This window comes from Streptomyces sp. NPDC046870 (genome assembly GCF_040704595.1).
GTDB lineage: Bacteria > Actinomycetota > Actinomycetes > Streptomycetales > Streptomycetaceae > Streptomyces > Streptomyces argyrophylli.
Genome location: NZ_JBEYXM010000001.1, coordinates 820239 through 875569 on the forward strand (window position 1 = coordinate 820239; position 55331 = coordinate 875569).

Annotated in this window: 54 protein-coding genes, 1 tRNA gene, 1 pseudogene and 1 riboswitch (1 of these 57 only partly in view); of the genes and pseudogenes, 23 read left to right on the plus strand and 33 right to left on the minus strand. The window is 71.6% G+C overall.

The genetic code is table 11. From position 1 onward, the window contains the following. Positions 1-84 precede the first annotated feature (84 nt). Both AB0946_RS03680 and AB0946_RS03685 read right to left on the minus strand, forming a co-directional pair. Positions 85-1074 (minus strand): hypothetical protein, encoded by a 990-nt coding sequence (locus AB0946_RS03680; protein ID WP_366758980.1) that lies wholly within the window; start codon positions 1072-1074, stop codon positions 85-87. 187 nt (positions 1075-1261) lie between these two features. Then, a complete protein-coding gene (locus tag AB0946_RS03685) occupies positions 1262-2482 on the minus strand; it encodes an ROK family transcriptional regulator (RefSeq protein WP_366758981.1) in 1221 nt (406 codons plus the stop codon). Positions 2483-2537: 55 nt separating this feature from the next. On the opposite strand from AB0946_RS03685, the gene AB0946_RS03690 reads away from it, so the two are divergent. The 3 genes from AB0946_RS03690 to AB0946_RS03700 all read left to right on the plus strand — a co-directional run bounded on the left by AB0946_RS03690 (position 2538) and on the right by AB0946_RS03700 (position 5082). Beyond that, the gene (locus AB0946_RS03690) at positions 2538-3611 is read left to right on the plus strand and encodes a Gfo/Idh/MocA family oxidoreductase (RefSeq protein WP_366758982.1); all 1074 of its coding nucleotides are present in this window, start codon (positions 2538-2540) and stop codon (positions 3609-3611) included. Beyond that, positions 3611-4120: a heme-degrading domain-containing protein gene (locus AB0946_RS03695; RefSeq protein WP_366758983.1), complete on the plus strand. Its 510-nt coding sequence runs from the start codon at positions 3611-3613 to the stop codon at positions 4118-4120. Before AB0946_RS03690 ends, AB0946_RS03695 begins: the two co-directional genes overlap by 1 nt. 95 nt (positions 4121-4215) lie before the next feature. Beyond that, positions 4216-5082 (plus strand): LLM class F420-dependent oxidoreductase, encoded by an 867-nt coding sequence (locus AB0946_RS03700; RefSeq protein ID WP_366758984.1) that lies wholly within the window; start codon positions 4216-4218, stop codon positions 5080-5082. 594 nt (positions 5083-5676) lie between these two features. Here the strand turns inward: AB0946_RS03700 and AB0946_RS03705 are convergent. The 4 genes from AB0946_RS03705 to AB0946_RS03720 form a co-directional block, all read right to left on the minus strand. Further along, complete coding sequence (locus tag AB0946_RS03705) at positions 5677-6534, minus strand: fumarylacetoacetate hydrolase family protein (protein ID WP_366758985.1); 858 nt, start codon at positions 6532-6534, stop codon at positions 5677-5679. Positions 6535-6677: 143 nt separating this feature from the next. Further along, entirely contained in the window at positions 6678-7388 is a 711-nt protein-coding gene (gene yidC / locus AB0946_RS03710; protein WP_366758986.1) for a membrane protein insertase YidC, read from the minus strand. Between the two features lie 117 nt (positions 7389-7505). Next, on the minus strand, positions 7506-7829 hold the full coding sequence (locus tag AB0946_RS03715; protein WP_366758987.1) for a DUF6412 domain-containing protein: 324 nt from the start codon (positions 7827-7829) through the stop codon (positions 7506-7508). A 44-nt stretch (positions 7830-7873) separates the two neighbouring features. After that, a complete protein-coding gene (locus tag AB0946_RS03720) occupies positions 7874-8422 on the minus strand; it encodes a helix-turn-helix domain-containing protein (RefSeq protein ID WP_366759138.1) in 549 nt (182 codons plus the stop codon). 184 nt (positions 8423-8606) lie between these two features. Here AB0946_RS03720 and AB0946_RS03725 point away from each other — a divergent pair, with 184 nt between their 5' ends. After that, entirely contained in the window at positions 8607-9998 is a 1392-nt protein-coding gene (locus tag AB0946_RS03725) for an MFS transporter (protein WP_366758988.1), read from the plus strand. Between the two features lie 389 nt (positions 9999-10387). On the opposite strand, the gene AB0946_RS03730 is transcribed toward AB0946_RS03725, so the two are convergent. After that, the gene (locus tag AB0946_RS03730) at positions 10388-11116 is read right to left on the minus strand and encodes a TIGR03943 family protein (RefSeq protein WP_366758989.1); all 729 of its coding nucleotides are present in this window, start codon (positions 11114-11116) and stop codon (positions 10388-10390) included. After that, positions 11113-12138 (minus strand): permease, encoded by a 1026-nt coding sequence (locus tag AB0946_RS03735; RefSeq protein ID WP_366758990.1) that lies wholly within the window; start codon positions 12136-12138, stop codon positions 11113-11115. Before AB0946_RS03735 ends, AB0946_RS03730 begins: the two co-directional genes overlap by 4 nt. A gap of 143 nt (positions 12139-12281) precedes the next feature. Between AB0946_RS03735 and AB0946_RS03740 the strand changes: the two genes are divergently transcribed. The 5 genes from AB0946_RS03740 to AB0946_RS03760 all read left to right on the plus strand — a co-directional run bounded on the left by AB0946_RS03740 (position 12282) and on the right by AB0946_RS03760 (position 17986). After that, positions 12282-13295 carry a hypothetical protein gene (locus AB0946_RS03740; protein WP_366758991.1) on the plus strand — a complete coding sequence of 338 codons (1014 nt, stop codon included), beginning with the start codon at positions 12282-12284 and terminating at the stop codon, positions 13293-13295. A 66-nt stretch (positions 13296-13361) separates the two neighbouring features. Beyond that, positions 13362-13784, plus strand: a complete 423-nt coding sequence (locus AB0946_RS03745; protein ID WP_366758992.1) for a very short patch repair endonuclease — start codon at positions 13362-13364, stop codon at positions 13782-13784. 181 nt (positions 13785-13965) lie between these two features. Then, on the plus strand, positions 13966-16056 hold the full coding sequence (locus AB0946_RS03750; RefSeq protein WP_366758993.1) for a helix-turn-helix transcriptional regulator: 2091 nt from the start codon (positions 13966-13968) through the stop codon (positions 16054-16056). Continuing rightward, a complete protein-coding gene (locus AB0946_RS03755; RefSeq protein ID WP_366758994.1) occupies positions 16053-17030 on the plus strand; it encodes a hypothetical protein in 978 nt (325 codons plus the stop codon). The genes AB0946_RS03750 and AB0946_RS03755 overlap by 4 nt, the downstream gene beginning before the upstream one ends. Beyond that, the gene (locus tag AB0946_RS03760; protein WP_366758995.1) at positions 17030-17986 is read left to right on the plus strand and encodes a DUF6339 family protein; all 957 of its coding nucleotides are present in this window, start codon (positions 17030-17032) and stop codon (positions 17984-17986) included. The genes AB0946_RS03755 and AB0946_RS03760 overlap by 1 nt, the downstream gene beginning before the upstream one ends. 34 nt (positions 17987-18020) lie before the next feature. On the opposite strand, the gene AB0946_RS03765 is transcribed toward AB0946_RS03760, so the two are convergent. The 7 genes from AB0946_RS03765 to AB0946_RS03795 all read right to left on the minus strand — a co-directional run bounded on the left by AB0946_RS03765 (position 18021) and on the right by AB0946_RS03795 (position 27485). Further along, positions 18021-19229: a DNA cytosine methyltransferase gene (locus AB0946_RS03765; protein ID WP_366758996.1), complete on the minus strand. Its 1209-nt coding sequence runs from the start codon at positions 19227-19229 to the stop codon at positions 18021-18023. A gap of 62 nt (positions 19230-19291) precedes the next feature. Next, the gene (locus AB0946_RS03770; protein WP_366758997.1) at positions 19292-20329 is read right to left on the minus strand and encodes a DNA cytosine methyltransferase; all 1038 of its coding nucleotides are present in this window, start codon (positions 20327-20329) and stop codon (positions 19292-19294) included. 119 nt (positions 20330-20448) lie between these two features. Beyond that, positions 20449-23427, minus strand: a complete 2979-nt coding sequence (locus tag AB0946_RS03775) for a Z1 domain-containing protein (protein WP_366758998.1) — start codon at positions 23425-23427, stop codon at positions 20449-20451. A gap of 40 nt (positions 23428-23467) precedes the next feature. Continuing rightward, a complete protein-coding gene (locus AB0946_RS03780) occupies positions 23468-24442 on the minus strand; it encodes a PD-(D/E)XK motif protein (protein ID WP_366758999.1) in 975 nt (324 codons plus the stop codon). A gap of 53 nt (positions 24443-24495) precedes the next feature. Further along, positions 24496-26022, minus strand: coding sequence for an ATP-binding protein (locus AB0946_RS03785; RefSeq protein WP_366759000.1), 1527 nt, complete (start codon positions 26020-26022; stop codon positions 24496-24498). Between the two features lie 208 nt (positions 26023-26230). After that, on the minus strand, positions 26231-26710 hold the full coding sequence (locus tag AB0946_RS03790; protein WP_366759001.1) for a DUF2267 domain-containing protein: 480 nt from the start codon (positions 26708-26710) through the stop codon (positions 26231-26233). A gap of 349 nt (positions 26711-27059) precedes the next feature. Then, a complete protein-coding gene (locus AB0946_RS03795; protein ID WP_366759002.1) occupies positions 27060-27485 on the minus strand; it encodes an Hsp20/alpha crystallin family protein in 426 nt (141 codons plus the stop codon). 227 nt (positions 27486-27712) lie between these two features. Between AB0946_RS03795 and AB0946_RS03800 the strand changes: the two genes are divergently transcribed. After that, positions 27713-28015, plus strand: coding sequence for a hypothetical protein (locus AB0946_RS03800; protein WP_366759003.1), 303 nt, complete (start codon positions 27713-27715; stop codon positions 28013-28015). A gap of 16 nt (positions 28016-28031) precedes the next feature. On the opposite strand, the gene AB0946_RS03805 is transcribed toward AB0946_RS03800, so the two are convergent. Further along, the gene (locus AB0946_RS03805; RefSeq protein WP_366759004.1) at positions 28032-28985 is read right to left on the minus strand and encodes a helix-turn-helix domain-containing protein; all 954 of its coding nucleotides are present in this window, start codon (positions 28983-28985) and stop codon (positions 28032-28034) included. A 186-nt stretch (positions 28986-29171) separates the two neighbouring features. Here AB0946_RS03805 and AB0946_RS03810 point away from each other — a divergent pair, with 186 nt between their 5' ends. Next, on the plus strand, positions 29172-29651 hold the full coding sequence (locus AB0946_RS03810; RefSeq protein ID WP_366759005.1) for a hypothetical protein: 480 nt from the start codon (positions 29172-29174) through the stop codon (positions 29649-29651). Between the two features lie 78 nt (positions 29652-29729). Here the strand turns inward: AB0946_RS03810 and AB0946_RS03815 are convergent, their stop codons facing one another. After that, positions 29730-31283, minus strand: a complete 1554-nt coding sequence (locus AB0946_RS03815) for an MFS transporter (RefSeq protein ID WP_366759006.1) — start codon at positions 31281-31283, stop codon at positions 29730-29732. 62 nt (positions 31284-31345) lie between these two features. Beyond that, entirely contained in the window at positions 31346-32659 is a 1314-nt protein-coding gene (locus AB0946_RS03820; protein WP_366759139.1) for a DUF445 domain-containing protein, read from the minus strand. 196 nt (positions 32660-32855) lie between these two features. Between AB0946_RS03820 and AB0946_RS03825 the strand changes: the two genes are divergently transcribed. Together AB0946_RS03825 and rdgB are read left to right on the plus strand one after the other, a co-directional pair. Then, positions 32856-34190 carry an SGNH/GDSL hydrolase family protein gene (locus AB0946_RS03825; RefSeq protein ID WP_366759007.1) on the plus strand — a complete coding sequence of 445 codons (1335 nt, stop codon included), beginning with the start codon at positions 32856-32858 and terminating at the stop codon, positions 34188-34190. 26 nt (positions 34191-34216) lie between these two features. Next, a complete protein-coding gene (gene rdgB / locus AB0946_RS03830) occupies positions 34217-34819 on the plus strand; it encodes an RdgB/HAM1 family non-canonical purine NTP pyrophosphatase (RefSeq protein ID WP_366759008.1) in 603 nt (200 codons plus the stop codon). 41 nt (positions 34820-34860) lie between these two features. Here the strand turns inward: rdgB and AB0946_RS03835 are convergent. The 4 genes and pseudogenes from AB0946_RS03835 to bcp all read right to left on the minus strand — a co-directional run bounded on the left by AB0946_RS03835 (position 34861) and on the right by bcp (position 36507). Then, positions 34861-34945, minus strand: a tRNA-Leu gene (locus AB0946_RS03835). Between the two features lie 11 nt (positions 34946-34956). Then, on the minus strand, positions 34957-35565 hold the full coding sequence (locus AB0946_RS03840) for an HNH endonuclease signature motif containing protein (protein ID WP_366759009.1): 609 nt from the start codon (positions 35563-35565) through the stop codon (positions 34957-34959). After that, a pseudogene (locus AB0946_RS03845) lies at positions 35562-35888 on the minus strand (HNH endonuclease signature motif containing protein); the annotation flags it as partial. The pseudogene AB0946_RS03845 and the gene AB0946_RS03840, both read right to left, overlap by 4 nt. 151 nt (positions 35889-36039) lie before the next feature. Then, positions 36040-36507, minus strand: coding sequence for a thioredoxin-dependent thiol peroxidase (gene bcp / locus AB0946_RS03850; RefSeq protein ID WP_366759010.1), 468 nt, complete (start codon positions 36505-36507; stop codon positions 36040-36042). A gap of 93 nt (positions 36508-36600) precedes the next feature. Here bcp and AB0946_RS03855 point away from each other — a divergent pair, with 93 nt between their 5' ends. The 3 genes from AB0946_RS03855 (at position 36601) to AB0946_RS03865 (ending at position 37814) form a co-directional block, all read left to right on the plus strand. After that, positions 36601-36930, plus strand: coding sequence for a DUF3618 domain-containing protein (locus AB0946_RS03855; protein ID WP_366759011.1), 330 nt, complete (start codon positions 36601-36603; stop codon positions 36928-36930). A gap of 22 nt (positions 36931-36952) precedes the next feature. Then, on the plus strand, positions 36953-37312 hold the full coding sequence (locus AB0946_RS03860; protein WP_014672972.1) for a co-chaperone GroES: 360 nt from the start codon (positions 36953-36955) through the stop codon (positions 37310-37312). A 63-nt stretch (positions 37313-37375) separates the two neighbouring features. Further along, positions 37376-37449, plus strand: a riboswitch (guanidine-III (ykkC-III) riboswitch). A gap of 44 nt (positions 37450-37493) precedes the next feature. Further along, positions 37494-37814, plus strand: a complete 321-nt coding sequence (locus AB0946_RS03865; RefSeq protein ID WP_225810301.1) for a multidrug efflux SMR transporter — start codon at positions 37494-37496, stop codon at positions 37812-37814. A 26-nt stretch (positions 37815-37840) separates the two neighbouring features. Here the strand turns inward: AB0946_RS03865 and AB0946_RS03870 are convergent, their stop codons facing one another. After that, positions 37841-40654, minus strand: a complete 2814-nt coding sequence (locus AB0946_RS03870; RefSeq protein WP_366759140.1) for a transglycosylase domain-containing protein — start codon at positions 40652-40654, stop codon at positions 37841-37843. Positions 40655-42076: 1422 nt separating this feature from the next. Here AB0946_RS03870 and AB0946_RS03875 point away from each other — a divergent pair. From AB0946_RS03875 to AB0946_RS03890, 4 genes are read left to right on the plus strand one after another with little or no spacing between them, the layout of a single operon-like run. Beyond that, positions 42077-42877 (plus strand): ABC-2 family transporter protein, encoded by an 801-nt coding sequence (locus AB0946_RS03875; RefSeq protein ID WP_366759012.1) that lies wholly within the window; start codon positions 42077-42079, stop codon positions 42875-42877. Next, positions 42870-43721 carry an ABC transporter permease gene (locus AB0946_RS03880; RefSeq protein WP_366759013.1) on the plus strand — a complete coding sequence of 284 codons (852 nt, stop codon included), beginning with the start codon at positions 42870-42872 and terminating at the stop codon, positions 43719-43721. Before AB0946_RS03875 ends, AB0946_RS03880 begins: the two co-directional genes overlap by 8 nt. Before the next feature lies 1 nt (position 43722). Beyond that, entirely contained in the window at positions 43723-44736 is a 1014-nt protein-coding gene (locus AB0946_RS03885; RefSeq protein ID WP_366759014.1) for an ABC transporter ATP-binding protein, read from the plus strand. A 9-nt stretch (positions 44737-44745) separates the two neighbouring features. Next, positions 44746-45402: a DUF1707 domain-containing protein gene (locus tag AB0946_RS03890; protein WP_366759015.1), complete on the plus strand. Its 657-nt coding sequence runs from the start codon at positions 44746-44748 to the stop codon at positions 45400-45402. A 21-nt stretch (positions 45403-45423) separates the two neighbouring features. Here the strand turns inward: AB0946_RS03890 and AB0946_RS03895 are convergent, their stop codons facing one another. From AB0946_RS03895 to AB0946_RS03905, 3 genes are all read right to left on the minus strand, one after another. Beyond that, entirely contained in the window at positions 45424-45816 is a 393-nt protein-coding gene (locus AB0946_RS03895) for a hypothetical protein (protein ID WP_366759016.1), read from the minus strand. A gap of 115 nt (positions 45817-45931) precedes the next feature. Then, positions 45932-46666, minus strand: a complete 735-nt coding sequence (gene rph / locus AB0946_RS03900) for a ribonuclease PH (protein ID WP_366759017.1) — start codon at positions 46664-46666, stop codon at positions 45932-45934. A 78-nt stretch (positions 46667-46744) separates the two neighbouring features. Next, positions 46745-46978 carry a glucose PTS transporter subunit EIIB gene (locus AB0946_RS03905; protein ID WP_189813583.1) on the minus strand — a complete coding sequence of 78 codons (234 nt, stop codon included), beginning with the start codon at positions 46976-46978 and terminating at the stop codon, positions 46745-46747. A gap of 155 nt (positions 46979-47133) precedes the next feature. Here AB0946_RS03905 and AB0946_RS03910 point away from each other — a divergent pair, with 155 nt between their 5' ends. Continuing rightward, positions 47134-48435 carry a PTS transporter subunit EIIC gene (locus AB0946_RS03910; RefSeq protein WP_366759018.1) on the plus strand — a complete coding sequence of 434 codons (1302 nt, stop codon included), beginning with the start codon at positions 47134-47136 and terminating at the stop codon, positions 48433-48435. Between the two features lie 154 nt (positions 48436-48589). Continuing rightward, entirely contained in the window at positions 48590-49852 is a 1263-nt protein-coding gene (locus tag AB0946_RS03915) for a PTS transporter subunit EIIC (protein WP_366759019.1), read from the plus strand. A 74-nt stretch (positions 49853-49926) separates the two neighbouring features. Here AB0946_RS03915 and AB0946_RS03920 read toward each other — a convergent pair whose 3' ends face one another. Then, complete coding sequence (locus tag AB0946_RS03920; RefSeq protein ID WP_366759020.1) at positions 49927-50679, minus strand: MBL fold metallo-hydrolase; 753 nt, start codon at positions 50677-50679, stop codon at positions 49927-49929. Positions 50680-50917: 238 nt separating this feature from the next. On the opposite strand from AB0946_RS03920, the gene AB0946_RS03925 reads away from it, so the two are divergent. After that, entirely contained in the window at positions 50918-51376 is a 459-nt protein-coding gene (locus AB0946_RS03925; protein ID WP_366759021.1) for a type II toxin-antitoxin system PemK/MazF family toxin, read from the plus strand. 47 nt (positions 51377-51423) lie between these two features. Here AB0946_RS03925 and AB0946_RS03930 read toward each other — a convergent pair whose 3' ends face one another. The 6 genes from AB0946_RS03930 to AB0946_RS03955 form a co-directional block, all read right to left on the minus strand. Continuing rightward, a complete protein-coding gene (locus AB0946_RS03930; RefSeq protein ID WP_366759022.1) occupies positions 51424-51885 on the minus strand; it encodes a hypothetical protein in 462 nt (153 codons plus the stop codon). 147 nt (positions 51886-52032) lie between these two features. Then, positions 52033-52983, minus strand: a complete 951-nt coding sequence (locus AB0946_RS03935; protein WP_366759023.1) for a cysteine synthase — start codon at positions 52981-52983, stop codon at positions 52033-52035. Positions 52984-53000: 17 nt separating this feature from the next. Continuing rightward, positions 53001-53279 carry a MoaD/ThiS family protein gene (locus AB0946_RS03940; protein ID WP_366759024.1) on the minus strand — a complete coding sequence of 93 codons (279 nt, stop codon included), beginning with the start codon at positions 53277-53279 and terminating at the stop codon, positions 53001-53003. Positions 53280-53367: 88 nt separating this feature from the next. Further along, complete coding sequence (locus tag AB0946_RS03945; RefSeq protein ID WP_023550193.1) at positions 53368-53463, minus strand: putative leader peptide; 96 nt, start codon at positions 53461-53463, stop codon at positions 53368-53370. A gap of 79 nt (positions 53464-53542) precedes the next feature. After that, positions 53543-53965 (minus strand): M67 family metallopeptidase, encoded by a 423-nt coding sequence (locus AB0946_RS03950; protein WP_366759025.1) that lies wholly within the window; start codon positions 53963-53965, stop codon positions 53543-53545. 187 nt (positions 53966-54152) lie between these two features. Beyond that, positions 54153-55331, minus strand: partial view of an amino acid permease gene (locus tag AB0946_RS03955; RefSeq protein WP_366759026.1) — the 3' portion only. The gene runs 240 nt beyond the window's last position; only the last 1179 of its 1419 coding nucleotides appear in the window; its start codon lies beyond the right edge, outside the window — the gene reads right to left on this strand; its stop codon occupies positions 54153-54155.

Consider the following 55331-nt stretch of genomic DNA (forward strand, 5'->3'; position numbering starts at 1 on the left):
GTACGGGCCAGTGTGCCTCCCTGTCCGGGGTGGGCCAGGCAGGCACCGGTGCCGCAGGCGCTCGACCCGGCGGGGCGGGACTCGTCAGCGGCGGCCCCGGGCCACGAGATGCGCAGCCACGCCCACGGCCACCAGCGCGGCGACAGCCGCGAGCAGACCGCGGGCAAGCCCCGGACCGGTACGGGCCAGCTCGCGCGCCCGTTCCCCGGCCGCCTCGTCCTGGGCGAGGGGCAGGGAGGCATCGGGGGCGTCGGTGCGGGAGGCGCTGGACGCGGCGGGGACGGCGGACGCGGCGGACGCGGACGGTGATGTGCCGCCGCCGGACGGCGCGCTCGGCTGGGCCCCGGCGTCCCGGCTCGCGCCGCCGGACGGCGCGGTCGGCGGGGCCTCGCCCGTCCGCGTGCCGGCGGTCGACCGCACCCCGTCCGACTCCGGGGAGTCCATCTGCGCGGCCTCCTGGGCATCCTCCAGGGAGCCCTCCGGGACGTCCTCCGCCTCCTCGCCGACCCCGAAGCGGTAGGCGTTGGACTGCCCGACCCAGTCGCCGTCCTGGCCCCGCCGCTGGACGACGGCCGCGTTGGCGGTGACCTGGTCGCGTTCGGTGTCGGAGGTGAGCGAGAGCCGGACCCGGACGCTGACGGTCCGGCCGGGCGGCACGGTGAACCCGCCGAACCCGGCGCCGTCCAGCACCCCGACCAGCTCCTGCTCGTCGGTGCTCTCGAAGGTCACCGGCCGGGCCCGGGGGCCGTCGTAGAAGTCCAGCTGGGGCTGCCCCGGCCGCAGGGCGCGCTTGTCGTCGACGAGGACCACGACCGGGTGGATGCCGGCGCAGGTCCGGCGGGTGGTGTTGGTGAGGTCGATGTACCAGGTGCCGTAGCCGCCGCCGGCCTCGTAGGACGTGGGCCCGCCCCGGATCCGGGTGGCCAGCGGGAAGGCCCGCGCGTCGGCGGCGACGCACGAGGGGGTCGTACCGGCGGACGCGGCGTGCGCCGACGCGGGGACGGCGGCGGGCACGACGACGGCGGCGGCTGCGGCGAGGCAGAGGGACAGGGACGTGCACAGTCGCATGAACACATGACCATGCCGGGTGGGGCCGGGCTCCCGACCGAGCCACTCCGTCCCCGGGGACGAAGTCCGCCCGGCCGGCGCAGCGGCACGGCCCCGGACGACACCGGCCGAGGCCCGCGCCCCGCACCCCGACGGCAGCGGCACGCGCCCCCGCACCCCGTGAGCGGAGCCTCCCGCCGGTGGACACGCCCCGTCAGTCCTCCCCCCGCCCGAACAGCGGGGCCAGCAGCAGTTGGGCGGCGCCCTCGGCCACGATCCGCTCCCCGCGCGGAGCGACCCGTACCGGCACCGCGTCCCCGCCCGTGCCCTCCCGTCGGGCCCGGGCCCCGAGCACCTCTCCGACCCCGCTGACGTAGGTCTCCGGAGCCCCGGCGACCGTCCGGCCCCCCAGCAGCACCACGTCGATGTCCAGCAGCCCGGCCAGGTTCCCGGCCGCCACCCCCAGCACCCGCGCGGCCTCGGCCACCTCGCCCCGCGCCACGGCCGCGAGGCACAGCACCTCCACGCAGCCCCGGTTCCCGCACTCGCACACCGGCCCGTCCAGCTGGATCACCTGGTGCCCGAACTCACCGGCCCCGGTCCGTGCCCCCCGGTGCACGCTGCCGTCGATCACCAGCCCGGCCCCCAGTCCGGTGCCGAGGTGCAGATAGGCGAAGGACCGGCCCGCCGCGCCCTCCTCGCCCCCGACCGCCAGCCCGAGCGCCGCCGCGTTGGTGTCCTTGTCCACCACCACCGGCACCCCGAGCCGCTCCGCGAGCGCGTCCCGCAGCGGGAACCCGTCCCACTCGGGGAACCCGGTGACCCGGTGCAGCACCCCCCGCACATGGTCCAGGGGGCCCGGCAGCGCGACTCCCACCCCCAGCAAGGAGCCCACCGCGGCGAGCCCGCCACCGGCACTCGTCTCCCCGCCCCCGGCACCAGTACCGGCACCCGCACCCGCACCCGCACCCGCACCCAACTCCCCGACGACCCCCCGGACCGCCCCGCACACCGCCCCCAGCACGGCCTCGGCCCCCGCGCCCAGGTCGAGTGCGCCGCGCCGTTCCCCCACCACGGCGCCGTCCAGGTCCACCAGCACCACCCGGAGCTCGTCGCGGTCCAGGTGGACCCCGACCGCGTGGCCCGCCTCCGGCACCAGCCGCAGTACGGTCCTCGGCTTGCCCCCGGTCGAAGCCCGGCGCCCGGCCTCCGCCGCGAGCCCCTGCGCCCGCAGCCGCGCGGTGATCTTGCTGACGGCCTGCGGGGTCAGCCCGGTGCGCTCGGCCAGCTCCAGCCGGCTGATGCCCTCGGCCCCGGCGTCCCGCAGCAGCCCCAGCACCAGCGCGGTGTTGTGACTGCGCAGGGCCCCCAGATTCGCGCCCGCCACCCCGCCGTTCACCGGCCCCGCCGTCGTCGCCGTCCTCACCCTCTTCACACCCCCATTGTCCCCGCCGCTTGCACTTCCGCAACACTGTTGCCAAAGTGGAGGCATGACTGCTACCCCCCTCCGCGTCGGTCTGATCGGCTACGGCCTCGCCGGCTCGGTCTTCCACGCCCCGCTGATCGCCGCCACCGAGGGCCTCGCCCTGGACACCGTGGTCACCTCCCAGCCGGAGCGGCAGCAGCAGGCCCGCGCCGAGTTCCCGGACGTACGGATCGCCGCCACCCCCGAGGAGCTGTTCGGGCGCGCCGGCGAACTGGACCTGATCGTCGTCGCCTCCCCGAACAAGACCCATGTCCCGCTGGCCACCACCGCCCTCGAGGCGGGCCTGCCGGTGGTCGTGGACAAGCCGGTCGCCGGCACCGCGGCCGAGGCCCGCGAGCTGGCCGCCCTCGCCGAGGAGCGCGGCCTGCTGCTCTCCGTCTTCCAGAACCGCCGCTGGGACAACGACTTCCTGACCCTCCGGCGGCTCCTCGCCGACGGCGAACTCGGCGACGCCTGGCGCTTCGAGTCCCGCTTCGAACGCTGGCGCCCCCAGCTGAAGGGCGGCTGGCGCGAGTCCGGCGACCCGGCAGAGATCGGAGGTCTGCTCTACGACCTCGGCAGCCACGTGGTCGACCAGGCCCTGGTCCTGTTCGGCCCGGTCACCGAGGTCTACGCCGAGTCGGACGTCCGCCGCCCCGGCGCCGAGGCCGACGACGACACCTTCATCGCCCTCACCCACGCGAGCGGCGTCCGCTCCCACCTCTACGTCTCGGCGACGACCGCCCAGCTCGGCCCCCGCTTCCGGGTGCTGGGCTCCCGCGCGGGCTACGTCAAGTACGGCCTGGACCCCCAGGAAGCGGCCCTGCGCGAGGGCAGCCGCCCCGGCAGCACCCCCGACTGGGGCGCCGAGGACCAGTCCCTGTGGGGCCGGGTCGGTGCCGGCGAGTCCCCGCTGAGCGGTGGCGGCACCCCCGTACCGACCCTGCCCGGCGACTACCCCGCGTACTACGCCGCCGTCGCCGCCGCCGTGCGCGGCACCGGCCCCAACCCGGTGACCGCCCTGGAGGCGGCCGCCGCGCTCGACGTACTGGAAGCGGCCCGCAGGTCCGCCCGCGAGAAGGTGACGGTGACCCTCTGATGCAGCACCCGCAGATCACCCCGAGGACGACGCCCGAACTCACGCCGAGTCTGGAGGAGCTGGAGGCCCAGGAACGCCGGCTGGTCTTCCGGCAGTTCACCCACGAGGACGCCTGGGCGCTCGGCTCCCTGCTGGTGGAGCTGGCCCGGGAGCGCCAGGCGCCGGTCGCCATCGACATCCACCGCGCCGGCCAGCAGCTCTTCCACGCCGCGCTGCCGGGCTCCGCCCCCGACAACGACGCCTGGATCGCCCGCAAGCGGCGGGTGGTGGAGCGCTACGGCGCCGCCTCCTACCTGGTCGGCGCCCGCTTCCGCGCCAAGGGGACGACGTTCGAGGAGTCCTCCCGTCTCGACCCGGACGTGTACGCGGCCCACGGCGGCTCCTTCCCGATCCGGGTCGAGGGCGTGGGCGTGATCGGCGCGGTGACCGTCTCCGGGCTGCCCCAGCTCCAGGACCACCGGTTCGTGGTGGAGGCGCTGGAGCAGTTCCTGGGCCGTTCGGGCGACTGAGCGAACGGCGGGAATCCGGCGGGGACGCCCTCCGGTTGGCAGGGAGTGAGGCCGTGGGATCACGGCGCGGACCACCACCGGAGGGCTCACACCCGATGACCGCTTCACTGAAGGAGACCGTCGGCCGCCACGGCGTCTGGAGCGTCGAGCTGCGCTCGGAGGACGCGTCCCGGCGCGGGGAACTGGACGAGGCCGCGGCCGAGCTGGAGGACCTCGGGTACGGCGCGATCTGGCTGGGCGGCAGCAGCACCGTCGACCACGCGGCCCCGCTCATCGGCGCCACGCGGCGAATCGTCGTCGGCACCAGCATCCAGAGCGTGTGGCAGCAGGACGCCGCGACGACGGCGGCCGGCTTCGCCGAGGTGGAGGCGGCGCATCCGGGCCGCTTCGCGCTCGGCCTCGGCGTGAGCCACAGCGCGCTGGCGAAGGACTACCGCCGCCCGTACGCGGCCATGGTCGGCTACCTCGACGAGCTGGACGCGGCGGGCGTACCCGCCGACCGCCGTGTGCTCGCCGCGCTGGGCCCGAAGATGCTGGGGCTGTCCGCGGACCGCGCGGCCGGCGCGATCCCCTACCTGGTCACGCCCGAGCACACCGCGCGGGCGCGGGAGATCCTGGGCGACGGGCCGCTGCTGGCCCCCGAGTTGAAGGTCGTCCTGGAGACCGACCCGGCCCGTGCCCGGGAGACGGCCCGCGCCTACCTGGCCCGCTACCTGGAGTTCCCCAACTACACCGGCAACTTCCTCCGCCTGGGCTTCACCGAGGACGACATCGCCGACGGCGGCAGCGACCGTCTCGTCGACGCGGTCTTCGCCTGGGGCGACGAGGCCCGCGTCCGCGAGCGCGTCACCGCCTTCCACGAGGCGGGCGCGGACCACGTGGCCCTCCAGGTGGTGCGGGCGGACGCGGGCGACTCCCTCCCGAGGGAGGAATGGCGCACCCTCGCCACACTGCTGGCGTGAGCGCCCGGCACCAGGAGCACGGGGCCTGGGGCCGTGCCCGAGGCACGGCACCAGGCCCCACGGCGCGCCCCTGACCGGCGTCCGGCCCCGCAGCCCCGCCGCGATCGGTTCGAAGTACCCGCGCGTCGGGCACGGCGAAGCCGCCGAGCACGGGCCACCCGACCCGGCGTGACAGAAGCCACCGCTGCCCCCGCCGTGGGATCGCCGCCCGGCACCAGAAGCACGGGACCCAGCCGGCGCACGGCCCGAGGTTCCCGCGCGAGGCGAGGGAACCATGGCCCCCGCCGCCGCCGGACCACCTGAACCCCGGCGAAGCCGCCGGGCACGGGCCACCCCACGCGCCGTGGCCGAAGCCACCGCTGCCCCGCCCGTGGGATCGCCGCCCGGCACGCCGGCATGACCGCTGCTCACGTTGTCGTTCCGCCCCGCCCCGGTCACCGCTGTCCGGCACGATCTGCGGCAGCCGGGCATCCCGGACTCCCCGGCTTCCGGGCTCCTCGACCTCCCGGTTGCCCTGCCCCCCGGCTGCCCAGTCAGCGGCTCCCCGGCTCGCCTGCTCCCGGCACCCCCGGCTTACCGGCCCCAGCGGAGCGTCTACGCGTTTTTCAGTTCCTGCCGCTGCCGGCCCAGTCCCGCGATCTCCAGCTCCACCACGTCCCCGCCGCGGAGGTACGGCTTGGGCTCGGGGTGGCCCATGGCCACGCCCGCCGGCGTCCCCGTGTTGATGACGTCGCCGGGGTACAGCGTCATGAAGTGGCTGAGGTACCGCACGACCTCCCCCACCGGGAAGATCTGCTCGGCCGTCGTGCCGTCCTGCTTCAACTCGCCGTTCACCCACAGCTTCAGCGACAGCCGCTGCGGGTCCGGGACCTCGTCGGCCGTCACCAGCCACGGCCCGAGCGGGTTGAACGTCTCGCAGTTCTTGCCCTTGTCCCAGGTCCCGCCCCGCTCGATCTGGAACTCCCGCTCGGAGACGTCGTGCGCGACCGCGTACCCGGCGACGTGCGCGAGCGCCTCCTCGGCCGAGTCCAGGTAGCGGGCCGTACGGCCGATGACGACCGCGAGTTCGACCTCCCAGTCGGTCTTCTCCGACCCCCGCGGCACCAGCACCGTGTCGTTCGGCCCGACGACCGTGTCCGGCGCCTTCATGAAGACCACCGGCTCGGCGGGCGGCTCGGCGCCCGTCTCGCGGGCGTGGTCGTGGTAGTTGAGCCCGATGCACACGATCTTGCCGATACGGCCGAGCGGGGGCCCGATCCGCAGACCGCCGGCGTCCAGCGCGGGCAGCTCACCGGCGCCGGCCGCGGCCCGGATGCGGCCGAGCGCGGCGTCGTCGGCGAGGAGCGCGCCGTCGATGTCGTCCACGAGGCCCGACAGGTCCCGCAGGGTCCCCCCGGCGTCGAGCAGTGCGGGTCGCTCCGCCCCTGCCGTACCGACTCGCAGCAGCTTCATGGTCACCATCTCCCTCGATCGGCGGCGCCCGGCCGATGGGTGCAGCCATCGGAGGACTGGCTGATCCTCCAATCACGCCGTCCAGTCCACAAGACCCTGTTCACGTACTGGACCGTAACCCTGGACACAGGGGGCTCGGCCGGTCACCGGGACAACAGGGACTGTTCCGCCGCGCTCCAGGCCGTGCTGGTGACGACGTACAGCGCGGCGGCGAGCGGGACGACCGCCACGGTGACCAGCGTGAAGAAGGACAGGAACGGTACGGCCCGGTTGACCGCGCCGAGCCCGGGCATCTCGCCCCCGGCGCCGGCCGGTGCCGGCTGTTCGGCCGACGTGCGCCTGGCGCGCCGGAAGTTGACGGTGGCGACGGCCGCGGCGACGGCGAAGAGGCCGAGGTAGACCAGTCCGGCCGGACCGAACACCCCGCCGTCCGCCAGCGCGTCGGTCCAGTGCCCGCCGAGCGGGGCCGCGAACAGCCGGTGGCCGAGCAGGCCGTTGGTCCCGCCGCCGATCGTGGTGCTGGAGAAGAGGTGGTAGAGCAGGAAGAACGCGGGCACCTGGAGCAGACTGGGCAGGCAGCCGGAGAGCGGCGAGACCTTCTCCGCGGCGTGCAGGTCCAGGATCGCCCGCTGGAGCCGCTGCGGGTCCCTGGCGTGCTTCTCGCGCAGTGCGGCGATTCTCGGCTGGAGCGCGGCGCGGGCGCGCCGGCCGCGGGCGGCGGCCCGGGACAGCGGGTGGACGAGGAGCCGTACGAGCGCGGTGAACAGGACGATCGCGGCGGCTGCCGCGGAGGCGTGGAAGAGCGGGGCCAGCAGGTCGGCCAGGTACTCGACCAGACGCGCGAAAACGGACATGGGTGAGCCCTCCGGGGGTCTCGTCGTGCCGGAAGGGACCGGAAAGAGCCGGTCCGGTGGGGAGATCGGCAGGACGACCCGCGCGGGGTCACGTGCTGACGTGTGTGAGGACGTGCCCTACGCGGCGGTCGCCGGACGGGCGTGTCCGGGGGCTCTGGGCCGCCGGCGGCCGGGCGCGTCGGGATCGCGCTGGGACAGGAAGGTCGTACGGCGGGCCCGGTCGCGTATCGCCGTGCGGACGCGCGTGGGCGCTGCGGCGGGCACGCCCCGCGCGGCCGGCAGGGCGCAGACGGCGAGCGTGGCTGCCGCGGTGGCGGTCGCGGCGAGGGCGACGGCGGTGCCGAGGCCGCCGGTGCCGAGCGGCGCGGCCTGGAGCAGCAGCAGGTGCGCGAGGAACAGCAGGAGGGCGAGGGGACGCGCGGCGGCGACACGGCCGGACATCAGCACTCCCCCCTCCGCGGCACTCGTCTTCCGCACACCAGTCGTCAGTGTGCCGGTTGCGGCGGCTCGGTCTCCAGGGGCTCCAGCAGCCGCTTGGGCCGCAGCAGCGCCCTGCTGACCGGGTCCGCCGGCGCGGAGTCGAGTTCCGGCCCCGGCACCATGACAACGTCCGTAACCGGCACGAGAGTTCCGCACGCCGCGCACTTTCCGTAGGGCTCGACCTCCCCGCCGCAGTCCGCGTGCTGGAAGAGCCGCAGCCGGTGGGCGTCGACGTGCTCGCGCCCCCAGTGGCCCAGCGCGCGCAGCACGGGCCACAGGGCGGCGCCGCGCTCGGTGACGACGTACTCGTCCCGGGGCGGGCTCTCCTGGTACCGGCGCTTCACGAGGATCCCCTCCTCGGTGAGCGTGCGGAGCCGGGCCGAGAGGACGGCGCGCGGGATGCCGAGGTGGGCCAGGAAGTCGTTGTAGCGCCGGACGCCGTAGATCGCGTCGCGGACGACGAGCAGCGTCCACCGCTCGCCGACGACCTCGAGCGCGCGGGCGATCGAGCACTCCTGCGTCACGTAGTCCTTGCCCAGTGCCATGCCCTCCACTGTAACCACCGGCCGGAGACGGGTTCAGTCAACGAACCCAGGATGCTACGGTGGCGGACACGGGGTCGGTTCAACGACCGAACCTAACGACTGGAGACCGGACCCGACGGACCGGGACCCGATGACCGGACCCGACGGACCCAGCCCGACGACCGGACCCGATGACCTCAGGACAGGACAGGCCATGCCCCGGCTCGACTCCGCCACCTCGCCCGCCGCCCGGCGCCGGACCAGTCCCCGGGACGCGCCGGCACGCCCCCGCGCCACCCTCGCCCTGACCAGCGCGGCCACCGCCGTGGCCCTCATGACGTACACGGCCCCGATGGTCACCCTCCCGGACACCGCCGCCGCCCTGCACACCCCGCTGTCCGCGCAGGCCTGGCTGCTCAACGGCGCCCCCCTCGGTCTCGCCGCCCTGCTCCTGGTCGCCGGCAGCCTCGCCGACGACTACGGCCGCCGCCGTATCTTCCTCACCGGCACCCTGGCCCTCGGCCTCACCACCGCACTGGGCGCCTTCACCACGTCGACCTGGCAGTTCACCCTGGCCCGCGTGGCCCAGGGCGCGGCCAGCGCCGCCCTGCTGGCCAGCTCCCTCGGCCTGATCGTGCACGCCTTCCCCAGCCCGCGCGGCCGGCTGCACGCCACCGGGGTGTGGGGCGCCTTCGTCAGCGGCGGCATCGCCGCGGGTCCGCTGCTCGCGGGCGCGCTGCCGAGCTGGCGGACGGCCTACGGCGTCCTGGGCGCCGTCGCCCTCGTCGTGGCCGCGCTCGGCACCCGGGCGCTGGCCGAGTCACGCGCCCCGCGCGGCGGCCGGCCGGACGCCCTGGGCGCGCTCACCTTCGGGCTGGCACTGGTGGCCCTGGTCGCGGCCCTGACGCTGGGCCGGGACGGCTGGCTGCGCGCGCCGGTCGGGCTGCTGTTCGCCGCGGCCGTCGCCCTGGTCGCCGTGTTCGTCGCGGTGGAGCGCCGGACCGCCACCCCGATGATCGACCTGGGACTGCTGCGCCACGCCCGCTTCCTGGCCTCCTCGGCGGGCGGCCTGTTCACCGGGCTGGCCGTGATCGGCCTGTTCAGCTTCCTGCCGGCGCTGCTCCAGCAGTCGCTCGGGCTCTCCCCCCTGGCCACGGCCGGACTGTTCCTGCTCTGGTCCGGGCTGAGCTTCGTCGTCGCCCTCCAGGTCAAGCACCTGGCCGGCCGCGTCGCCGCCCGCACCCAGCTCGCCCTGGGCTTCGCCCTGCACACGATCGCCATGGTCACGCTGCTCGGCGCTCTCGGCTCCGGTTCCTGGACCCGGCTGCTGCCCGGCCTGATCGTCGGCGGCCTCGGCAGCGGCCTGCTCAACGGCGCGCTGCCGCTGCTCGCCGTCGATTCGGTGCCGCCGCAGCGGGCCGCCATGGGCTCCGGCGCCCAGCAGACCTTCCGTTACGTCGGCTCCTGCGCCGGCGTGGCCCTGACCATCGCCATCGCCACGTCGGGCGGCAGCCTGGCCCGGGGCACGAACGTCGCCCTGCTGGTGTCGGCGGGACTGGCGGTGGCGGGCGCGGTGAGCGTGCTGGCGCTGCGGGAACGGGCGTAAGCCGGGCGCGAGGGGCGTGTGCAGGCGTGGGCCGGGGTGAACAGGCGTCGGCCGCCGTCGACGGGTGCGCTCCGGCGGGCCCGGCTCACCCGGGCCGCATCGACACCAGCCTGCCGCCGGACAACCGGAGTCGGACGTTCGGGGTGCATGGGCGACGGGGACGCGCGGGCCGAGCCGGGGGATGGTGAGCACGGCGTACGCCGGGAGCGCCGGGGCGTGTTCGCCGGGGTGTACGGGCGCCGGGGCGCGGCGCAGGTGCCGGGCTCCCCGGACCGCCCGGCGGAGGGCACACCGGAACCGCCGGGACAAGCGCCGCCGGCCGTCGTAGCGCCGTCCGCACTCGCCGTACCGCCGCGCCACCCCCGTTCCGGTGCCGCCACCGGTGACGGTCATCGCAGGGGAAGGGCGTCCTGGTAGCCGTTCGACGGCCGGGGGACCTCGGTGACCGTGCGGGCGTCCAGCGCGACCGGCGCGGACCGGGTGCCGAGCCGCCCGCCGGGGTGCCAGGTCCCGGTGACCGTCACCCAGGTGTCGGCGGGCAGCCTGGGGCCGCCGTGGACGCGCACCTTGACCGACTGGGCGTCCGCGGCGCAGCAGTTGAGGATGATCCGGGTCAGGTCCCACTCGCCGTCCCGCGTCCCTGACAGGGGCGTGACGAACCCGGTCATCCGGATCGTGCGCCCCCTGATGGCCTGCCCGCGGTCCTCCTGGACCCGGCTGGTGAAGTCGGAGAGGGTCATGGGCAGGGGCGAGGTGGCGGGCAGCGGATCGAAGTCGCTGTCGTGGACGACGGTCTTCGCCGGCTGCCGGGCAGCGGTGTAGGCGCCGAGGGCGGGCGGGGCGTAGAAGAGCAGGCTGAGGGCGGGCAGGAGCAGCAGCCAGGAGACGCGCGGCAGGCCGGAGTGGTCGTGGGGTTCTTCGGTCCGCTCCGTCCTGTCGAGGGCGGCGCTCGCGATGCCCAGCAGGAGCAGGACGGCCCCGGAGGCGACGAGCGGGAGCCGCATGCCCTCCTTGACGTAGCGCAGACAGAGGTCGGTGAAGAGGGAGACGTGCAGCAGCCCGAGCCCGCAGAGGGCGAGCAACCCCGCCCGAAGCGACCGCTTCCCAGGTCCTTTCACAGCAGCACCCCTCCGATCAGTGCGCTGCACGTGACGGCGACGACGACGGTCGCGGCGGAGAACCGTACCGCGAAGGCCCGCCCGAAGGTCCCCGCCTGGAGGGCGATGAGCTTCAGGTCGACCATAGGCCCCACCACCATGAACGCCAGCCGCGCGACCGGCGGGAACCCGGTCAGCGAGGCGGCCAGGAAGGCGTCGGCCTCGGAGCACACCGCGAGCAGCACGGCGAGCCCGGCCAGGAAGAGCACCGACAGCCAGGGCGCGGTGGCGAAGGTGTCGAGCACGGAACGCGGGACGGCCACGTTGAAGGTGGCCGCGGCCATGGCGCCGAGCACCAGGAACCCGCCGGCGTGCAGGAAGTCGTGCTGGAACCCGCGCCGGAACTCGTCCCACCGGCTGTGCCCGTGCCGGTGCCCGGTGTGCCGTACGACGGGCCGCAGCCACTCGGCCCGCCCGAACCGGAGCCACAGCCAGCCCATGACGACGGCGGTGGCGAGGGAGGCGAGCAGCCGGGCGAGCACCATGGCGGGGTTCCCGGGGAACGCGATGGCGGTGGCGGTGAGCACGACGGGGTTGACGGCGGGCGCGGAGAGCAGGAACGCGAAGGCGGCGGCCGGGGTGACCCCGCGGCCGATGAGACTGTTGGCGACCGGAACGGAGGCGCACTCGCACCCCGGCAGGACGACGCCCGCGACCCCGGCCACGGGTACGGCGAGCGCGGGCCGCCGGGGCAGGATCCTGTTGAACACCCCCTCCGGCACGAAGGCGTTGATCGCGCCGGACAGGGCCGTGCCGAGGAGCAGGAACGGCAGGGCCTGCACGGTGACGGCCAAGCACACGGTCCGCCATGCCTGCACGGCCGGGGCGTCGCCCCAGCGCCCGAGGAGGAAGAGCGCGCTGCCGGGGACGACGGCGGCGCCGAGGAGCAGGACCGGCCAGTACCGGGGCGGTGCGGGGATGCCCGCCTCCTGCCCGGCGCCGGCCGGACGGCCGTCCTCGACCAGCACACCCGTGTTCCGCATGCCGACTCCGCGTGTAGATGTCGGGACAGAAGATATCCAGATCCGCGTACCGGCGGGACGGCCCCCTGCCCGGCACCCCTCGGGGCTCCCGGGGACTCCTCGGCGGCTCACTTTTGTCACGTCCCGGCAGTACGGTGTCCCCCATGCGCCCCGACACGCCTGCCGAGAACGTCGACCACACCGCCGAAGCGGCACGCCTGGAGCGGACCGCCGGCCTGTACCCCGAGGACGCCGAGACCCTTCTCCTGCGGGCGGCGGCCCACCTGGAGCTGTCCGGCGACCGCCCCGCGGCGACCGCTCTCTACGACCGCCTGCTGACGTCCGCCGACGGGCTGGACAACCCCGCCCTGGTCCGCGCCCTGAAGGCGTCGAACCTGTGGGAGTACGGCCACGAGGCCGAGGCGAGGGCGATCATCGAGGGCATCCGCACGACGGCGCCCCGGGACCCGGCCCCGTGGGTGATCGTGGCGGAGGCCCTGGAGTCGCACGACGAACTGGAGGCGGCGGCGGAGACGTTCGGCGAGGCCGCGGACCTCCTGCTGCCGGACTCCTCGGAGGAACCCCCTCCCGCCACCCACCCCCTCCTCTACGGCCGCCACCGCGTCCGCCGCATGCTGGGGCTGCCGCACGACGACCGGGACACCCTCGCGGACACCCTGCACACGTCCCCGGTCTCCCTGGACGAACTCCACGACCCCAAACGCGTGTGGTCCCTGGGCTCCGACAACCCGGCGGAACTGGCGGCGGAGATCTCCCGCCTCCGCGCCGAACTGGGCGCCTACCGCGAGGCCCTCTCCCGCCCGTTCCCGGTGGCGGTCCTGCACTGGCCGGCCCCGGAACTCTCCGAACTCCTCACGGCGTACCCGACGCTGAGCACGGAGTACCCGTCCCACACCGAGCACCTGGCGACCATAGAGTCCTCCCTGCGCGAACTGTCCGCCTCGGGCACGGCCAACCTCGGCATCGTCACGGGCACGGTCCCGTCGTACGAGGCGTTCGCCGCCTCGGAGGGCTCGTCCCCGTCCGACCCGACCTTGCTGCCCCAGTACGCGACGACGCTGGCCGCTCGGGGGCGGGCGGTGGCTTGGCCGCCGGGGAGGGGGGCGGGGTGTTGGTGCGGGTCGGGTGGGACGTACCAGGGGTGTCACGGAGCTTAGCCCGCCAGGGGCGTGGCGGCCGGTTCGGCAGCGTCATCCCCCTCAGCAACGAGAGAACGACCAACCGTGGACACCACCCCCGAAACCCGCGCTCGGATGAGCCGGCAGAAGAGCCGGAACACGGAAGTCGAAATGGCCCTGCGGCGTGCTCTGCATGCGGCGGGGCTGAGATATCGAGTCCATCGCAAGCCGCTGAAGGGCGTGCGCCGCGAAGCCGATGTCATCTTCGGCCCGGCGAAGGTCGCCGTGTTCGTCGACGGCTGCTTCTGGCACGGCTGTCCGCAGCACGCGACCTGGCCCAAGACCAACGCCGACTTCTGGCGCACCAAGATCGAGGGCAATCGCCGGCGTGACCTGGACACCGACGAGCGGTTGGCATCGGCCGGTTGGCTGGCCGTTCGGGTCTGGGAGCACGAAGACCCGATCGAGGCAGCAGCACGCGTGGTCGCTTTCGTCAGGGCTCGTCGAGCGAGGCCGGACCACGACTGACGGGCTGACCCGCGGTCGCGAGCCATCGAAACCGCGCAACGGAGGCGACACCGTCAGATTTTTTTTGACATGCTCACTGTCGTCAAAAAGCTGCTACTGTGTGCGGTCCGAGCTGACAGACCGTCGGGCCGGCCCGCGACAGGAGGCATGACGCACGATGCCGCATTCGGCACCATCCGCCGTGGAGGGCGAGGCCTTCGGTTCCTGGCTCCGGCGCCAGTTGCTTCGGGCCGGCATGTCACAGGCGGACCTCGCCGCCCAGCTCGGCAAGACGCGCGCGGCCGTCTCGGCGTGGATCACCGGCCGCGCCGAACCCCGCGACGAGACCAAGGCGCGCATCGCCGAGATCCTGGGCACCGACCTGGCCTCTCTGGTGACGCGAACGACGGACGTACCGATGGACAGACCGATCCGCTGGCATCATCGCCTCGCACACACCGACGGCGGCCGAGAGTACGGAAACGCGGCCGCGTTCGCCTTCGACGCGGACCTGTCCGTGCTCGCGCGCGAGGCGACGCAGAACTCGCTCGACGAGCGCTGTGATCCCCGCTCACCGGTTCGCGTCCACTACACGCTCCACGAGTTGGACGGGGCGCACCTCGACGCTTTCCTCGCCGCAATGGGCTGGAAGGATCTGCTGCCGCACTACGAGGAAGCCGCGCGAGGCAGCCAGAAGGTCTCGCGCAGCCTGCGTTCCGCCCTGACCGATCTCTCCCAGGAGCGTCGACTGCGGCTTCTGCGCATCGACGACTACAACGCCTCCGGGCTGACCGGACCCGAGTACAGCGACGGCCGCTTCGCCGCCGTCGTGCGTCGCCAACTCGACAGCCACAAGATCACGGCCGGTCGGGCCGGCGGCTCCTACGGCCTGGGCAAGGCGACTCTCTGGGCGACCAGCCGCTTGGGCCTCGTATTGATCAACTCGACATTGTCGGAGCCGCATGAGGGGCGTACCGAGGGCCGGGTGATCGGGCGCCTGGATCTGCCCTGGCACGAGGTGGACGGCGAGGCCTTCGCCGGTCCCGCCTGGTTCGGCGAGCCGGACACCGAACCCGAGCATCGCGGAGTATCGCGCTCGTGGTGGGCCGACGACGAAACCCTGCGCCGCCTGCATCTGCAGCGATCCGGTACCGAGCCCGGCACGTCCTTCCTCATCGTGGGCGCCTACGACGCATCGGGGGCCGCCGAAACACTCCAGGAGATGCACGACAAGCTCGTCCGGTCGCTCGCCGACGACTTCTGGGCCGCGATGATAGGCGGCCGGTCCGCCAAGCCGCTTCTCGACGCCCGGGTCACCACCCTGCGCAACGGCGAGGTCTACCTGCCCGAACAGCAGGTGGATCCCCACGAATACCATCCGGCGTTGAGCCGTGCCCTGCGGGCGTACCTCGACGGGAACACCGTCGACAAGTTGACGGCCGCCGACCAGGTGGTCCGCGCCGACGTTCCGTTGGTGGTGTCTCCTCTGAAGGACCACGGTCGACCGCGTGACAAGGGCTGCGAACATCTCGCCGTGCTGCTCCTCACGCCGGCCGACGAGCACGACACGCGCATCAACCAGGTGATCTGCATGCGCGGAAATCGGATGACCATCACGGAGCAGCGTCCTCGGGATCTCCCCTTGGGGTCGCCCCCGTTCCAGGCCGTGCTGCTCGCCGGTTACGCGACCGGGCGGGACGGTGAGGACGTGGCCCTGGCCGAAGCCTTCCTGAGGGCCTCCGAACCACCCGAACACGACCGGTGGGACAGGACCGAGGAGCTGACGACCTCCTACCAAAGGGGCGCCCTCGCCAGGCTCAAGGAGTTCCGCTCGGCGATCGACCACACAGTCCGTTCGCTCCTGGGCAAGCGCGAGATAACGCGCAGCACTGGTCCCGCGGTACTGCGTGAGCTGTTGAAGCTGGACACCGGGGCGGGCATCGGCGGTCGGCGGGCCCAGTCGTTTCCGACGGTGCGCAACATCGAGGCAAGGCTCGACGACCGGGGCGCCTGGCACGTCACGGTCCATCTGAGGCTGCCCGACGCGGACGACCCGTGGGTCCTCGCTCCTGTGGCCAAGTTCGACGTGCGCTCGGGCGGCCGGCCCTCCGTGGAGTGGGAACTGCTGGTCGGCTCCGAAACCTGCCGCGCGGAGAACGGGACGATCGTCGTCGAGCCCGGTGTCCGCACGGCGGTGTTCAGTGGCGTCACCGATCCGGCCAGTCACCCGGTCAAGGGTGGCTACGCCCGTCTGGTGGTCGACGTGCCCAAGGCCCGCGGAGGTGAGGCATGAAGCCGGTCTTTCCCTACCCGACGCTCCTCGGCGACGTCACCTGTCAGATCGTGTCGGTCTCGGTGGACGGCAAGCCGCTGCCCTACACCAACGTCTCGACCACTGAGCGAGTGGTCGCCTTGCACCAATCCGGACGCGCACGGTGGGAGGAGGCACGACTGGACCTCCGCGTGGCTCTTCCGGACGCCGAGTTGCGGGGAGGCCCTTGGCAGGACGTGACCTGCCTGGCGGTGCTGACCGAGAAGGCCACCAACGCACGTACCACGGCCCGCCTTCGTCCTGAGTCGAACGGCGCCATGGCCGGCTCGATCACCCTTTCACGCACCGATCATCTGCGGCGTGCGACGCTGTCCTTGCTGGTCGTCGCCACCGTCGAAGGGGTTCCCGGCCGCCTCGTAGGGGCCGCGGAGGAGGACTGGTACGTCGATCTCCAGGAGACCACACCGGTCCGCCAGCGAGAGATCGAGATCGTGCAGGTGGACTTTCGCGACGGTCCTCACCCGTGGTTGCGCCCCTTCAAGGAAGCGCCGTGGATCGTGGAGACGTCCGGCGACATGCCCACGGTCTACCTCAACACCGGTGCGGTCGAAGGCCTTGTCGAGGTGCTCGACGGCCGCGGTGGCAGCGCGACGGAGCGTGTCGTACGGGAGATGGCGGCTTCCCAGATCGCACAGGACGCCTGGACGGCGATGTTCCACACGGCCGCCGGTGACCTGGACCAGGACGAGGACGGAACCCCCGTGATGCCCACCGGGTGGCGTGAGGCCGTACTGCGCGCGATGCTTCCGGACGTACTGCCCGGCCGGCAACTCACCGACGCCCTGTACGAGATCAACGAACGTCGTACGAAGGGGTTCGGGTGGTCCGAGTTGCAGACGGGTGTCCAGTACGCGGCCGGACGTCGCGCACAGATCGCGAAGAAACTGACACACGCGGTGCGCACCGTCGACCGCGCCGAGAGGAGCGCCGACTGATGCCGCGCCGCGGGCCGTCCGACATTCCGCAGGTACTCGGCTTGTTGCCCGACGCGGCCGTGGCCAAGTATCTGAGCCGAGGCATACAGTCGGGCCAGGAGAACCCGCCTCAGGTGGCCTTGCGCAAGGCGAGCACGTCTCTTTCGGACACCGAGGCCCGATGGCGCACCGCGCCGATCCGGGAACTCGTCGAGCAGGCGATGACACACTTCGCGGACGACCGCCACGCGTCCGACGGTTGGCTGGCGCCCCGTCTTCACGCCACCCTTCGCATGACGCGGGCGGAGGCAGGCGATCGGAGGCTGTGGAATCACCTCGCCCTGCTCGTGGCGCCCGACTACGTGGTGTGGCGCTGGCGTGGCAACGCCGAGATCGCCCAGAGTTCACGCTTCTGCGGACCTCACTACACCCAGTGCTTCTCTCGCCTGTGGTGGGCTGCCGAGTTGTTCCGGAACGGCCCCGACTACCGCCCCGTGGAAACAGCCTTCACTCTTCAGGACATCCTCAACACGACGCTCCGTTTGGACGTCATCGACCATCGCCCGACCGCGCACGCTCTGCTGCGCGTCTTCGAGAGGCTGCTCTCCAGCGGTGTACCACGCCCCGCCGACCATGTGAACGCGCTCTCCTCCGCGGTGAACGCCGCGGGCAGCACGCTCGTCTACGACGTCATCGCGCCGGACGACCCACAGTTGGTTGACGAACTCCAGGACTGGATCGCCGGGTCCGAGGAAGCGCCTCCCGTGCGGTGGGACCGGTTGCCGGAAGGCCCGCATGACGGTCGCGTTCCCCCGGACTCCGTCGATGCGCTCGTCCCGCTGTTCGACAAGCTCTTGTCCGAGGCACCCCTGCGCCGTCGCGGCCGCGCCCAAGGCGAGGCAGCCGAGGACGCCGCCGTGCCGGCGCAGCGTCCGGGTGTCAGCCTTGAGAAGGACCTGCCGTCGTGGATGACCTGAGGCGGATGGCGGGCTAGGGCCTTTCGATCAGGCCCTAGACCTGGCCTTCGGCAGGCGTGGTCTGTTCCTGCGGTTCCGACGGCCATTGCAGCAGCTTTTCCCATACGGCATCCCCGGGAACACCGAGATCGAGTGCCGCGCTCAAGACGTGCACCCCGAATCGCGGCGGCACCGCGTTGCCGATCTGCTGGGCCTGGTCGTTACCGCGCCACGGATATCGATAGGGGAAGCTCTGGAAGACGCCGGCTTCCTCGTTGCTCAGGCGGTCCAGCTCCCTCTCGGGCCTGCCGCGGCTCACGATCCGGTTCCGCTTCCACTTGCCGGTGATCGTCGCGGATGGTTCGTCGGATTCGCGTCGACCGCGCGCCTTGGGATCGCCACCACTGCCGTAGTTGGAGACGACACAGAACGGCTCGATGCGCTGCGCCGCCTCGTCCACAATGCCGCGCGCGTAAACGTCCTTGAGGGCCTTCTCCATCGAAATCCAGGACTCACGGGGCCCGAAGAGCGTGTCGGTGGGCACGACACCCTTGCGGTACTGCTGGTGCGTCGGCGGCACGAAGTGCTTGGGGAACTCGGTACGCCGAGCGACGAGCACGGCACGACGACGCGTCTGCGGCACCCCGTACTGCTCCGTGTGGAAGACCCTTGCCGTGGTCCGGTAACCCACGGCCTGCAGCACCTTTTCGTACTCGTGCCACACAGCGATGACCGCGGGGACCTGCTCCAGCACGATCACGTCGAAGGGCCGGGGCTCCGTCCCACCGTGGCGCGGGCGAAGCATCGCCTCGAAGACCCAGCGAAGCGGCTGGAGGACCAACCCGGTGCGTTCGTCGTCGAGCTTCTCCAGCTCTCGCTGGATGTCCTCCCAGGTCTCCCCCTTGCGGCCCGCCTTCTCACGCTCGTACCAGTCGTGCATGCGGTGGATGAACTTCGTGACGTCTTCGAGCGCCTTGCGTCCCGAGCCGCTTCCGGCGATGGAGAACGTCTGACACGGAGGCCCGCCCGCCAGCACGTTGCATTCCTTGAAGTCACGGTGATCGGGGCCGAAGAGTCGGACGTCGCCGTGGACCGTCGGCAGCCCGGCAGCGAGTCGAGTGGCCACGGCGTCGTCGTCCCATTCGATCCCGATCGACGGAATACCCAGAACTTCGGCCGCCAGATCCAGTCCACCGGGCCCCGCGAAGAGGTCGACGATCTGGAACTGCCCTCGTCGGGCCTCTTCGGGCGGTGCGCTGGTCATGGTCGCAAAGTCTATCGGCCAGGCGACCCGACCGACTCCTCCTTCACCAACCGCCCGAAGCATCAGGACCCCGCTTCGGACCGCAGGACGGAGGCGACGGCCTCGCCCACCGCTCGCGCGAGCGGAGGGGGTGTGGCGTTGCCCACTTGCCGGTAGCGCGCGGTCTTCCGGCCGGCGATGCGCCACTCCTGCGGAAATCCCTGCAAGAGAGCCGCTTGCTCGACGGTGAGCGGGACGAGGCCGCTGCGGCCGGCTGCCGGATTCCAGGCGAAATCCGCGCCCGGCACCTCGTCGGCGACGGTGGCTCCATCAACCCCCATCTGAGCCCACTTGCGCTTGGCGCCGGTCGGCCCGAGATCCGCTCCGCCGCGATCCCAGGAGCCCCCGACGATGGTGGGCGCGGGCGCGCCGGCTTGGTCGGCCCACTTGTCGGCGTCGGTCCATCCTCGGGCTCCCATGGAGTCTCGCAGTGTCTCTCCCACTGTCGGAGCCGGTCCCGGATGCGGCATTGGCCACTTGAATCGGTCGATCAGGGCGCCCTTGAAGGCTATGAGGAAGCCGACCTCTCTGTGCTGCGGTACTCCGTAATCCTTGGCGTTGAGCACATGCCACAGGAAGCGGTAACCGAGGTGACCGAGTTCTTCACCGACGAAGTCACGGATCGGTTGATACTCGGGCTTTCGCGCCAGATCTGGCACATTTTCCAGCAGAATCGCCTTGGGCTGCACGCCGTAGATCAGGTCGACCGCAGCCGTGAGTACAGCGAGTTCCGCGTCGTTTCCTCTCGTGCGATTCGCCGCCGCGGGCGACTTCATCCGGGGCAGTCCCCCGGAGAGGAGTTCAACGTCGTAGACCTGCTGCTCGTCCACGGGATCGAAGTCGGCCAGATCGATCTGTCGGACGTCCCAGTGGGGCCGGTTGATACGCAGCGTCTCGCAGGCGACCGGCCGGTTGTCGAGAAGCAGCACCGGGTCGAACCCCGCGTCTTCCAGGCCTCGTGCGAGCCCTCCGGCCCCGGCGCAGATCTCCAGCGAGCTGAGACGGGTCGACGAGATCCCGTCACCGTGCACCGCCGCGGACGGCGCCTTCCCCCCGATCACGCTGCCCTCGTCCTCCCGTCGCCCTCGAACGGAGGCCGTGCGAGCCCATACCTACCCGGCCGGCAAGAACCCCCTGATCAAGGGTACTGGCCGACCGGGTACGCCGGAGATGCTTTCGATCACGGGGTGTCGATGATCGCCTGCCCTTCCTTGCCCGAGTCGATCGTGGTGAAGCGCAGTACGCGGCCGTCGGTGCGTCGAGCCGACGCGGGCGCCACGAAGGAGAAGGCCATGGTGATCTTCTCGGGCGCGAGCCGACCGTCCTCTCCGATGTCGACCCGGTGCTTCGGCTCCACCACCGGATACACCACGACGACGCCCCTCCGAGGAGCGACCAGTGCCTCGGTGCTCCGGTCCCCCGAGTCGGCGAGGCCGCCCGCGACGCGCAGGGGCACCGCGCGATGCTTGGGCTCGCTCAAGGCGCCGAAGAGTGGACCCCGCCGCCGCTCGCGTCCGAACCAGGCGTACGAGCGGTTACCCGCGCCGATGAGCAGACGTTGTCCGCGCTTCGCGTGCTGCGGCGCGAACACGAGCCAGTCGTCGACGTCCGACGAAGCAGCGTCGTTGATCTCGGACAAATACGCCAGATGGGGAGCGAACTGCGACGGAGCCCCCCAGCGCACCTGTCGAATCAGGTCGAGCAACGCTGCGGGCGTAAGCGTTCCGACGAACGCCTCGAACCGATGGGTGACGGCGTCGCGGTCGGCCTCGGCTGGGAAGTGATAGGCAAACGACTCGGCCGTCGGGGACAACGACTCCAGAACCGTTGTCCACAGGAGGGTGTTGTGTCGCAGGTCGGCCGCCCGGGTCGGGTAGGCCGTGGGTTCCTGCCACTGCCCGGGGGACCGCAACTCGACCAGGCGTGCGTTGTACATCTTGTTCGGACTGGTCGGCTTGAGCCAGGGCAAGTGCTGCGAGACGAGCGGAGGCACCTGATCAGGGGTGACCTGGGGCCTGCCGTCGATGATCTTCGCGTACTGCTTCAGCTCCTTGCGGAAGTTCTCCTCGTCCAGGCAGATCGCCTCGAACCCGGCATACAGGTCGATCTCCTTGGTCCCCACGGTCTCCGCGCGGCCGAGGAAGAGCCGCACCAGGTCCCGGTAACCCTCGCGGAAACCGAACCAACGCCCCATCTGCATGAGGGTGGACGCATTGCCCGCACGGCGACGGAAATAGGAGACCGTGAGTCCTTCGACGGTGAATCCACGGGCGAGCTTCTGGCCGCCGATGAGAATCTTCCAGATGGAGCGCTTGTCGAAGTCCGCCTCTCCGGTCTCGATGTCCTTGTCACCGTTGACGACGATGATCGGGCGGTCGTCGCCGCCGATACGGGCGACGGCCGGTCCGACGTACGGGGCCAGCGCTTCGTAGGAGGGCGGGACGGCATGACCGTCCGCACGCACGGCCGACACCGGAGCGACGTCCTTCTCGAAAAGCTCCTTCAGGCGCCGGCGACCGGCCTCTCCCATGTATCCCGCGTTCCACCACATCTCGGTCACCTTGCCCAGGAGTTCGCGGTGCACGTCGGTGCGCACGGACTCGTGGATCAGCATGGTGTGGTGCTGGAAGTAGCGGTCTCCCAGTCCTCCCCTGTCCTCTCGGTACAGCTTCATGGCCGCCGTGAGGACGAACATGTCCATGGCCTGTTGCAGGCAGAAGTCGTCGTCGCCGCTCTCGTCGTGCACGGTGATGTTGCGCACGTGGGCCAATTCGTTGGAGTTGGCGAAGTCGCGCTCGCCCTCCGGGATCGCGGAGTCGAGGTCGTGGAAGTCACGGGCGCCCATGTATCCCTCCGGGCGCGGCAGGGAGACGATGAAGTCCTTCGGGAAGATGTCCTCGGCGTCGCTGGGATCGACGAACACGTTCGCGTACGGGGTGGCCGTGTACCCGACGTATTGGGCACGCGGCAGCAGTTGCAGCAATTCCGAGATCTTCAGGTTGATGGCGCTGCGTTCCGCGTCGGGCTTCGCGAGGTTGGAGGTGTTGACCGATGCCTCGTCGGACTCGTCGTCGATGATCAGAACGGGAATCTCGGACAGTGGCGTCTTGATCTTCTTCAGATCCTTGACGAGCTTGCCCAGGACCGTCTTGTGCTTCTTGACGACCATGAGGCGCGCAGACGACCGGTGCAGATTGCGTGGATCGTACAGCGGTAGCGCCGGCTCCTGCTTCTCGAATTCGAGCGCCGTGATGCCCTGCAGCAGGCTCTTGTAGTCGTCGTCCCGCGTGGTGAGCCGCACGATGTCGAACCCGCCTCGGGTCGACGGCAGATCACCGAAGCTGGTGAACCTGCCCTGGATCCAGGCAGGATCGTTGGCGTAGTCGGACTCGTACTCGCTCGCTCCACGCAGGATGTTCTCGCGCCCGACCAGTTCCATGTCGAGGCGACGCTGGGTCTGCGCCCGGAGCATGTTGAGGGTTCCGCCGAGGACGATGACGAGACGATAACCGGCGTCGACCGCTTTGGCGATCACCCCGGCGAAGTTGGCGGTTTTACCGGACTGCACATAGCCGACGACCAGTCCCTTCGCCTGGTAGGCGGCGGACTGTGTCGGATCGGCCAGCCGCTCGACCACCGCATCGGTGGCGACGTCGAGCCCTGCCACGGCCTCGGGCCCCCATCTCTTCTTCTCCAGGTAGGAGCGATAGGCCGGCCAATACCAGGACCGTCCTTGCATCGACTGCGGCGTGTACCACGGGACGAACTCCTCGCTGATGACCACGGGAGCGTCGACTCGGGACACGGGAACGAGGCTGTCCAGCAGCTTGCGTGTCTGCTCGGACAGGGCGAGCAGACCGTAGACGTCGTCCCGGCGCTGTTGGGTTCGCTCCAGGCTCTTGGACCACGGGGCGTCCGGCAGGAAGTCCCAGTCGGTCAGTCTCCTGCGCCATGCCTCGACCAGCGGGTCCGTCGGGTGGGATCGTTCGAGCGCCGCGCGCACGACGTCCTCGCGTGCCAGATCCTCGGCCTCCGGAGAGATGCTCTCCGCCTGGTAGCCGAGTGCGCGCTCGAGATTCTTGGGACGGCTGGTGCGCATGTCCGCGAGAGCGGCATCGAGCACCTGCAGGAGAAGGGCGTCGGTGGAACTGCTGGTCATGTGTTTCCTCGGGGTGCCGGCGAACGCCGAGCGTCGTGGGTCAGGGGAGCGGAAGGTCGGAGAGGTCGAGAGGCGGAACGTGCCTGAGGGACGACAACCCCGTGACGTCCACGGCGTAGTTCACCGCGTCGATGCGTCCGACCGTGCCTTCGGGCAGGTCGTCCACCGTGAGGCGAGGCATGTCCGCCGCCCTGATCACCAGGGGACTGTCGCGTGGCGTCCAACGCTCGTCGTCCGGCTGTTCGGCGTCCCAGCCCACGGCATCCAGCAGTGCGTCCAGTCGTCGTCCCAGGGCGATGCGCTCGGCGGCGGCCGCGTCCCGCGCGGCTTTCACCGAGTCCGCGAGGGTGCGCCCGCCGACACCGCCTCGGGTCAGGCGCAGCGAGGCGAACCAGAGCGGCCGTCCGGCCGTCTCCGTAAGCTGTCCGAGACCGTGGATGGCGTGTCTCCGGCGTTCCGTGGCCGTTGTCTTGACCTCCAGATCCGCCGAACCGAGGGCGAAGTCGTGCTCCTCACCGGTCGGCCCCACCCAGGTGTCGAGTGCTGCCTGCCATCCCATGGTTGCGGCCGCTCTCGTCAGGACGGCGAGTTCTCCGTGGAGTCCGAGGCGCCGCTCCCGTGAGAGACCACTCGGCCTCCCCAGCAGAGCGCTCCAACCACGCACCGTCTCGTCGAAGGCCCGCGCCAGGTCCTGACCGTCTACGACGATGCGATCCGCCACGGCCAGCAGGAGGTCATGGAAGTCCCGGAGCAGTTCGGGCTCCGAAGTCGTGACGCGCGCCAGACGCCGTCCGCCGTGGAGAACACGGTCTATGCGAACCGCCGCCAATGGTGACCGTGGGGCATGGTGGTGTCCCGAGAGTTCGACGTGCAAGGCGATACCACGGCCTGCGTCCGCGATCTCGTAGGAGACCAGCGGATCGTCGACGGCCGAGAGTCGATAGCTGGCCCCCAGCCCGCGCCCAAGGTAGTGCTCCACCGTCGTCCAGGGCAGTTCGATCGTGGTTGCCTCCACGGCAGAGTCGCCCTCGCCGGGGGAATCCTCGACCCCTGCTCTTCGGCTGTCCATCAGTCGGCCACCCGATCGAGTTCCGTGCGTGCGGCGGCGACGAGAACGGACTGCCAGAGTTCGATGTTGTCCTTGAGCCGACTGCCCAGCCGCTCACGCTGAAAGGCGTCCTGCATCAGCAGGTACATCAGGGACTTGACCATCGGCGCATCGTTGAGCGTACCGCTGCGGCCACCCAGTAGTGCGGCGCGGTAATGCTGATTCAGCAGGAGGACCTGGGCCTCCTGATCGATCTCGAAGAACCTGTCGTTGGGCAGCTTTTGCCAACGGAACTGCAATGGTTCCTCGTGGAGCAAAGGCAGCTCCTCTTCGATCACCTGGCGCACCTGCGGGTCCATGCCACGGCCGGGCGGAACAGCGGCCTTGCGCGTGACACCGGCCCGCTTCCTCGCCTCGCGATAGACTCGCTCGGCATCCGCGAGGTATCCGCCGAATGTACGCCCCTGACCGTCCTTGGCGTAGTCGAGAGCGGCCGTGAACTCGGGAGATGCCTGCACTCCCTCCTTCTTCACGGTCAGCCGGAAGACTTCTCCTTCAGGATCGTCGGGGAGGTCCACCGCCACCCGGGCGAGAGCCAGGTGCTGCTCCGGCTGACGGTAGTTGTTCCAGCCACCGGCTTGGACGAGGCGGTCGTTCCGGTAGAAGTAGAACCCTTCCCGCTCGACGACCGCACCGAAAGCCTTGTATTCGTCGAGCGAGGACCGCGGCGGCCAGATGTGGGCGTGCAGCTCGATGGGCCCCAGGGACGGCGTCTCGGCGACGAACGTGCTCGGATAGCCTCCGTCACCCGAGACCGGATAGCCGAAGGGGTCGAGCGATTCGACACCGTAGTTGGCGTATTCGATGCCGGTCCGGACATCTTGGACGGAGATGGTGATGTGGAAGTCGTGCCGGGCCAGGAATCGGTGCAAATAGAGCCCCAGGTGCAGGCCCAGTTTGTTGACCGTGCGATGCAGATAGCGGTCGGTCTGACCTCCGCCGCCATGCTTGGGGAAGTCCTTGACACCGTCCCATCGGACGATCGTGCCCTGGAACCCGATCGGTCGTCCCTGGTAGAAGTCGACGAAGTCCTGAGCGAAGTCGGGATCGATGATGTCGCACTCGAAACTCTTCTTCGCGTGCTCCATCAGCCAGCGCCGACCAGCGGGGCGAGTGCGCTTGGTGCGACTCACCACCGTCACCGAGTCGGCATGGCTGAGCGACGCGGACTTCAAGCCGGTGCCGAACATACCGAGCGACCCTTTGGCATAGCCTCGACGACCACCCACCGTCATGGCCACGTCCAGCTCGTCTTCGTTCATCCCCTTGCCGTCGTCGACGATCACCAGGCTGACCAACTGGTCACCGTCGCGCAGGAAGTGGATGACTACGTTCGCTGCTCCGGCATCGATGGAGTTGTCGACCAGGTCGGCGATGGCCGCTTCGAAGCCGTAACCCTGGCTGCTGAGCGCTTCCATGTAGCGCCCGTCGGGTGGCAGGCGCTTGCTGCCGGCCGTGGGGACTTCGAACTGCCACTCGCTGACCATGACCTGCCTTTTCGCCTGAGTGCCCGCTTACCCGGAAATCGGACATCGGACATCATGCGACGAAGAGGCGGCCGTAGTCGACCGTGGACGGGGAAGCTCCACGTCCGGAACCATGCCATGGCACGTCAGGCCCGCCGGTGCTCTCCGGCGTCCATCGATCGGCGAGGCCGGACGCCGCGTCCTGCGGCGCCCGTGACCTTCGTGAGGTCTACGCCGTCGCCGCCAGATCCGCCCGTCCGAACAGCAACGCATACCCCGGGGGGAGTTGGGCCAGGACGCGGGTGGTCAGCGACTCGCCGACGTGGGTCGACAGGACGCTCAGGACCGAGCTGACGTCCCAGCGGGCCGTCGCGGGGGTCGAGCCCTCTATGCGGGTGGCCACCGACTCCACGAACTCGCGGGCCGTCAACGGGCGGGTGGCGGGGATCTGGGCAGCGATGATGCGGCCCGCCTCCCGGGGGAGGGCCTGGGCCAGGGCCACGCGTTCGTCGCCGGTGACGTGGCCGCCGAGGGCCGACAGGACGATGCGGGTGACGCTTTCCGCCTCCGCCCTCGTCGGGTACTGGCCCGCGTCACGCACCGCCTCGGTCAGCTCCAGCCAGTCGGCGGCCTCCGGCTCCTCCTTGACGCGCGGGCGCAGGGACGGGGCGGAGATGGTGGTTCTGGGCTGCGGGGTCGTCACGGTCATCGTGCTGGCTCCTCTTCCGGGACGCTTCGGGGCACCGGAAGCCCGGTACCCCGTAATACAGCGGGCATGGGCGGGAGTTCGGCCAATGTGCGGCATGGGTCGCTCGGGCCACATGGGTTGTTCGGGCTGCATGGGCCGCTTGGGGGAGCATGAGCCGCTCGGGCTGCATCGGCCGCCTGGACCGCGCCGGGCTCCTGGGCCGCATGCGCCGCATGGCCTGCCGCGCGCTTTGGTGCCCCGCCTGCCGGCCTGGCATGCGGGGCACGTGGTGGTCACGCGTCGCGAGCGGCCGCGCACCCGGTCCGGCACACGGCCTGGGCGGCGATTTTCAGCCGCTGATCCGGCGGTCTCAGCCGCCGATCTCCTTGCGGTCGCCGCCTCCGCCGGTGATCTGGATGCGGCGCGGCTTGGCCTGTTCGGCCACCGGGATGCGCAGGGTCAGGACGCCGGCCTCGTACGAGGCGTCGATGCGCTCCGTGTCGAGCGTCTCGCCCAGGAACAGCTGGCGGGTGAACGTGCCCGTGGGCCGTTCGGCGACCAGCATCTCCGCGTCCTCGGGAGCGGGGCTGCGGCGCTCCGCGCGGACGTTGAGGACGTTGCGCTCGACGTCGAGTTCGATCGTCTCCGGGTCGATCCCGGGGAGGTCGAAGTGGACCAGGAACTCGTCCCCGGAACGGTAGGCGTCCATCGGCATCGCGGACGGGCGGGGGTTCGCGCCGAACAGCTGCTGCGTGAGCCGGTCGAAGTCCCGGAACGGGTCCGTACGCATGAGCATCACAGGTCACTCCTTCCATCAGGGGCCGGGGTGCGATGCCCTACGGCTTCTTATATAACTCTCCGCCGGAAACTTGACAAGCCTCGACTCAGGTTCGCCCGGGATGCGGGTCACGGCTGAGACGCGCGTACGTCCGACCCGCCCGACCCGCCCGCGCGTCGCCCTCGGGCCGGCGTTAGCCTCGGGCCAGACCCAACGGCACGGAAAACGGACACGAGGAGGCCATCATGGCCGGAGTTCCCAGCGCGGTCGTCGCCGCCACCGGGCTCGTCGGCGGTTACGGCGTCGCCCGCTGGACCCGGAAGCGTCAGCTGGGCGGGGCCGTCCTGGCCGTCGCCGGCGCCGCGGCGGCCCAGCAGTGGCGCAGCCGCGCCGGCGGGAAGGCCGCGGGCGCGCTGACCGCCGCCTACGTCGCCGCGTTCGCCGGGTCCCACCCCCTGGCCAAGAAGATCGGCGCCTGGCCCTCCGTCCTCGGCGTCGCGGGTGCCGTCGCCCTCGCCTCCTGGGCCGTCGCCGACCGCAAGGCCTGACCCGGCCCCCGGTACGTCAGACCCTCTCCCCCGCCCGGAACGCCCTCCGGTACGCCTGCGGGCTCGTGCCCACCACCCTCCGGAACCGTTCCCGGAACGCCGTCGGTGAGCCGAAGCCCGTCTGGACGGCGATGCGCTCCACCGGGTACGCGGTGGTCTCCAGCAGGTACTGGGCCCGTCGCACCCGCGCCCGGTGCAGCCACTGCAGGGGCGTCGTACCGGTCTGCTCCCGGAAGCGGCGGTTGAGGGTACGGGTGCTCATGCCGGCCTTCGCCGCGATCTCGGCCAGTGCCAGATCCTGGTCGCAGTGGTCCTCCAGCCAGGCCAGCAGGGGCTCCATGGTGGTGCCGGCCGGGGCCGGGGGCAGGTCGTGGACGATGAACTGGGCCTGCCCGCCCTCCCGTTCCAGCGGCATCACCGACATCCGGGCCGCGTGCGCGGCGACCGCCGAGCCGAAGTCCTTGCGGATCATGTGCAGGCACATGTCGAGGGCCGCCGCGGCGCCCGCCGACGTCAGGAACTGGCCGTTGTCGACGTACAGGACGTTCGGGTCGACCGTCACCGCCGGGTGGCGCCGGGCCAGGTCCTGGGCCGCGGCCCAGTGCGTCGTCGCGCGCAGCCCGTCCAGCAGGCCCGTCGCCGCGAGGAGGAACGCGCCCACGCAGATCGACGCGATCCGGGTGCCGTTCGCCGCCGCCGCGCGCAGGGCCTCGCCGACCCCGGGCGGCAGCGTCTCCGGGGGCCGCGCCACCCCGGGCAGGATGATCGTGTCGGCCTCCGCCAGGGCCTGGAGGCCGTACGGCGCCCGGACCGTGAAGGCACCCGCGCTCACCTCCTCCCGCACCGAACAGACCCGCACCCGGTACGGCTCCCGGCCGTCGGGCAGCCGCGCCCAGCCGAAGGTGTCGATGGGTGCGGAGAGATCGAACGGGATGACGCCGTCCAGCGCCAGTACGGCCACCGTATGCATGGCAAGAAGGTAGCCGTACCACGGGTTGTCGCCAACCGGTCCGTCCTTTGCCGACCCTTGCCGACTCGGGAATCAGCGACGCCAGAGGGCGCCGCCGACCCAGGGGACCAGGCTCTGGCGGGAATCCGTCGGGCACTGGCAATCCCGCCACTTCTACGGGATCCCCGCGCCCTCTAGCGTCCCCCCGTGACCAAGTTCCTGCTCTCCGTCCACGTCATCGCCGCGATCCTCGCCATCGGTCCCGTCGCCGTCGCCGCCAGCATGTTCCCGCCCGCCGCCCGCCGGGCCCCGGCCACCGGGCCCGGCGATGACGACGGTCAGGGGGCCGGCGGCCACCCCGACCCCACCGGCACACTGCGCCTGCTCCACCGCATCTGCCGCGTCTACGCCGTCGTCGGCGTCGTCGTCCCCGTCTTCGGGTTCGCCACCGCGAGCGAGATGGGCGTGCTCGGCAGCGCCTGGCTGATCGTGTCGATCGCCCTCACCGCCCTCGCGGCCCTCGTCCTCGCGGCTCTGGTGCTGCCCGCCCAGTCCGCGCTCCTCGAAGGACGCGCGGACGCCGGGCGGGCCGCGCGGCTCGGCATGGTCACCGGGCTGTTCAACCTGCTGTGGGCCGCGGTGACCGTCCTGATGATCGTCCGGCCGGGCTCCACCACAGGAGCCTGACGCTCACCCGCCGCGCTCCCTACCGGCGCCCGGCCGTCGACGTCCCCGGCGCCACCCGGGCCCCTCCGGCCCCGCCGCTCACGGCCTGCTGGCCGCCGGCGGTGCCGTGGGGCCGGGGCCCTGCGAACCCGGGGTGCCCCGGGACGGCCGGGTGCCCTGGGCCGCGGCCTTGGCCCGGCCGGCCACCGCCGTCAGCGGGCGGGCGATGTCCTCCAGGGAGCGGCGTTCGGCCCGAACCGCCAGGAACGCGGCGACCAGCCCGGCCGCGCACATCAGCGCCGCGCCGATGCAGAAGGCGAGGACGGTGTCGCCGACCCGGCCCGTGCCCGTCAGATCGGCGAACAGCAGCGGGCCGCTGATGCCGCCGGCCGCGGTGCCGAGGGCGTAGAAGAACGCGATGGACATCGCCCGCGTCTCCATCGGGAAGATCTCCGACACCGTGAGGTAGGCGCTGGAGGCGCCCGCCGAGGCGAAGAACAGCACCGCGCACCAGCAGGCGGTCAGCGTGCCCGCGCTCAGCGAACCCCGGTCGAACAGCCAGGCCGTGGCGAACAGCAGCACACCCGACAGCAGGTACGTCGAGGAGATCATCACCCGCCGGCCGACCGTGTCGAAGAGCTTGCCCAGCAGCAGCGGGCCGCAGAAGTTGCCGACCGCGATCACCGCGAAGTAGTAGCCGGTGTGACCGGAGGGCACGTCGAAGAACTTGGTCAGGATCGCGCCGAAGCCGAAGGTGATCGCGTTGTACAGGAACGCCTGGCCGATGAAGAGGGAGAAGCCGAGCACCGCCCGCCTGCGGTAACGGCCGAAGACCGTGCGGGCGATCTCCATGAACGACACGCTCTTGCGCTGGTGGATCTCCAGCTCGCCCTCGGCCGCGGGGAGCGGCTCGCCCCGCTCCTCCTCCACCCGGCGTTCGATGTCGGAGACGATCTCCTCCGCCTCCCGGTCCCTGCCGTGGATCAGCAGCCACCGCGGGCTCTCCGGGACGTGCCGCCGTACGAGCAGGATGACCAGCGCCAGGACGGCGCCGAGCGCGAACGTCAGGCGCCAGCCGACGTTCGCCGCCAGCAGCCCCGTGTCCAGCGCGACGATCGACAGCAGGGAGCCGCCGACCGCACCCAGCCAGAAACTGCCGTTGATGATCAGGTCGACCCGGCCGCGGTAGTCCGCCGGGATCAGCTCGTCGATCGCGGAGTTGATGGCCGCGTACTCACCGCCGATGCCGAAACCGGTCAGGAAACGGAACAGGAAGAACCACCAGGCCTCCCAGGAGACGGCCGTGAGCGCCGTCGCCGCGAGGTACACCGCCAGCGTGATCATGAAAAGGTTCTTGCGGCCGAAACGGTCCGTCAGCCGGCCCCAGAACAGGGCACCCGCGCAGGCGCCCGCCACGTACAGCGCGGCGGCGACACCGGTGACCTGACCGGAACTGATCGAAAGACCGCTGCCGGGCTCCGACAACCGGCTGGCGATGTTGCCGACGACCGTGACCTCCAGGCCGTCCAGGATCCACACGGTGCCCAGGCCGATGACGATCGTCCAGTGCCAGCGGGACCAGGGCAGGCGGTCGAGTCGGGCGGGGATGTCGGTGGTGAGGGTCCGGCCGGTGCCGGCCTCGGCTGTGCTCATGGGGCTCCCTCCACGTCGAAGGACGGGATACCGGGTGCCCTGGCCTGCGCGGAACAGTCCGGTCAGGCCCCCAGCCAGCGCGAGAGGGAGTAGATCACCAGCCCGGCCAGGGAACCCACCACCGTGCCGTTGATCCGGATGAACTGCAGGTCCCGGCCGATGTGCGCCTCGATCTTGCGGGTCGTGTGCTCGGGGTCCCAGCTCGCCACCGTGTCCGTGATCAACGAGGTGATCTCCCCGCGGTACGTCGTCACGACGTGCACCGCGGCACCCTCCACCCAGCTGTCGACCTTGTCCTGCACCTTCGGCTCGGTCGCCATCCGCGCGCCCAGCGACAGCAGCGCCGCCCGCACCCGCGTCCGCAGCTCGCTGCGCTCGTCCTCCGCCGCCGCCACGATCATCGACCGCACGGCCGTCCACACCGACGCGATCAGATCCTGCACCTCGCCCCGGCCCAGCACCTCGCCCTTGAGCCGCTCCACCCGCGCCCGGGTGTCCGTGTCCGACTGGAGGTCGGAGGCGAAGTCGGTGAGGAAACGGTCCAGCGCGCCACGCGCCGGGTGCGAGGGCATGTCCCGCATCTCCGTCACGAACCGCAACAGCTCCTTGTAGACCCGCTCGCCCACCTTCCGGTCCACGAACCGCGGCGTCCAGCCCGGCGCACCCCCCTCCACCGCCACCATCACGTCGTCCCGGTGCAGCACCAGCCAGTCGTGCGCCCGCGCCACCACCAGGTCCACCACCCGCCGGTGCCCGCCGTCGGCGACGATCCGCTCCAGCGTCTTGCCGATGCCCGGCGCGATCTCCTGCGCGTTGGCCCGCCGGGTGATCGCCTCACCCACCACCGCCTGCACATCGGAGTCCCGCAGCACCGTCAGCGCCCCCCGCAGCGCCGTCGCCAGCTCCGCCGTCACCCGGTCCGCGTGCTCCGGCTCGGCCAGCCAGGCCCCCAGCCGGCTGCCGATGCCCACCGCCCGCAACCGCTGCCGCACCACGTCCTCGGAGAGGAAGTTCTCACCGACGAACTCACCCAGCGACACGCCCAGCTGGTCCTTCTTGGTGGGGATGATCGCGGTGTGCGGGATGGGCAGCCCCAGCGGGTGCCGGAACAGAGCCGTCACCGCGAACCAGTCGGCGAGCGCACCGACCATGCCCGCCTCGGCCGCCGCCGCCACATAATCCGTCCACGCCCCGGCACCCGCGTTCCCGGCCGCCTTCGCCAGCACGTACACCACCGCGACGAACAGCAGCATGCCCGTCGCCGTGGCCTTCATCCGGCGCACCCCGCGCCGGCGCTCCTCGTCGGCCGGGGTGAACGCCGTCATCGTCTTGTACGACGCGACCCGCCCCGGAGTTCCCGTCTCGCTAGGTTCCATCAGCTCCACCCGTTCGGTGATCTCGCACACAATTGTCCCTTCCTGACCGACTCCCGGAACGAAACAGGAGTTCCCGGCGTCTGTCTGAAGGGTTGTCGTGGCAGGGTCCTGTCACCTCACCCCGGCCCCATGACCCATCATGGGTGAGCAAGATCGGAGCCCCGGGCTCCCATCTGTCGAGGAGAACAAAACAAGCGTGACCAAGCGTCATGGTTATGCCGTCCTGAGCGCGCTCGTCGCGCTGGTCGTGGCCCTGTCCGCCGCCCTGTACGTCACCGTCGCCGCCCACGACGGCACCCCCCGCGCCACCGTCGGCGACAACCGCCCGCACCGCGACTCCCACGCCGCCCCCGCCTCCACCGGCACCTGGGTCGGCGCCTGGGCCACCGCGCCCGTCGGCGGCGAACCCGGCACCGAGACGGCCGGCCTCGCGGGCCGCTCCGTCCGCAACGTCGTGCACACCAGCGCCGGCGGTACGAGTGCCCGCGTCACGCTGTCCAATCTGTACGGCCAGTCCGCCCTCACCATCAGCCACGCCTCCCTCGCCCTCTCCCTGGGCGACGGCAGCGCGGCCGCCGCCGCGGAAACGATGCGGCGCCTCACCTTCAACGGCGCCCCCGGCGTCGTCATACCCGCCGGCGCACAGGCCGTCAGCGACGCCGTGCACCTCACCCTCCCGCACGACACCGACGTCCTGATCACCACCTACTCCCCCACACCCTCAGGACCGGTCACCTACCACCCCCGCGCCCGGCAGATCTCCTACGTCGCCACCGGCGACCGCACCGACGACACCACCGGCACCCCGTACACCGGACAGACCCCGTACTGGCGGTACGTGACGGCCCTCGACGTCCTCAGCAACGAGGCCACCGGCACCGTCGTCGTCTTCGGCGACTCCATCACCGACGGCGTCACCTCCACCACCGGCGCCAACCACCGCTGGCCCGACATCCTCTCCGGCCGGCTGCGCACCGCCCTGCGCAACGGACGGGAACTGCCCCGCTACAGCGTCGTCAACGAGGGCATCAGCGGTAACCAGGTCCTCGCCGACGGCCTCGGCCGGCCCGCCGAGAACCAGAGCGGCCTCGCCCGCTTCGGCCGCGACGCCCTCGACCGCCCCAACGTCAAGGTCGTCGTCATCGACCTCGGCATCAACGACATCCTGCGCAACCCCCGGCTCGCCGACCCCGACCGCATCGTCACCGGCCTGCGCACCCTCGTCCGCCAGGCCCACGCCCGCGGCCTGAAGGTCATCGGCGCCACCCTCATGCCGTTCCAGGGCCACCACGGCTACACCCCCGCCCGGGAAGCCGTACGCCAACAGGTCAACGCGCGGATCCGCGCCGGCGGGGTCTACGACGCGGTCGTCGACTTCGACAAGACCCTCCGGGACCCCTACGACCCGCGCCGGCTGCGCCCCGCGTACGACTCCGGCGACCACCTCCACCCCAGCGACCTGGGCTACCGCACCATGGCCGAGGTCTTCGACCTCGGCACCCTGAAGGGCGCGGGGCAGGCGGAGCTGTGACCGGGCGGCGAGGAATACTGGCGGACATGACCCGCTTGATCCTCGCCACCCGCAACGCCGGAAAGATCACCGAACTGAGGGCGATCCTCGCCGAGGCCGGACTCCCCCACGAGCTCATCGGCACGGACGCCTTCCCCGACGTCCCCGACGTCAAGGAGACCGGCGTCACCTTCGCCGAGAACGCCCTGCTCAAGGCACACGCCCTCGCCCAGGCCACCGGCCTGCCCGCCGTCGCCGACGACTCCGGCCTGTGCGTCGACGTCCTGGGCGGCGCCCCCGGCATCTTCTCCGCCCGCTGGGCCGGCCGCCACGGCGACGACAAGGCCAACCTGGACCTGCTGCTGGCCCAGCTCTCGGACATCGCCGACGAGCACCGGGGCGCCTACTTCGCCTGCGCGGCGGCGCTCGCGTTGCCGGACGGCACGGAGCGGGTGGTGGAGGGACAGCTGCCCGGCACGCTGCGGCACGCCCCGGCCGGCACGAACGGCTTCGGCTACGACCCGATCCTCCAGCCGGACGGCGAGACGCGCACGTGCGCCGAGCTGAGCCCGGAGGAGAAGAACGCGATCAGCCACCGGGGGAAGGCGTTCCGGGCGCTGGTGCCGGTGGTACGGGAGCTGTTGGGCTGAGAGAGGCCGAGGGGCCGCCCGGGTGGACGGCCCCTCACCTGTGCGGCCGGTGGGACTCGAACCCACACGGGATTTCTCCCACGGGCACCTAAAACCCGCGCGTATCGCCTATTTCGCCACGGCCGCCCCAAAACGGACTATTTGTTCACAGGCCGTTTTGCCTCGCTCAGTGTACGGGGCCGCGTCTTTCGCCGTGCGCCCCCTCGGCACCAGGTGCCCGTGGCCGCGTGGCAGTTGGGGCAGAGCAGCCGGAGATTCTCACGCCGGTCGTCGCTCCAGTCACCGTTGATGTGGTCGACCTCCAACGTCATCGGCTGCCCGCCCCACTCCGGTCCGATGCCGCACTCGGCGCACTCCTCCGGTACGCCCACTTCGCTCAGCGCGCGTCGGAGCAGGTAGGTGCGCGTCCGACGTCGGCCGTCGTGCTGGACCAGGATGTCCTCGGGACGCCTGACGCGGTCCGCACGGGCCTTGCCGCGTCGGTGCGCCTGCCCCAGGAAGTGCACGGTCGAGATGCCCTCCTCGGCAACCCACTGCCGCAGCAGCGCGCGCTGCGTGCCGGTGTCCGGCCGTCCGAGGCGGCGTAGCGTCTCGGCGATGGAGATCGACTCGGCGACCGCCGCGCGCAGTTCCTCGGGCGCGGGGCTGCCATGTCTGCCGAAGAAGGCGATGACCTCGTCGAGGCTCGCGCACCGCTCGGCGGCCTCCGCCAACCGCTCACGCGTGTACCGCACCCCGCCGCTCATACGGCGCCGCCCCGGGAGCGACCCTTGCCGCGCCCCCGGTAATCGTCCGTGGTCGAATGACAGTTGGGACAGAGGAACCGTAGGTTCTCGATCCGGTTGTTCCGCCAGTCACCGTCGATGTGATCGACCTCCAGCGGAAGCGGACGGCCCCGCCACACCGGCTCCGTGCCGCAACGGGCACAGCGCTCCGGCAGGCCCACCGCCGTCATGGCCCACTTGAGCCGGTCACTCGGAATGCGCCGGGCCTGACCGACCGCCTGCTTCCCGTACGCCTTGATCCCGCGGCTGATGTGCGTGTGATGGCCGCCGACGACCTCCAGGCCGCTGACCCCCACCCAGCCCCCCTCCGTCCCGGGCGCGCGTTCGCTGCCCGTACGGAGTGACGAACCGGTTATCGGACCGTCACGCCCGGGGGCACGGGAAACGGCCCGGGCCGGGGGTCCCCGGAGCGGGCCGTTCGTGTGGTGGGCGGGGTCAGATGCCCAGGTCCTTGATGATCTTCGCCACGTGGCCGGTGGCGCGGACGTTGTACAGGGCCCGTTCGACCTTGCCCTCCTCGTCCACGACGATCGTGGAGCGGATGACGCCCAGGTAGGTCTTGCCGTAGTTCTTCTTCTCGCCGTAGGCGCCGTACGCCTCGGTGACCTTCTTGTCCGGGTCGGCGAGGAGGGTGACCTTCAGGGACTCCTTCTCGCGGAACTTCGCCAGCTTCTCCGGGCTGTCGGGGCTGATGCCGATGACGTCGTAGCCGGCGCCGGCCAGCAGCTCCAGGTTGTCCGTGAAGTCACAGGCCTGCTTGGTGCAGCCTGGGGTCAGCGCGGCCGGGTAGAAGTAGACGATGACCTTGCGGCCCTTGCGGTCCGAGAGGGACACCTCGGTGCCGTCGGCGTCGGGGAGGGTGAAGGCGGGGGCCACGTCCCCCGGCTGGAGTCGCTCGCTCATCGGGCCAGCCTAACCGGGGGGCCTTGCGGTGCGGCGCCGCCCAGAGCTGACAAACTGTTCGGAACAGCATCAGCAGACTTCGGAGGCCGTACGGTGGCGGACACGTCGGACACCAGAACCCCGGCGCAGATCGAGGCGGACATCAAGCGCCGCCGTGAAGTGCTGGCCGAGACGCTCGACGAGATCGGGGTGCGGGTGCATCCGAAGACCATCGTCGGCGATGCGAAGGCCAAGGCCGTCGCCCATGTCGACCACACGGTCGGACGGGCGTACGTGCAGGTCAACCGTGTCGTGAGCGAGGTACGGGCACAGTTCGTGAACGATGAGGGGGCGCCGCGTCTGGAGCGGGTGGTGCCCGTCGCGCTGGTCGTCGTGGGGGTCGTGGGGCTGCTCGCCCTCGGGGCCCGGCGGCGCAGGGACTGACCGGGACAGGTAGGTTCGAGCCGTGAGCGCCAACAGAAACGAGCACAGCACTCCCCACCACGACAAGCTGCCCATCCGGATGCTGCACGACCGGGTTCTCGTGCGGCAGGAGACCGGTGAGGGCGAGCGGCGGTCGGGGGGCGGCATTCTGATTCCCGCCACCGCGGCGGTCGGCCGGCGGCTGGCCTGGGCCGAGGTCGTCGCCGTGGGGCAGAACGTACGGACGGTGGAGCCCGGGGACCGTGTCCTGTTCGACCCGGAGGACCGGGCGGAGGTCGAGGTGCGGGGCGTGGCGTACGTCCTCATGCGCGAGCGTGACCTGCACGCCGTCGCCGCGGACCGGTTCGAGGGGTCGGAGGACTCCACGGGGCTGTACCTGTAGCGGGGCTGTACCTGCAGAACAGAGAGCGAGAGGGCCGGTGACCTTCGTCACCGGCCCTCTTTGCCGTGCTTTTGCTATGTTCGAAAGGGAGCCCGACGAGACGCGCCGTACCGGGCCGAAGGCAAAGACGACGCACCCGGAACGACCCGTAGGAAAGTCGCCGCGTCCCGGAGGTGCCGTCATGGCCTGGGTTCTGCTCGTCGTCGCCGGTCTGCTGGAAGTGGGCTGGTCGATCGGGATGAAGTACAGCGAGGGGTTCACCCGGCTCGTCCCCAGTCTGTTCACCGGCGCCGGCATCGTCGCGAGCATGGTCCTGCTGTCGTACGCCGCGAAGTCCCTGCCCATCGGTACCGCGTACGGGGTGTGGGTGGGCATCGGCGCGGCCGGTGCGGCGGTGCTCGGCATGGTGGTGCTGGGTGAGCCGGTCACCGCCGCCCGGATCTTCTTCGTGTGCCTGCTGCTGGTCGCCGTGGTGGGGCTGAAGGCGACCAGCGGTCACTGAGGCGTCGGGTGTACGGGGTCCGGGGGTCAGGTGCCCGTGAAGCCTCCCGGGCCCCCGTCCGATCCTGTGGTGCCCCCGCCCGGTGTGCCGCCCGCGGTGGTCCCGCCGCCGGTGGGCGTGCCGCCGCCGGTCGTGTCCCCGCCGCCGGTGGTGCCGCCGCCGTCCGTGGTGGTTCCTCCGCCGGTCGGGGTGGTGCCGCCGGTGGTGGCGCCCCCGTCCGTGGTCGTGCCGCCGGTCGTCGGGGTGCCGCCTGCGGTGGTGCCGCCGTTCGTCGGGGTGCCGCCGCCGGTCGTGCCGCCGTCCGTCGGGGTGCCGCCGCCGGTGGTGGCACCGTCCGTCGGCGTGGCGGTGGCGCCGCCGTCGTTGCCGCCGCCGTCGGTGCCGGGCTGGGCGGTGCTGGTGGCGGGCGGCTCCTGGACCTGGTCGGCGCCCCGCTGGAGCTCCAGGTCGAACTTGCTGACCGGCTTGCCCTCCAGCGCGTCGCGCGTGTACTGCGCCCAGATCTGGGTGGGCGGGCCGCCGCCGTTCATACGCACCTGGCCGAGCGCTCCGTAGAGCGGCTGGTGCTTGGCCGTCACCGGGTCCTGGCCCATGACGGAGACCACCGTGGCCAGCTCCGGGGTGTAGCCGGCGAACCAGGCGGCGGTGTCCCTCTCGGCGGTACCGGTCTTGCCGGCCGCCGGACGGCCCGCGGCCTGGGCGGCCGTGGCGGTGCCGCTCTCGACCACGCTCTGCAGGACCGAGGTCGTGGTGTCGGCGGCCTCCCGGCTGACGGCCTGCTTGGCCGGATGCTCGGGCAGCTTGACCTCGTTGGTGCCGTCCTTGGTGATCTTCTCGACCAGGGTGTACGTGCCGTGCTTGCCGTGGTTGGCGAGCGTGGCGTAGGCCTCCGCCATGTCCAGGACGCTGGCGGTGGCGGTGCCGAGGGCGATGGACGGGTACGGCTGGAGGTCCGGGGTGTCGGAGGGGATGCCCAGGTCGACCGCGGTCTGCTTGACCTTGGCGGGGCCGACGTCGACGGCCATCTGCGCGTACACCGAGTTCACCGACGCGTCGGTGGCCTTGCGGACGGTGATCGGGCCGTACGACTTCTGGTCCTCGTTCTCGGGGGCGTAGGCGCCGCCGTTCCAGCCCTGGACGGGGCGCTGGTTGGTGCCGTCGTAGACGGTGTTCGGGGTGATGGCGCGGCCGTCCTGGGTGGTGGACCCGTTCTCCACGGCGGAGGTGAACACGAACGGCTTGAACGTGGAGCCGACCTGGAAGTCACCGCGGGTGGCGCCGTTGGTGTACTGCTTCACGTAGTCGATGCCGCCGTACATGGCGACGACCTTGCCCGTCCTGGGGTCGACGGAGGCGCCGCCGGCCCGGACGAAGGTGTCGGCCTTGCGGTTCTTCTTGTCCAGCTTGGACATCAGCTGGTCGTCGACCGCCTTGACGAAGGCGTCCTGCCGGTCCTTCTGGATGGTGGTGGTGATGCGGTAGCCGCCGGCCGTGAGGTGGTCGGAGTCGATGATGTTGTTCGCGGTGAGGTACTGCTTGACCGCTTCCACGAGGTAGCCGCGCTGGCCGGACATGCCGGTGGAGACCGTCTGCTCCTTGGGCATCGGGAACTTCATGCCGGCGCGCTTGGACTCGCTGAGCCAGCCCTTGGTGACCATGCCGTCCAGGACGTAGTTCCAGCGGGCGACTGCCGCCTTGCGGTTCTCCGGGTGCGCGACGACGTCGTACTCGCTGGGCGCGTTGACGAGCGCGGCGAGGTAGGCGGCGCGGGCCGGGTCGAGGTCGGCGGCGTCGCGGCCGTAGTAGGCCTGGGACGCGGCCTGGATGCCGTAGGCGTTGCGGCCGAAGTAGCTGGTGTTGAGGTAGCCCTCCAGGATCTCGTCCTTGGACTTGTTCTGGTCGAGCTTGATCGCGATGAAGAACTCCTTGGCCTTGCGGGTGACCGTCTGTTCCTGGGCCAGGTAGTAGTTCTTCACGTACTGCTGGGTGATCGTCGAGCCGGACTGCTTGCCCTTGCCGGTCGCGGTGTTCCAGCCGGCGCGGAGCATCGCCTTGGGGTCGACGGCGGACTCGGTGTAGAAGTCCCGGTCCTCGGCGGCCAGTACGGCGTGCTGGGCGTCCTTGGAGACCTGGGCGAGGGTGACGTTCTCGCGGTTGACCTCGCCGTCGCGGGCCAGCTGTGAGCCGTCGGCGTACAGGAAGACGTTGCTCTGCTTGGTGGCGAACGCGTTGGCCGGGGGGATCTTCACCAGGGAGTACCCGACGAAGAAGAGCCCGACGAGCAGCAGCACGCCGACGAAGAAGGTGCCGAGCACCATGCGCCAGGTGGGGATGATCCGCCGCCAGCCGGTCCGTTTGGGCCGCTTGCCCTTCTTGCCCTTGCCCTTGCCGCCGGCGGTCTCGCCGTCGGTGGCGGGGAGCGTGGTGGTGAGGGCTCCGGTGGCGTTCTTGGGATCGGTGCCGGGGCCGGTGGCCGAGGCGGCGGAAGCGGCCGCGGCGCCGGTCGCCGGCGCGGCGGCGGCCTGAGCACCGGCTCCCGCCCCGGCGCCGGCTCCCGCTGCGGCGGTGCCGGCCGCGCGGGCGGCGCGGGCGGCCCGGGCGGCGGCCGGGGAGGAGGGGGCGGCGGCACCGGACGCCTGGGCAGCGCGGTTCTCCCCGCCGGGGCGGGGCACGGTGGGAGGAGGGGTACGGCGGGTGGGGTCCGGCTCACCCGCGGGCTCGCCGGAGCGGGGGGCGTTGACCCGCCGCAGCACCTGCGTGGTCTCGGGCGCCGGGGCGGAGTCGGCCTCCTGCCGGGTACCGGAACCCGGCCCGCGGGGCGGGGTGACACGGCGGAGCACCTGGGTGCTCTCGGCGGGCGGCTCCTGCCCGGAGCCGCCCGGCTTCCCGCCGCCACCGGACGCACCGGCACGCGAGCCGCCCCGGGCGGCGGAGGCGGCACCGTCTGCGCCGGCAGCCGATTGCGCACCGGCGGCCGCGGCGCCGCCGGACACCGGCCCGTCACCGGACGCCGATGCCCCACCGGACTCCGCGCGCCGGCCGGACTCCGAACCGCGGCCGGATGCCACGCCGGCACCACCCGCCGGCGCCCCACCGGACACCGGGCCACGACCGGACTCCGAGCCACCGCCGGACGCCTGGCCGGACCCGCCCCGCGCACCACGGCCGGCGGCCGGGCCACCGGCGGCGTCCTGCTCACGTCCGGATGCCGAACCACGACCGGTTGCCGGGCCACGGCCGGACCCCGGGCCGTCACCGGACCCCGGGCCACGTCCGGCCGCCGGGCCACCGGCGGCTTCCTGCTCACGTCCGGACACCGGGCCACGACCGGACTCCGACGCACCGCCGGACGCCTGGCCGGACCCGCCCCGCGCACCACGTCCGGCCGCCGGGCCACCGGCGGCTTCCTGCTCACGGCCGGATGCCGAACCACGACCGGTTGCCGGGCCACGGCCGGATCCCGGGCCGTCGCCGGACGCCGGGCCGCGGCCGGGCACCCCGGTGCCGCCGGAGGCCGTGCCTGCGGCGGTTCCCGCGGCATCCGTCTGTTCCGTGCGGGCGCGGGCCGCCTGGCGGGCGCGGGCGATGGAGGCCGTCCGGTCCCGGTCCTGTTCGGCTGGGTCCCCGGGGCGGGAGCCGTCCCGGGAGGACGTGCCCGTCATGCCGGAGCCGGGACGGGCCGGGGAGTCCGCCGGGCCGTTGCCGGTCCCGGCCGTGCGGCCCGCCTCACGCCCAGCCGCCTCCGGGCCACCGTCAGCGCGCCCGGCGCCGGCACGGCTGCCAGTGCCTCCGGCGTCGCTCGACGCGCCCTCGCCGTTCCGGGCGTCCCCGGCGCGCTGACCACCGTCGCCCCTCCCGGCACCGCCGGCACTCACACCGCCGTCGCGGCCCTCGGGCCTCCCGGCGCGTGCGCTGGTGTCGCTCCTGGTGCCCCCTGCGGGATTCGGTGGTGCGCTGCTCGGTTCGCGGCGTCCCGGGTTTCCGGGCCCTTCAGCCGGCAGCGGCTCTTCAGGTGCCACGCCTTCGTTCGGCTGCTGCGGCTGCGGCTCGTCGCTCATGTCGTGCACGGACTCCTGTTTCGCGTCGTACGTTCCCGTACGCCTCGTACGCTTCTGCGCTCCCCCTGTTTGAAGACTCTCGCACCTGGCGTTCCGTTCCCGGATTCCGGCACGCTTCCGACCGGAAATCGCGTGGCCGGCCGCCGGGCCTTCGGACTAGGCTCCTGCGCTTCGGTGTCGAGCGGTCCGAGGAGGTCGACTGGCGTGGGCGCGGGACGGTTGTACGCGGCCGTGGCGACAGGGGGATTCAGACGGTACGCGACCTACCGGGCCGCCACTGCGGCAGGGGTGTTCACGAACACCGTCTTCGGTCTCATCCTCGTCTACACGTACCGCGCCCTGTGGGAGGAGAGGCCGCATCTGGGCGGGTACGACCAGGCGCAGGCCGTGACGTACGTATGGCTGGGGCAGGCGTTCCTGTCGACCCTCGCGATCGGGGGCGGGGGCGTCGAGGACGAGTTGATGGAACGCATCCGTACGGGGGACGTGGCGATCGACCTGTACCGGCCCGCCGATCTCCAGCTGTGGTGGCTGGCGGCGGATCTCGGCCGGGCGTTCTTCCAGCTGCTGGGCCGGGGCCTGGTCCCGTTCGCGTTCGGCGCGCTGTGCTTCCCGGTGTACCTGCCGGCCGACGCCGGCACCTGGGTGGCGTTCCTCGTCGCGGTGGTCCTCGCCATGCTGGTCGGTTTCGGCATCCGCTACCTGGTGGCGCTGAGCGCGTTCTGGCTGCTGGACGGCGCCGGTGTGGCGCAGATGGCGTGGCTGCTGGGCTTCTTCTGCTCGGGCATGCTGCTGCCGCTGAACGTGTTCCCGGGGGTGCTCGGTGACGTCGTACGGGTGCTGCCCTGGTCGTCGCTGCTGCAGGGCCCGGCGGACGTCCTGCTGGGGCACGCGGACCCGCTGCCCACCTATCTCTTCCAGGCCGCGTGGGCGGTGGCGCTGCTGGGGGCCGGACGGCTGGTGCAGTCGGCGGCCACACGCCGGGTGGTGGTGCAGGGTGGCTGAGCTCCAGGCCCCGCGCCAGGTGTCCGGCCCGGCCCGCCGGCTGGCCGAGGGCGTGCGGGCGTACCGGCTGATCGCGGGGATGTGGGTGCGCTCCACGATGGCCTACCGGGCGTCCTTCGCCATGACCACGTTCGGGAACTTCGCGGCGACCTTCCTCGACTTCGTCGCGATCATGCTGATGTTCTCCCGGGTGGACGCCCTGGGCGGCTACCCGCTGCCCGAAGTGGCGTTCCTGTACGGCCTGTCCGCGACCTCCTTCGGGCTGGCGGACCTGGTGATCGGGTCGATGGACCGGCTGGGCCGGCGGGTCAGGGACGGCACGCTGGACACCCTGCTGGTGCGCCCGGCGCCGGTGCTGGCGCAGGTGGCGGCCGACCGGTTCGCGCTGCGGCGGCTGGGCCGGGTGACGCAGGGGGCGCTGGTGCTGGGCTGGTCGCTGACCCGGGTGGACATCGACTGGACGGCGGACAGGCTGCTGCTGATGCCGGTGATGGTGGTGAGCGGCTGCGGCATCTTCTGCGCGGTGTTCGTGGCGGGCGCGGCGTTCCAGTTCGTGGCGCAGGACGCCTCGGAGGTGCAGAACGCCTTCACCTACGGCGGTACGACGCTGCTCCAGTACCCGCCGACCGTGTTCGCGAAGGAGCTGGTGCGCGGGGTGACCTTCGTGCTGCCGCTGGCCTTCGTCAACTGGCTGCCCGCGACCCATGTGCTCGGGCGGCCGTACCCGCTGGGCCTGCCGGAGTGGACCGCGTTCACGCCCCCGCTGGTGGCGGTCGGCTGCGGTGTGCTCGCGGGGCTGGCCTGGCGGGCGGGACTTCGTTCGTACCGCAGCACAGGGAGCTAGCGTGGGTGACGTGATCGCAGGGGACGACGGCGTCGTGGGGGACGGCGTCCCGGGAGACGGCTTCATCGCGGTGGAGCGGGTCGAGAAGGTCTTCGAGGTGCGCCGCAGGACCGGGTTCCTGCGGCGGGAGCGGCACGAGGTGCGGGCGGTGGACTCGCTCTCGTTCACCGTGGGGCGCGGCGAGATGGTCGGGTACATCGGGCCGAACGGCGCCGGGAAGTCGACGACGATCAAGATGCTGACCGGGATCCTGACGCCGAGTGCCGGGCGGCTGCGGGTGGCGGGCATCGATCCGGCGCGGGAGCGGTCGCGGCTCGCGCACCGGATCGGGGTGGTGTTCGGTCAGCGGACCACGCTGTGGTGGGACCTGCCGCTGATCGACTCCTACCGGCTGGCGCACCGCATGTACCGCATCCCGGACGCCCGTTACCGCGAGAACCTGGACCGGCTGGTGGAACTGCTGGACCTGGGTGCCCTGTTGGACGTACCGGTGCGGCAGCTGTCCCTGGGGCAGCGGATGCGCGGTGACATCGCGGCGGCGCTGCTGCACGACCCGGACGTGCTGTACCTGGACGAGCCGACGATCGGTCTGGACGTCGTGTCGAAGGCCAGGGTGCGGGAGTTCCTGCGGGAGGTGAACGCCGAGCGCGGCACGACGGTGCTGCTCACCACGCACGACCTGCAGGACATCGAGCAGTTGTGCTCGCGGGTGATGGTGATCGACCACGGTCGGCTGGTGTACGACGGTGCGCTCGCGGGGCTGCACGAGGCCGGCGAGAGCGAGCGGACGCTGGTGGTGGACCTGGAGCGGGAGCTGCCGCCGGTCCAGGTGCCGTCGGCCCGGGTGGTGCGGGTGGAGGGTCCCCGGCAGTGGCTGGCGTTCCCGGCGGGGCAGTCGGCGGCGCCGGTCGTGGCGCATCTGGCCGCCCGGTACCCGCTGGTGGACCTGTCGGTGCGGGAGCCGGACATCGAGGCCGTCATCGCCAGGATGTACGCGGAGAAGGCGGTCTCGTAGGCTGCCGGCATGAGCGACGACGCAGTCCCGGACCTCCGCGCGTCCGACGCCGACCGTGACCGGGTCGCCGAGGTCCTGCGGGACGCCCTGGCCGAGGGCCGGCTCGACATGGCGGAGTTCGACGAGCGGCTGGAGGCGGCCTACCGGGCGCGGACGTACGGCGAGCTGGCGCCGCTGACCCGCGACCTGCCGGTGGCCGGCGCCGTCGCACCGGCCCTGCCCGTCTCCTTCGTCAAGGCCCCGGTGGCGGGCGCCGGCTGGGCGGGCCGGATCACCGGCGCGGAGGGCTCCTCGAGGGGCGCGGTGGCGATCCTGTCGGGGTTCGAGCGCAAGGGCCGCTGGACGGTGCCGAGGCGGTACTCCTGCCTCACGTTCATGGGCGGCGGCGAACTCGACCTGCGGGAGGCGGATTTCGCGGCCGGCGAGGTCGAGATCCACTGTGTGGTGATCATGGGCGGGGTCCAGGTGATCGTGCCGCCGGGTGTCGAGGTCGTCGTGCGCGGTGTCGGGGTGATGGGGGCCTTCGAACACCCGCGGGACGACGGCCCGCCCGAGCCGGGCGCGCCCCGCGTGATCATCGGCGGGGTCGCGTTCTGGGGCGGGGTGGGCGTGGAGCGCAAGCTGCCGCGCGGGGAGCGCAAACGCCTGAAGAAGAAGCCGCGCTAGCGCGGCCCGCCGGGGCTGCGTCTACGACGTGCAGACCTTGGTCAGCTCTCCGGCCGCGTCCGTCACGGGGCTGACGTCCGGCGTCGCGTCCCCGTTCCTGAGGGCCGTGCGTACGTTGCCGACCGCCTTCTGCAGGTCGTCCACGGCCTTGTTGACGTCGGCGTCGTCCGTCTTGTCGCCGATCTTCCGCAGGCTCTTCTCGATGGAGTCGAGCGACGCGTCGGCCTGGGAGGGGTCGTTCGCCGCGTTCTCCACGGCCTGCTGGAGTCCGGTGACGTTGTCGGCGATGGCGTCGGCGGTCTGCACGCAGTCCAGTGCCTTGTCCACGGCGTCGCAGCCGGTGGTGAGGCCGGCGGCGAGCGCGGCGGTCGCTACGGCGGCGACAACGGTGAGTCGGCGTCGGCTGGCGGCCATGGTGGTGTCCCTCCCCTGGTACGGCTGGCCGGGCGCACGCCGGTGAGCCGTGCGCCCGTACCCACTGGGACGTCGCGGGGGTCCGCCGGGTTGCCCCGCGGACTTGGGGGCTTCTTTACGCGCGCGTGGCCGCCAGTGCCGCCTGCTGGATGACGGTGAGTTCCCGGCAGCCGGTGACGGCGAGGCCGAGCAGGGCGTCGAGTTCCTCGCGGGCGAACGGCGCGGCCTCGGCGGTGCCCTGGACCTCGACGAAGCGGCCGTCGCCGGTGCAGACGACGTTCATGTCGGTGTCGGCGCGCACGTCCTCCTCGTAGCAGAGGTCGAGCAGCGGTACCCCGCCGACGATGCCCACGGAGACGGCGCTCACGGTGCCGGTGAGCGGCTGCCGGCCGGCCTTGACCAGCTTCTTGCCCTGGGCCCAGGCGACGGCGTCGGCGAGCGCGACGTACGCGCCGGTGATGGCGGCCGTGCGGGTGCCGCCGTCGGCCTGGAGGACGTCGCAGTCGAGGACGACGGTGTTCTCGCCGAGCGCCTTGTAGTCGATGACGGCGCGCAGGGAGCGGCCGATGAGCCGGGAGATCTCGTGGGTGCGGCCGCCGATCCTGCCCTTGACGGACTCGCGGTCGCCGCGGGTGTTGGTGGCGCGGGGCAGCATGGCGTACTCCGCGGTGACCCAGCCCTCGCCGCTGCCCTTGCGCCAGCGCGGGACGCCCTCGGTGACGGAGGCGGTGCAGAAGACCTTGGTGTCGCCGAAGGAGACGAGGACGGAGCCCTCGGCGTGCTTGCTCCATCCGCGTTCGATGGTGACCGGGCGGAGCTGTTCGGGGGTACGGCCGTCGATGCGAGACATGGCGATGAGCCTAGCCGTACACGGGGAAGGGGCTCCTCCGGTGTGGGGAAGAGCCCCTTCGGGGTGAGCCGGGAGGGCTCACATCATGTCTTCGATCTCCGCGGCGATCGGGTCGGCGTCGGTGCCGATGACGACCTGGATGGCCGTGCCCATCTTGACGACGCCGTGGGCGCCGGCGGCCTTCAGGGCGGCGTCGTCGACCAGAGCGGGGTCGGACACCTCGGTGCGCAGCCGGGTGATGCAGCCCTCGATCTCCTCGATGTTGTCGATGCCACCGAGTCCGGCGACGATCTTCTCAGCCTTGCTGGCCATGTTCCTTCTCCCTGCTCCGAACCGCTTTGTCGCAGTAACCCACAGTTGGCCCATCTTCGCGAGCGGTCTTGCCGTCCGTGCCGGATGATGGCGATCACGACAGCGGAACCGTCCGTCGACTGGTCTACACCACCGTGGGGAAGGTCGCCAAACCCATGAGTGCACCGAGCACGGCGGGTCCCGCCCGGGCCCGTCGGCACCGCGTCTTCCAGGGTCTGCAGAAGATGGGCCGCAGCCTGCAGCTGCCCATCGCGGTGCTGCCGGCGGCGGGCATCCTGAACCGGCTCGGCCAGCCCGACGTGTTCGGGGCCGGCGGTCTGGGCTGGACCGGCGTCTCGAAGGTGATGAAGGGCGCGGGCGGCGCGCTGCTCGACGGCTCGCTCGGCCTGCCCCTGCTGTTCTGCGTGGGGGTCGCGATCGGGATGGCGAGGAAGGCTGACGGCTCCACGGCGCTGGCGGCGGTGACCGGCTTCCTCGTCTACTACAGCGTGCTGCACCAGTTCCCGCAGCGGTGCCCGGGCGGCTCCACCGCGGTGCCGGACGTGGGCTGCCAGGTGAGCTCCGGCGCGGGGGTGGGGGCGGTGACGCCGTTCACGTTCCAGAACCCGGGGGTGTTCGGCGGCATCGTGATGGGGCTGCTGGCGGCCTTCTTCTGGGCGCGGTACCACCGCACACGGCTGGTGGACTGGCTGGGCTTCTTCAACGGCCGCCGGCTGGTGCCGATCATCATGGCGTTCGTGGCCATCGTGTTCGCGGCGCTGTGCCTGTGGGTCTGGCCGCCGGTCGGCGACGCGCTGGAGAGCCTGAGCCGCTGGCTGCGGGACGCGGGCGCCTGGGGGGCCGGCGTCTTCGGGGTCGCCAACCGCGCGCTCCTGGTGATCGGCCTGCACCAGTTCCTGAACGTGCCCATCTGGTTCCAGTTCGGCACGTACACACCGCCGGGCGGCAGGCCCGTGCACGGCGACATCAACATGTTCCTCGCCGGGGACCCGCACGCCGGCCAGTTCACCTCGGGCTTCTTCCCGATCATGATGTTCGCGCTGCCGGCCGCCGCGCTGGCCATCACGCACTGCGCGCGGCCGGAGCGCCGCAAGGAGGTCGGCGGCCTGATGCTGTCGGTCGCGCTGACGTCGTTCTTGACCGGCATCACCGAGCCGCTGGAGTACTCGTTCCTGTTCATCGCGCCCGGCCTGTACGCCGCGCACGCGGTGCTCACCGGGGTGTCGATGGCGGTGACGTGGGCCCTCGGGGTGCACGACGGCTTCAGCTTCTCGGCGGGCCTGATCGACTACGTGATCAACTGGAACCTGGCGACGAGGCCGTGGGCGATCGTCCCGATCGGCCTGTGTTTCGCGGCCGTGTACTACCTGGTGTTCCGCGTCGCGATCACGCGGTTGGACCTGCGGACGCCGGGGCGGGAGCCGGCGGAGGAGGTCGAGGACGTCACCCAGGCCTGACGGCACAGCGCGTAGCGCCGCGGTAGCGGATTCGCGGGTTCCTTACGCCGCCTTCATCGTGCTACAACAGGTCTACACCACAGGTGGTGTAGACCAGAGACGCTGCCGTCCCCTTCCATGGTTCCCGGGCGGCGCCTTGCCCGATGGAGGAAGTATGAGCACCGCCACCGAGACGGCGGCCCCGGCGGCCAAGCCGGGGAAGAAGCGGGGAGCAGGCCTGTTCCAGGGCCTGCAGAAGGTCGGTCGCAGCCTACAGCTCCCGATCGCCGTGCTGCCCGCGGCGGGCATCATGGTCCGCCTCGGCCAGCCCGACATCTTCGGCAAGGACGGCCTGGGCTGGGACAAGGTCGCCGCCGTGTTCAACAACGCGGGCGGCGCCCTCACCGGCTCCCTTCCGCTGCTGTTCTGCATCGGTGTGGCCATCGGCTTCGCCAAGAAGTCCGACGGTTCCACGGCCCTCGCCGCGGTGGTCGGCTTCCTCGTCTACAGCAAGGTCCTCCAGGCCTTCCCGCTGACCGAGCAGCACATCGAAAAGGGCAAGATCGTCGAGGCGACGTACAACGACCCCGGTGTCCTCGGCGGCATCATCATGGGTCTGCTCGCGGCCGTGCTGTGGCAGCGGTTCCACCGCACGAAGCTGGTCGACTGGCTCGGCTTCTTCAACGGCCGCCGGCTCGTGCCGATCATCACGGCCTTCGTCGGCATCGTGCTGGGCGTCTTCTTCGGCCTCGTCTGGGAGCCGATCGGCCACGGCATAGCGCACTTCGGCGAGTGGATGACCGGTCTCGGAGCGGGCGGCGCGGCCCTGTTCGGCGCGGTGAACCGCGCGCTCATCCCGGTCGGCATGCACCAGTTCGTCAACACCGTGGCGTGGTTCCAGCTCGGCGACTTCAAGAACGCCTCGGGTGAGATCGTGCACGGCGACATCACCCGGTTCCTCGCCGGCGACCCGTCCGCCGGTCTGTTCCAGACCGGCTTCTTCCCGATCATGATGTTCGGCCTGCCGGCCGCCGCGCTCGCCATCGCCCACTGCGCCCGTCCGGAGCGCCGCAAGGCGGTGCTCGGCATGATGGTCTCGCTCGCGCTGACCTCGTTCGTCACCGGCGTCACCGAGCCGATCGAGTTCTCCTTCATGTTCGTCGCGCCGCTGCTGTACGTCCTGCACGCCGTGCTCACCGCGGTGTCGATGGCCGTGACGTGGGGCCTGGGCGCGCACGCCGGCTTCAACTTCTCCGCCGGCCTGATCGACTACGCCCTCAACTGGCACCTGGCGACCAAGCCGTGGCTGATCATCCCGGTCGGTCTCGTCTTCGGCGCGATCTACTACGTGACCTTCCGGTTCGCCATCCTCAAGTTCGACCTGAAGACCCCGGGCCGTGAGCCCGAGGACGAGGTCGAGGACCTCGCCAAGGCGTGACAGCGGCCGTCACCGCATGACAGCAGGCCCCCGGAGCGGACGCTCCGGGGGCCTCGTCGTGCGCGGTCGTCGCGTCAGATCTCGTACGTCTGTCTCGGTGCCGCCAGGTGCACCGGGCCGTCGAACACCTCACGGGCGTCCCGCAGGTTCACCTCGGGGTCGGTCCACGGCGGGATGTGGGTGAGGACGAGCCGCCGCGCGCCCGCGCGGGCCGCCGTCTCCCCCGCCTCGCGGCCGTTGAGGTGCAGGTCGGGGATGCTCTCCTTGCCGTGCGTGAACGCGGCCTCGCACAGGAACAGATCGGTGTCCCGGGCCAGCTCGTCCAGCGCCGCGGTCACGCCGGTGTCGCCGGAGTACGTCAGGGACCTGCCGCCGTGCTCGATCCGGATGGCGTAGGCCTCCACGGGGTGGCGGACCCGCTCGGTGTGCACGGTGAACGGGCCGATCTCGAACGTGGACGGCTTGACCGTGTGGAAGTCGAAGACCTCGCTCATCGAGGAGGCGGAGGGGGTGTCCGCGTAGGCCGTGGTCAGGCGGTGCTCGGTGCCCTCGGGGCCGTGGACCGGGAGGGGGTCGCAGCGGCCGCCGTCATGGCGGTAGTAGCGCGCCACGAAGTACGCGCACATGTCGATGCAGTGATCGGCGTGCAGATGGCTGAGGAAGATCGCGTCGAGGTCGTAGAGACCGCAGTGGCGCTGCAGCTCGCCGAGGGCGCCGTTGCCCATGTCGAGGAGCAGCCGGAAGCCGTCGGCCTCGACGAGGTAGCTCGAACAGGCCGATTCCGCGGACGGGAACGACCCCGAGCAGCCGACGACGGTGAGCTTCATGAAGCAGAAACCTCCGTAGGCGGGTAGCCGGTGGGCGGGACGTAAACCCCTTGCGGGGCGGGGGCTGTCGGGGGTCGTGCGGTGCGTCGAGCGTAAGGCGCGAAAGCACGGGTCGCTCCTCCGCCAGGGGCCGTTGTGGGCGAACTCACCTGTGCTGTCACCGGTTCGGCTGGAAGCGGGGCGCACCAGGATCGGAAGAGGGCGCGCGATGTCCGGCGCGCGCCGGTAACGTCGTCGTATGGACACGTCCTGGTGGCTGGCGCTCGCGGCGGTCGTACTGCTCGCGCTGGTCGCCACGCTCGTCGACGGCTGGGGCCGCGGTCACCGGCCCGCCGGCCGGCGCCTGCGGACCCCGGGCCGCCCGGGCCGGCGCACGGCACACGCCGTACGGCCCTGCCCGGGGGACATCTGGTGGGCGGAGGTCCCCTACGAGAACCGGGCCGGGGCCAAGGACCGGCCCTGTCTGGTGCTGGCGGTGCGCGGCGACCGGGCGACCGTCGCGAAGATCACCAGCAAGTACCACGACGAGCGCTGCGGGGTGATCCCGCTGCCGCCCGGCGCGGTCGGCGACACCCAGGGGCGGCCCAGCTTCCTGCGGACCGACGAGCTGCGCGAGGTGCCGGTGGACGGCTTCCGCCGCCGGGTGGGCGTGGTCGACCCGGTCCTGTGGGACCAGGTACGGCACCTGGCCGGTTAGGGCCTCTCGTCCGGATCATGCCGGGCTCGCTCCCCAGGGGCTCCGCCTCACCGGACGCGCACGGTGACCGTCCAGTCCTCGATGCCCTTGCAGGAGACCTGGCCCGGTGCGGTCGGCTCGGCGCACAGCGGGCGGGACGACGTCAGCTCCACCGTGCCGGCGGCCACCGCCCGGTACGCGGCCGTGGCGTCACCCGGCTGGAGTACGAAGCCGGCGTTGACGGCCTGGAGTCCCGTACCGCGCGCGGCGACCGGCCGCCAGGGACGGGCCCGGGTGCCGTCCAGGGTCAGCCGGACCTCACCGCCCTCGGTCACGCAGACCGTACGGCCGTGATCGGCGGCCGTCAGCTCGACGTGACCGGTGCAGTCGCCGGCGGACGGGCTGGGCGACGGCGTGCCCGTGCGGGCCGGCGCCGACACCTTGTCACTGCTCCCGGTGTCCTGCTGGGAGCCGCAGCCCGCGAGGAGCAGCGCTGCCGCCGCGGGGGCGAGGAGCGTGGTACGGCGCATGGGGTCCGCCTTTCTGCCGGTGTCCTGGTACGGATGTGACGTACCACCGGAGCGAGCGGATCCGCCGCCGGGGCCTTCCGTTCGGACCAGGCCGGATCAGGCGCGGTGCCAGGGCCCGCGAGCCCGGCGTGATCCGGACGGAGGACCCTAGGCCCAGAGCTGGCCGTGGAGTGTCGCGATGGCCTCTTCCGTGGTGGCCGCGGTGTAGACGCCGGTGGAGAGGTACTTCCAGCCGCCGTCGGCCACGATGAAGACGATGTCGGCGCTCTCGCCCGCCTTGACGGCCTTCCGGCCGACGCCGATCGCCGCGTGCAGGGCGGCACCGGTGGAGACGCCCGCGAAGATGCCCTCCTGCTGGAGCAGTTCACGGGTGCGGGTGACCGCGTCGGCCGAGCCGACCGAGAACCGGGTGGTCAGGACGGACGCGTCGTACAGCTCGGGGACGAAGCCCTCGTCGAGGTTGCGCAGGCCGTAGACCAGGTCGTCGTAGCGCGGCTCGGCGGCGACGATCTGGACGCCCGGCCTGTGCTCGCGCAGGTAGCGGCCGACGCCCATGAGGGTGCCGGTGGTGCCGAGGCCCGCCACGAAGTGGGTGATCGAGGGCAGGTCGGCGAGGATCTCGGGGCCGGTCGTGGCGTAGTGGGCGCCCGCGTTGTCCGGATTGCCGTACTGGTAGAGCATCACCCAGTCGGGGTGCTCGGCGGCCAGTTCCTTGGCCACGCGCACGGCGGTGTTGGAACCGCCGGCGGCCGGGGAGGAGATGATCTCGGCGCCCCACATGCCGAGCAGGTCCCGGCGCTCCTGCGAGGTGTTCTCCGGCATCACGCACACCATCCGGTAGCCCTTGAGCTTGGCCGCCATGGCGAGGGAGATGCCGGTGTTGCCGGAGGTGGGTTCGAGGATCGTGCAGCCCGGGGTCAGCCGGCCGTCCTTCTCCGCCTGCTCGATCATGTGCAGGGCGGGCCGGTCCTTGACCGAGCCGGTGGGGTTGCGGTCCTCCAGCTTGGCCCAGATCCGCACGTCCGGGGACGGCGACAGCCGCGGCAGGCGCACCAGGGGGGTGTTGCCCACCGCGGCCAGCGGGGAGTCGTAGCGCATCGCTGCTCGGTGACCGATCAGCGCATGCCGCCGGCGACGGCCGGCAGGATCGTGACGTTGTCGCCGTCGGACAGCTTGGTGTTGATGCCGTCCAGGAAGCGGACGTCCTCGTCGTTGAGGTACACGTTGACGAAGCGGCGCAGCTGCTCGCCGTCCACGATGCGGGCCTGGATGCCCGCGTGCCGCGACTCCAGGTCGGCGAACAGCTCGGCGAGGGTGCTCCCGGTGCCCTCCACCGCCTTCTGACCGTCGGTGTACTGGCGGAGGATGGTGGGGATGCGGACCTCGATGGCCATGGTTGCGGGCTCCTGTCGGGAAGTGTCGGAAGGTGTGGGCGCGCGGCGCGGCACGCCGCGGCTCACGGCCGTACGGCGGCGGGGAACGTCAACAGATGGCGCTGTTCAGCCTGCACAGATCGACGTGCAGCCGCGCCACGAGCAGCATGCCCGGCGCCTTCTCGCTCACGTCGTTCAGAACCATGGGCTCATCGTATCGATTCCCGGTCCGTGTTCCGGAGTGTGATTCCACATCCCGGACTTCATCCGACCGGGGACTGAGATCAGTACGCCTCGACGACCTTGACCTCCTCCTCGGTGACCTCCCCTTCCAGGATGCGGAAGGAGCGGAACTGGAACTCTCCGACGCCGTCGGTGTCGGCGGTGGACACCAGGACGTAGTGCGCGCCGGGCTCGTTGGCGTAGCTGATGTCCGTCCGCGAGGGGTACGCCTCGGTCGCGGTGTGGGAGTGGTAGATGATCACCGGCTCCTCGTCGCGGTCGTCCAGCTCGCGGTAGAGCCTGAGCAGGTCCTGGGAGTCGAACTCGTAGAAGGTGGGCGAGCGGGCCGCGTTGAGCATCGGGACGAAGCGCTCGGGGCGGCCGGAGCCCACCGGTCCGGCGACCACTCCGCACGCCTCGTCGGGGTGGTCCGCGCGCGCGTGGGCGACGATCTGGTCGTGGAGCGCCTGGGTGATGGTCAGCATGGGGGTCAGGATAAGCAAAGGGGCCGTCCCGTACCGAGGGGTGGTACGGGACGGCCCACATGGCGGACGTCCTGAGCGGCGGCCGCCGGGGGCGCCACGAGAGCTCCCGGCGACCGGACGTCCTTTCCGGAGGGTCTTGCGGGGTCCGCCCCGGGGTCTGAGGGGCTTTCCCTGGTTCTTACGGGGGTCAGCCCACCTTCTCGAACTCCGGCTCGCGGCGGTCCGCGATCGACGGCGTCCGGGACTTCAGGACCAGCCAGCCGATGCCGAGGGCGACCGCCCAGACCGCCATGACGTACAGGCAGACGCGGGAGTCGGCGTCGTAGGCGATCAGACCGGTGACGAAGAGCAGGAAGGCGATGGCGATGTACGAGCACACCGCGCCGCCGGGCGCCGGGAAGGAGCTGGTGGGCAGCCGGCCCGCGTCGACCGCGCGGCGGTACAGGACGTGGCTGACCAGGATCATCAGCCAGGTCCAGATGCCGGCCGCGGTGGCGACGGAGGTGACGTAGCCGAAGGCCTTCTCCGGGACGACGTAGTTCAGGACGACGCCGATGCCCATGAACAGCACCGAGACGGTGATGCCCAGCGCGGGGGTCTTGGTGGCCGACAGCTTCGAGAAGACCCGCGGGGCCTCGCCGTTGTCGGCGAGGGTGCGCAGCATGCGGCCGGTGGAGTACATGCCGGAGTTGCAGGACGACAGGGCTGCGGTGAGCACCACGAAGTTGACGATGCCGGCGCCGGCCGGGATGCCGATGACCGCGAACGCCTTCACGAAGGGGCTGACGCCCGGCGCGAACTCGGTCCACTTCACCACGCACAGGATGACGGTGAGGGCACCGACGTAGAAGAGCGCGATGCGCCAGGGCAGCGTGTTGATGGCCTTCGGGAGGGTCTTCTCCGGGTTCTCGGACTCGCCGGCGGTGACGCCGACCAGCTCGACCGCGAGGTAGGCGAACATCACGCCCTGGAGGGTCATCAGCGAGGAGCCGATGCCCTTGGGGAAGAAGCCGTCGAACTGCCACAGGTTCGCCACGTGCGCGGTGTCGCCCGCGGCGCTGAAGCCGAAGGTGAGCACGCCGAGGCCGATCACGATCATGCCGATCAGGGCCGTGACCTTGACCATGGAGAACCAGAACTCGATCTCGCCGAACAGCTTCACCGAGATCAGGTTGGCCACGAACAGGACCACCAGGAAGACCAGGGCCGTCACCCACTGCGGGATGCCGGGGAACCAGTAGTGGACGTAGATCGCGGCGGCCGTCAGCTCGGCCATGCCGGTCACGACCCACATCAGCCAGTACGTCCAGCCGGTGAAGTAGCCGAAGAACGGGCCGAGGAACTCGCGGGAGTACTCGGCGAAGGA

Excerpts from the sequence above, each read along its gene's own strand:
- AB0946_RS03690 (WP_366758982.1), top strand. The coding sequence starts at position 2,538 with ATGACTGCTACCCCCCTCCGCGTCGGTCTGATCGGCTACGGCCTCGCC.
- AB0946_RS03695 (WP_366758983.1), top strand. The coding sequence starts at position 3,611 with ATGCAGCACCCGCAGATCACCCCGAGGACGACGCCCGAACTCACGCCG.
- AB0946_RS03700 (WP_366758984.1), top strand. The coding sequence starts at position 4,216 with ATGACCGCTTCACTGAAGGAGACCGTCGGCCGCCACGGCGTCTGGAGC.
- AB0946_RS03705 (WP_366758985.1), bottom strand. The coding sequence starts at position 6,534 with ATGAAGCTGCTGCGAGTCGGTACGGCAGGGGCGGAGCGACCCGCACTG.
- yidC (WP_366758986.1), bottom strand. The coding sequence starts at position 7,388 with ATGTCCGTTTTCGCGCGTCTGGTCGAGTACCTGGCCGACCTGCTGGCC.
- AB0946_RS03715 (WP_366758987.1), bottom strand. The coding sequence starts at position 7,829 with ATGTCCGGCCGTGTCGCCGCCGCGCGTCCCCTCGCCCTCCTGCTGTTC.
- AB0946_RS03725 (WP_366758988.1), top strand. The coding sequence starts at position 8,607 with ATGCCCCGGCTCGACTCCGCCACCTCGCCCGCCGCCCGGCGCCGGACC.
- AB0946_RS03735 (WP_366758990.1), bottom strand. The coding sequence starts at position 12,138 with ATGCGGAACACGGGTGTGCTGGTCGAGGACGGCCGTCCGGCCGGCGCC.
- AB0946_RS03740 (WP_366758991.1), top strand. The coding sequence starts at position 12,282 with ATGCGCCCCGACACGCCTGCCGAGAACGTCGACCACACCGCCGAAGCG.
- AB0946_RS03755 (WP_366758994.1), top strand. The coding sequence starts at position 16,053 with ATGAAGCCGGTCTTTCCCTACCCGACGCTCCTCGGCGACGTCACCTGT.
- AB0946_RS03760 (WP_366758995.1), top strand. The coding sequence starts at position 17,030 with ATGCCGCGCCGCGGGCCGTCCGACATTCCGCAGGTACTCGGCTTGTTG.
- AB0946_RS03765 (WP_366758996.1), bottom strand. The coding sequence starts at position 19,229 with ATGACCAGCGCACCGCCCGAAGAGGCCCGACGAGGGCAGTTCCAGATC.
- AB0946_RS03775 (WP_366758998.1), bottom strand. The coding sequence starts at position 23,427 with ATGACCAGCAGTTCCACCGACGCCCTTCTCCTGCAGGTGCTCGATGCC.
- AB0946_RS03785 (WP_366759000.1), bottom strand. The coding sequence starts at position 26,022 with ATGGTCAGCGAGTGGCAGTTCGAAGTCCCCACGGCCGGCAGCAAGCGC.
- AB0946_RS03790 (WP_366759001.1), bottom strand. The coding sequence starts at position 26,710 with ATGACCGTGACGACCCCGCAGCCCAGAACCACCATCTCCGCCCCGTCC.
- AB0946_RS03795 (WP_366759002.1), bottom strand. The coding sequence starts at position 27,485 with ATGCTCATGCGTACGGACCCGTTCCGGGACTTCGACCGGCTCACGCAG.
- AB0946_RS03800 (WP_366759003.1), top strand. The coding sequence starts at position 27,713 with ATGGCCGGAGTTCCCAGCGCGGTCGTCGCCGCCACCGGGCTCGTCGGC.
- AB0946_RS03805 (WP_366759004.1), bottom strand. The coding sequence starts at position 28,985 with ATGCATACGGTGGCCGTACTGGCGCTGGACGGCGTCATCCCGTTCGAT.
- AB0946_RS03815 (WP_366759006.1), bottom strand. The coding sequence starts at position 31,283 with ATGAGCACAGCCGAGGCCGGCACCGGCCGGACCCTCACCACCGACATC.
- AB0946_RS03820 (WP_366759139.1), bottom strand. The coding sequence starts at position 32,659 with ATGGAACCTAGCGAGACGGGAACTCCGGGGCGGGTCGCGTCGTACAAG.
- rdgB (WP_366759008.1), top strand. The coding sequence starts at position 34,217 with ATGACCCGCTTGATCCTCGCCACCCGCAACGCCGGAAAGATCACCGAA.
- AB0946_RS03840 (WP_366759009.1), bottom strand. The coding sequence starts at position 35,565 with ATGAGCGGCGGGGTGCGGTACACGCGTGAGCGGTTGGCGGAGGCCGCC.
- bcp (WP_366759010.1), bottom strand. The coding sequence starts at position 36,507 with ATGAGCGAGCGACTCCAGCCGGGGGACGTGGCCCCCGCCTTCACCCTC.
- AB0946_RS03865 (WP_225810301.1), top strand. The coding sequence starts at position 37,494 with ATGGCCTGGGTTCTGCTCGTCGTCGCCGGTCTGCTGGAAGTGGGCTGG.
- AB0946_RS03890 (WP_366759015.1), top strand. The coding sequence starts at position 44,746 with ATGAGCGACGACGCAGTCCCGGACCTCCGCGCGTCCGACGCCGACCGT.
- AB0946_RS03895 (WP_366759016.1), bottom strand. The coding sequence starts at position 45,816 with ATGGCCGCCAGCCGACGCCGACTCACCGTTGTCGCCGCCGTAGCGACC.
- rph (WP_366759017.1), bottom strand. The coding sequence starts at position 46,666 with ATGTCTCGCATCGACGGCCGTACCCCCGAACAGCTCCGCCCGGTCACC.
- AB0946_RS03905 (WP_189813583.1), bottom strand. The coding sequence starts at position 46,978 with ATGGCCAGCAAGGCTGAGAAGATCGTCGCCGGACTCGGTGGCATCGAC.
- AB0946_RS03910 (WP_366759018.1), top strand. The coding sequence starts at position 47,134 with ATGAGTGCACCGAGCACGGCGGGTCCCGCCCGGGCCCGTCGGCACCGC.
- AB0946_RS03915 (WP_366759019.1), top strand. The coding sequence starts at position 48,590 with ATGAGCACCGCCACCGAGACGGCGGCCCCGGCGGCCAAGCCGGGGAAG.
- AB0946_RS03920 (WP_366759020.1), bottom strand. The coding sequence starts at position 50,679 with ATGAAGCTCACCGTCGTCGGCTGCTCGGGGTCGTTCCCGTCCGCGGAA.
- AB0946_RS03925 (WP_366759021.1), top strand. The coding sequence starts at position 50,918 with ATGGACACGTCCTGGTGGCTGGCGCTCGCGGCGGTCGTACTGCTCGCG.
- AB0946_RS03930 (WP_366759022.1), bottom strand. The coding sequence starts at position 51,885 with ATGCGCCGTACCACGCTCCTCGCCCCCGCGGCGGCAGCGCTGCTCCTC.
- AB0946_RS03935 (WP_366759023.1), bottom strand. The coding sequence starts at position 52,983 with ATGCGCTACGACTCCCCGCTGGCCGCGGTGGGCAACACCCCCCTGGTG.
- AB0946_RS03940 (WP_366759024.1), bottom strand. The coding sequence starts at position 53,279 with ATGGCCATCGAGGTCCGCATCCCCACCATCCTCCGCCAGTACACCGAC.
- AB0946_RS03945 (WP_023550193.1), bottom strand. The coding sequence starts at position 53,463 with ATGGTTCTGAACGACGTGAGCGAGAAGGCGCCGGGCATGCTGCTCGTG.
- AB0946_RS03950 (WP_366759025.1), bottom strand. The coding sequence starts at position 53,965 with ATGCTGACCATCACCCAGGCGCTCCACGACCAGATCGTCGCCCACGCG.